Source organism: Streptomyces sp. NPDC090741 (genome assembly GCF_044769045.1).
GTDB lineage: Bacteria > Actinomycetota > Actinomycetes > Streptomycetales > Streptomycetaceae > Streptomyces.
Genome location: NZ_JBIVXF010000005.1, coordinates 112,814 through 164,470 on the forward strand (window position 1 = coordinate 112,814; position 51,657 = coordinate 164,470).

Here is a 51,657-nt window from a genome sequence, read left to right on the forward strand (position 1 = left end):
AGGACGAGCACCACCCGGTGCACACCCGGCCAGGGGATCAGGACGGACAGCGCGACGGTCTCGACCAGGGCCACGAACACCAGCCCGTACATCATGGCCGTCTGCGGTCCGGTGTACCCGGCGGCGAGCTCGCCCGCGCCCACCCCGTGCGGCGGCCTGCGCAGCGCCCACCTCCCCAGCGAGACGCCCGCGCGCAGCTCGTGCCGCAGCAGCCTCCGTACGGGCACGGGTACGAGGGCCCGCACCGCCTCCCGCACCGCCTCCCGCGCCGCCTCGCGCGCCGCCCGCTTGCCGCTCATCCCCGGCCCCTCTCCACGAACGCCTCCATGACCCTGCGGACGACCTCCGCCTGCGCCGGGGCGAACTCCGCGAGCAGCGCCTCCTTGAACCCCTCGCCGGCCACCCCGCCGCCGGCCGGGATCGCGTCGAAGACCCCGTCGGGCACGGCCGCCACCATCGCGGCGGCGAGCGGCGCGATGCGCGGGTCGTCCACGGCGGCGTCGGCGAGCTCGTCGAGCCGCTCGTACAGGGCGAGGACCGCCGGATCGGCGGCCACCGGGCCGAGCGCCGCGTACAGTTCGGCGCCGCCGGCGCCCACCGCGTCGAGCAGCGTCAGGTGCTCGCGGTCCATCGCGGCGGTCGGCGAGTCCGTCTCGGGCGCCTTGGCGAGCAGCGCGGCGAGGGCGGGCGAGAGCGGCCCGTCCTCCCCCGGCGGCGCGGCCCGCAGCGCGGCGAGCCGCTGCCGCCGCTCCCGGATCGCGGCCTCCTGGCGGGCCAGGTCGGCGTCGAGCTCTTCGAGTACGTCGGCCAGCTCGCGCCCCGCGTCGTCCGCGAGCACGTCCCGGACCTCGTCGAGGCTCAGCCCGAGCTCGGTGAGCCGGCGCACCCGGGCCAGCAGGACGGCGTCGCGCACGCTGTACGCGCGATAGCCGTTGGGGCGCCGCTCCGGCTCCGGGAGCAGCCCGACATGGTGGTAGTGCCGGATCGCCCGGGTCGTGACCCCGACGAGCTCGGCGATCTCTCCGATCCGCATGCCCTCCAGTAGAAACCCTGCCGTTGCGTCAAGGTCAAGCGCGGCGCCCGGCGCGGGTAGCATGGTCACTCGCAGAACAACCGGAGCGGGCGGCCGCGTCGGGATCCCCGGATCCCGCCGAGGAACGTCCGGGCTCCACAGGGCAGGGTGGTGGCTAACGGCCACCCGGGGTGACCCGCGGGACAGTGCCACAGAAAACAGACCGCCAGGGCTTCGGCCCTCGGTAAGGGTGAAACGGTGGTGTAAGAGACCACCAGCGCCTGGGGTGACCCAGGCGGCTAGGTAAACCCCACCCGGAGCAAGGTCAAGAGGAGTCGTCTTCGGACGGCTCTGCGCGAACGTTCGAGGGCTGCCCGCCCGAGTTCGCGGGTAGACCGCAGGAGGCCGGCGGCAACGCCGGTCCTAGATGGATGGCCGTCTCCCCGGCGACCGCGAGGTCACCGGGCGACAGAACCCGGCGTACAGCTCCGGTTGTTCTGCATAACACCCTCTGACCTGGGTTTTCCCGGGTCAGAGGGTGCTTCCATATGACGCTGGGGAGAATCTGGGGAGATCCACTCGGCTAGGACTCGTCGGGCAGCTCGGGGGGCGCTTCCGGGGACATCCACTTCCCCAGCGCGCTCAACGCCCGATGCCCGGACTTCGGCATGAAGTGCACGTAGGTCCGAAGCGTGAAGGCCGGATCGCTGTGCCCCAGCCATGCAGCCAGCTGCGTAATCGTCTCACCCTCAGACAACACGATACTGGAGAACGTGTGCCGCGTGACGTGGAAGCCATCCTCGCGCGCCATCTTCCAGTGGACCCTCGTCCAGGACTTTCGCCCGTTCGGCGACTGCTTCACCTCGCGCTCCGGCTTGGCTAGAACCCCGGCCTTAACAAGGGCTGGCTTCCACTGATACTCGTCGAAATTGTTCCGCTTGATCGCCCCGCCTTGCGCGGCGCTGGTGCGGGCGGTGGTCACTAGTAGACGTACAGATCTTGTGGGGCGCTTCTCCCACTCCAATGCCGGCCGGTCAGGGTCAACCCAGGGCAGGGTCACCTCCACCGGCGGCCGTCGCTTGACGTACTGCTTGATGGCTTCGGCGAGTTCTGCCGGGCAGGGGGCGGTCCTCACCTTGTTGCCCTTGGGCGGAGCAAACGCGAGACGTCCGCCGACGACGACAATCTGCCGCGTCACATTGATCTCGCCCCCGTCGATGTCATCGGGCGAGAACGCAAAGCACTCCCCCTGCCGCATGCCTGCTCCGACCGCCAGATCCAGCAGGACGCCGTACCGCTCACCCAGCGCCGAACGCACCGCGAGTACCTGCTCCTTCGTCCACGCTTTCGCCTTCGACGGCGGCGCCGACGGAGCTGAGAGATCTTCGTCGCGAAACGGATTCTCAGCGATGCGCCGCGCCTTGTGGGCCGCCTGCATGATCGAGGAGAAGTGCCGCCACACAGTGCGGACCGTGTTCACGTCGATATCCTGCTCGACCCTCGTGAGCCATGCCTTGACCTCGTCGTGCCCAATGCGGTTCAGCGGCAGGTGCCCCACATGGGGGAGGATGTGGCCGAACACCCTAAAGCGCATGGACTCTTTGGTCGTCGGCGGCTTGCGCAGCGTGGGCCACCAGTAGGTTTCAACATACTCCCTCAGGAGCATGTTGCCGTCCCGCGGATCATAGAAGGTGCCTCGCGAAGTGTCAGTCGCCGAGTCCTTCAGCCACTTCTTCGCACCCTCGGGGCCTTCGAGTTTCTCGAAGGAGCGATCCTTGACGCCTGGGATGCCGGCCACCCGCCAGCGCTTCCCCTTGCCGTGGCGGTCTGTCTCAACCCGCGTGGGCTTGCGTGTGACCGGATCGGACGGTCCCTTCTTGTACCAGCGGTCCTCGATGTAGCCGGGCAATGGTGCCTCCGTCTCGCGGATCCTCGGGGGAGTCGATGGTGACGATCTCCCCCTTCCACAGCTGGAACCACTGGCCGCCGGCGAAGAACTCCTCGCAAACGGCGTTCATGGTGGCTATGACGTCTTCCAGCCTGGCGTTGCGGTCGATGCGAACAACGATTGCGCCCCGCTTCTCGCGGAGATCGATCACCTGACCAGGCTCCAGATCGGCGAGTTCATAGATGGCGCGCAGCATGAGCCCTCCCCGGGTCAGCACACCTGGTACGGATGCGACCAGTTGTGCACGGTGGGTGAAGACTCTACGACTGACCGAGATTGGCCACAATCGGTTGAAGCGAATACATCCATGGAGGCCGGGAGGTCAGTCCTCGCGCTTGGCCTGCTCGGCCGCCTCGATCATCGCGCGCCACTGCCGCAGCTCAGCCTTCGACTTGCCTGCGAGGTGTCCGACGATGATGCGGACCTCCTCGTCGTAGCCGGCGAGCTCTGTGGCCTCGTACTCCAGCCACTGCTGCGCCGCCGCTTCTTTGACCCGGCGTTCCGTCTTGCGGAGGCCGACGGCGATGGCCCTCAGCTGGGCGGGCGAAGGCGGCGATGCGGGCGGGTTGATGACGAGCTTGTTCAGGTACTGCTTGACGACGGTCGTCCCGGTCTGAGCGTCGACGCTGCGGTCAGCGAGCTGCTTGTACGAGAGGCCTTCGTTAAGAGCGTCCTGGATGAGGCGGGAGAGCGCTCCGAGGGCGGGGCTGGGCGCGACCGGCTCTGGGGCGGTGGCAGGCACCGTCATCTCCACTTCCTCTCCATGCGCGTTCACGTGGTCTGTCTCCATTGCTGCCCGATTCAACCAGAGAAATCGCAGGTCAGGCCGTACAACCATCCCGGATCGCAGACGAATCGTCTACAGATCAAGGGTATCTGCACTGGAACTTTGCAGATACCCCAGATCCGGCCGTCCTGTTTTGTGGACAGACTGTCCCGGATGTGGTTAGCTCATCTCAGTCAAAGCAACTCCATCTCACTGGAGATCCATTGAGCCGCCGCTACGCAATACGCGACCGGAGCATCCTCAGATGGGTCATGGACCACCCCGGTAGCGGTGCCCCCTACTCCGTCCGAACCCTGGCGCAGGCTGCCGGGTGTACGGCCGGACTGATAGGCGGACTCCTCACCGGGCGTCAGAGAACAGCATCCGTGGACGACGCGCACTCCATCTCGGAGGCCGTCGGCGTGGCGCTGCTGGTCCTTTTCGCACCCTCGTCGTCCCCGAACGGGGACGATTCGTCCACGGAATCACCTACGGCTGGAGTGAACAGTGAAGTACCGCCCGCGTAAGTACGTCGCCCCGCCGGAAGGGAGCCTCTGGTCGGATGAGGCCGCCAGGTACCTCGGCATCGCTCTGACGACCCTCTACAAGTGGCGCCAGAACGGCTACGGGCCGGAACCGCACAACGTGGGTCGCAAGCTCGCCTACGAGCTGACCGTGCTGGATGCCTGGCTGCACGACCAGGGCCGCACGAACCGCAGGCCCGTCGCTTCCGCCGCCTAGCTGCGGCTATGCGGCCACTGACCGCCGGTGACCTGGAAGTAACCGGCAAGTCAGGGCCTCCCGAAGTTCCGCCCCTCACCTGCACATCACTGCAAGGAGAGAAGAGGACCCCGATGTCCCACATCATGCCCGATCCGGTCGTGGACCTGATCGAAGCCCACTACCCGGATCGCATCCGTGAGGCCGCGCAGGCCACCCGGAAGGCCCGCTTGTACTTCCTGCTGCCGGAGTCGGTCGAGGCCCGCGAGCGGTCGATCTCGACGATGCACGCCGCGGCGAAGGTGCTGGCGACGTACCCGCAGGCAACGGAGGTCGTCCGATGAGCACTCCGACGCCTCGCACGATCGCCGACTTGGATCGTCCGCTGCCGGAGCTGGTGGCCGCGATCGGCGCATCCCAGCCCCGCCCCCGGTACACGCCGTCGCCGCAGGAGCTGGCCCGTCTGGCCGCTGCGGCCGAGCATCTGGCCCAGGTCGCGGCCGGTCTCGGGCTGACGCCGGAGGAGTACGCCAAGTCCGGCGGCAAGGCCGAACGGCGACACGACGTCCTCGACCTCGACGCCGACTCCTCCTGCCCGTTCGAGGGCGCCTGCAGCTACCCGTACCTGACCGCCGGAGGCCAGTCGTGAGTACGACGGTCGGCACGCTCAGCGTGCACCTGACGGCGGACCCCGCCGAGATCAAGTCCGAGCAGTTCGGAATCCACTCGTGGCTGCGGCTCGGCCCGGTCACTCTCCACACCGACGGCTCGTCGCCGGAAGCGCTGCGGGCCATGGCCGCCGCACTGCTCGACGAGGCCGCCCGGCAGGAATGCGCAGACCTGGAGCGTGCCGCGTGACGACTGTCATGGAGCCGCGCCTGCTGGACCAGCTTGAGGACCAGCTGATCGCCATCGAGGCCGCCTACCTCCGGCACTACGGCGCCGACATGGGTGCCTGGCCCGCCGAGGTCTGGTATCTCCTGCGGGCTGCCCGCCGAGACGCCTGCCAGCCGAACCTCCCTCTGTACAGCCGGCGCTCGTCGGCTCACACCCGCCGCCACCACTTGGCCCGGCTGCCGTTCCGCATCGACCAGGTCGCCCCGGGCGCGGTGTCGATCCTGCTGACCCACCAGTCGGACGGGACGCCGCAAGTTCTGGTTCGGGATGAGTCGGGTGCCCGCATCAATCTGCCGCGGGGCGCTTCCCGGTACTTGGCGGAGCGGCTGCGGGCGGCGTTCACGGCGGACTGGTCGGTGCCGCAGACGTGGCGGGCCGACACGAACACGCTGACGGCCTGGGGGTCGCGATGACCCGCTCTAAGACGGTGACGTCGCCCCTGCTGAACGAGCCGCCCGCCGAGGTCGAGAAGCCGGCCCGCGTCGTCGACCCGGACTACGCCGACACCCTTCGCGACCGGTTCATCGAGCCGAACCCCGACGTCTGGTTCACGAGTCTCCGGAGGCCCCGATGACCCTCCGCCGTGCCGCCGCCCTGGACGCCCTCGCGGGCCTCGCCTCGCTCCTGCTCCTCGCCCTCGGGCGCCATCTTCAGACCGGAGGAACCCGATGACCGAGCCCACGCCCCTCGACCCGATCAGCGACATGCACCTGTTCGCCCTCCACGCCCACGTCACGATTGGCATGCGGGTCGCCAAGGACGTCACCCCGTCCGTGATGTGGGAGCGGGCTTCGGGCACTGCCGCCGCCTGGTACGTGCACCGGCTGCTGGCCCGCCTGGCCGAGGTCGACCCGGACGGCGTGCTGGCCTTCGTCAAGGAGCTGAACGACGAGGGCGAGATGCCGGAGATCACCGACCCGTTCGGTGCGGCTGAGGCACTCGGCTTCGACCCGCAGTCGTGGATCGACGCCGAGTTCGCCCGCCAGGATGCCGCGAAGGCGGTGGCCTCCGATGGACGCTGACACCCGCCTCGCCGAGCGTGACCCGTTCTGGCAGCAGCAGATCGACAAGCACGTCGCCTCACGTGGCCAGCACGCCGACCCGTCCGCCTGCGGCACCTGCCGCGCCGCGGTCAAGGACGGCAAGCCCGTCGAGGACGACGAATGCGCCCAGCGGGCCATGCTCATCCAGCCGCCGGACATGCCCTGCTGGGAAGTCCTGACCGAGATGACCGACCAGGAGAAGGCGGACCTGCCGGCCCGCTTCCACCTTCCCATCTTCGAGAGCTGCGGGAAGCCCAACGCCTGGCTGTGCGCTGTCTGCTGGGGCGACGGATGGTCGACCGCCTGGCCCTGCGCCACTGCCGCCAAGCACGGCACGCAGGTGTTCACGCCGGACCACGAGGCGGAGCAGCACCAGAAGCAGCTCCTGGCCCGAATCGCCGACCTGGAAGCAACGCTCGAACGGTACGTCGGCAAGGAACCGACGGTCGCCGAGGAGATGGCGTACCTGAACCGCTGCCTCAACGCCGTGCACGACCTGTGCCGGGAGGCGGACCGAAAGGGCGTCACGTCGGGCGGCATGTTCACCGTCTCCTCGGTCCGCGAGGCTGCTGGCCCCGAGAACCGGATTGAGGACGAGGTGGCCAGGCTGCGCTCCCTCCTCGCAGATCGGGACCGTGAGATCGCCGAGTTGCGGGCCGCCGAGCCCACCCTCGACGACGACCAGCCGGGAGTGCCGGTATGAGCCTCCTCGGTATATCCCGCCCGCCGCGTGCCCACCGCGCGGTCGACGAGGTAGTCCGCCTCCGTCACCTGCTGGCCAGGGCGCACGCCGGCCTCGGCCTGATGCGCCGCCAGCTGGACGCGGCGACGGCTGGCTGGGACACCGCGAACGCGAAGGTCAGCCAGCTGGGCGAGATCGAAGCCCAGCTCGCCGAGACCACGCAACGAGCGGACGCCTTCGAGGCCGAGGCGCGCGCACTCCGGTCGCAGCTCGCCAACGCCCGCAAAGTCTCCGGCCTCGCGGCCCACCCGGCGGTCGCGGAGACGCAGCCGATCCCGGTCGTTGTCCCGCTCCACCTCTCGCCGCTCGCCGGCACCGCCCCGAGCCACCTGCCGGGCCTCTGACTGCCCGGGGCCGCGCATCCAACGGACCGCGGCCCCGGGACACCAACCACACGCAGGACGCCCCCGCCGAAGGCTAGTCGGCAGGGGCGCACCCCAAGCATCCCAGGAGACAGCAGTGTCCGTGAACACCAGCGCCCACAACCTCCACCGAATGCTCAAGCAGATCTCGCCCCACGTGGCCGACGACGACACGCTCCCCGTCCTCAATGCCGTCCGCATCGAGGCTGAGGGCGGCAACCTGTTCACCCTCGCCACCGACCGGTACACCATGGCCGTCGCTCGAATCGGAACCGTCGAGACGGAAACCTGGCAGGCCTACATCCCCGTCGAGTCGCTGCCTGCAGTACTGGCCTGGCTCCACGTAGCTGACACCGGTGTGGTCCAGGTGGCGGCCGACCGCGATGACAGCGGCAACATCGCCCTCGCCCTGGCGACCGCCACGAGCAACATGCGCATCACCGCGGACAGCAGCGACTACACCCACTATCCCAACTGGCGGAAGACGATCGGGGACCAGCTGGAGTCCGACATGGGGCCGGTCCCTATGACCACCTTCACCACCGAGTTCCTGGCCCGCTGGGAGGAGGCGGGGACCGTACTGCACGCATGGCAGGCCGGCCCCCGAAAGGCGCTCGTCCTGGCGGACGACGACGCCCAGTTCCTCGGCCTGCAGATGCCAGTTCGCTTCGAGAACGCCCAGCGTGAGCCGCTGATCAGCCAGTGGCTCACCGCCTTCAAGCCGACCGTCGAGATCGACGGCATCGCGCACCGCCTCGACGGAACGTGGCTGGACGCGGACGACGACGAGTGGGAGTTCACGGGTCGCCGCAACCAGTCGGGCGAGCCGCTCATGTCGCTGGTCGGCATCGAGGGCGACGACCACACGTTCGCCGAACTGATCAAGAGCTTCGGGCCTGTCAAGCAGCCCGCCGCCTGACCCATCCCAGACCGGCCGTCGAGCGCTCCCACGCTGCTCCGGCCACGGCCCCGCCTCCACCTCCCCCCTGGGGGCGGGGCCTTCCACACCCTGAGAGGCACGACATGAGTACCTCGCCGCCGCTGACGTTCCCGTCCGGTGCCACCGTCATCCTCGGGCCGAACTCCACGGAATCCGACTGGCATGCCGCCCGAGCCACCGGCATCGGGGGCAGCGACATCGCCGCGATCTGCGGCCTGAACCCCTACACCAGCCCGCTCGAAGTCTGGCTCCGCAAGACCGGCCAGTTCGTTCCCCGCCGCAAGGACCCTGTCCTCGACGAGGCCGCAGAAATGGGCCACCTCCTCGAACCGATCGTCGCTACCCGGTTCATCGCGAAAACCGGCCTGTACGCGGCCGAGGGACCGGGGACCCTGCGCCACCCTGCCGGCCCGTGGGTCGCGAATCTCGACCGGGTCACGATCGAGGACGGCCGGCCCGGAGTGGTGGAGATCAAGACGCGCTCCAGTTACGCCCTGCAGGACTGGTTGGACGAGCCGCCGACCGACGTTCAAATCCAAACCCAGTGGTACCTCGGCGTCACTGGCTGGGAGTTCGCCTACACGGCCACTCTCATCGGCGGGCAGCGGACGATCATTCATCGACTCAACCGGGACGACCGGATGATCGCCGACCTGCACGGTATCGGCGAGGAGTTCTGGGGCTGGGTTGAGTCCGGAACCCGGCCGCCACTCGACGGCAGCCACGCCACCGGCCAGCTCCTCGACCGGCTGCACGCCCACTCCACCCGCGACGTCGTGGTCGCCAACCCCGCCGAAGTCGAGAAGTGGCTGAAGATCCGCGCCACCGCCAAGGAACAGGCCGAAGCCGCCGACATCGCAATGACCGAGGCGGACAACCACCTCAAGGCCATTGCGGGCGACAAGACCGACGTTCACATCCGCGGCGACCTCGCCTACTCCTGGCGCCCCCGCAAGGGACAGATCGCCTGGAAGGCCGCCGCCCTCGAAGCCGACCCCGACATCGACCCCGAGGCCTACCGCGGCAAGCCCACCCGCACCCTCCGGATCCACATGGAGAACCTGTGACCACCGCAGCCCGAAACGCCGTCGCCCGCCGAGCCCAGAACGTCGGCGCAGTACAGGAGACCGGCGAGAACCCTCCAACCGACCTCGCCCAGTTCGTCAACAGCATGGCCGGTGAACTCGCCCGAGCCGTCCCCAAGCACCTGACGGGCGACCGCATCGCCCGCATCGCACTCACCTCTCTCCGCACGACCAAGCACCTCGCCGAATGCACGGTCGACTCGTTCGCCGGCGCCCTCATGAACTGCGCCCAGCTCGGACTGGAGCCGGGCGGCCCCGCCGGCGAGGCGTACCTGCTGCCGTTCTTCAACCGCCGGCTGGGCGTGTACGAGGTCCAGCTGGTCATCGGCTACCAGGGCATGGTCAAGCTGTTCTGGCAGTCCCCGATGGCTCGCCACCTCGATGCCCAGGTCGTCCATGAGAACGACCACTTCGAGTACGAGTACGGACTCGAACCCCGCCTCGTACACCGGCCGTCACTCACTGGCCGCGGTCGGCCGATCGCCTACTACGCGGTCGCCTCGATGACGAACGGCGGTTCCGCCTTCGCCGTCCTGTCCCCCGACGATGTCGAGCGGATCCGACAGCGGTCCAAGGCCAAGGACGACGGGCCGTGGAAGACGGACTACGACGCGATGGCGAAGAAGACCGCCATCCGCCAGCTATTCAAGATCCTGCCCAAGTCCTCGGAACTGGCCCGCGCCATGGCCCACGACGAGTCGGTCCGCACGGACCGCAGCCTCGACGCGATCGACGCCCCCGCCTACATCCCCGGCGAGACGGTCAACGAGCCGCCCGCCATCACCAGCGGCAACACGCCTGACGCGACGGCCGACAACGGCGCCTACGACTGGCCCGAGGCCACACAGCCCGGCGCCGGCAACCCGCAGTAGCAGCACTCGGGCCGGCCGCGGGATAGGCGGCCGGCCCGCCCCAAGCAGAGCACACGCGAGAGGACCATGCCATGACCCTCACTCCCGAGCAGGCCCGCAACCAGGCCAACGCTCTCCTCGCAACGATGTTCGCCAACGTCTCCCAGTGGGACGCCCGAGTGTTCGACCAGGCCATCGAGGCGATAGCCGGCGACGGCCAGCCGTTCGGCATGAACGACCTCCGCGCTGTGCTCCCCGACATGGGCCGGAAGGCCGCCGGCCTGTACTTCCGCGGCCTGGCCACCCGCCGTCCGCAGCTCCTGATCTGCGTCGGGGAAGTCACGTCGATCAACGAGAAGGCCCACGGCAAGGCCGTGAAGACGTATCTCCTCACCGGGGCGGGATGGGCCTGGCTGGCCGAGCGGAAGGCCGCCCGGCTCGCACCGAGGGAGCAGGCGGCGTGACCGCCGGCGAGACGGCCATCGCATGCATCGGCGCCGCGGGACTCCTCGCCCTCGCCGCCCTCGCCGCCAGCTGGGCCTTCGACCGGTGGCACAAGCCCCGCACCACCCGCCGCTTCCAGCGGACCGCCCGCCAGGCCGCCCGCACCGAAGCCACCGTCGCCAACGACGTAGCCGCAGCCAAGAAGGACCGCCTCAAGCAGGCCGCCGACGACCTCGCCGACTGCCTCGCCATCTGGGACGCCACCCAGCACGACATCCCCCACCAGACCCGCCGGACGGAGGAAGACCAGTGACCACCAAGCCGCTCCCGCCCCACGGCAGCCTCTCGCGCCACAAGTACCACGGATGCAAGTGCCGTACCTGCTACGACGGGTTCAACGCGTGGCAGCGCCAGCACAACGCCGCCAAGCGAGGCGACACCTACAGCGGGCTCGTCGATGCCGAGCCCGTCCGACAGCACCTCCTGCAACTCCAAGCCGCGGGCATCAGCACCACAAAGATCGCCAAGCACTTGGGCTGCCACCCCTCGAACGTCACTTCCTTCGTCAGGTCAACCGGCGCTGGCCGCCCCCGCAGGCGCCGCACCACCCCCGAGCACGCAGCCCGAATCCTGGCCGTGACCGCCGACGACCTCCTCCCGGGCACGGTCGACTCCACCGGCACCCGTCGGCGAATCCAGGCTCTCGCAGCCATCGGCTGGCCGCTCCGGCAGCTCGGCCCCATCATCGGCGTTCACCCCACCTGGGTTGACGACCTCATCAAGAAGGACGTCACCAGCGGCCAGACCGCCCACTCGGTTCGCCGGGCATACGAGCAGCTGGCAGCCAGGAACCCGGAGCGGTACGGCGTCAGCAAGGTCAGCGTTCAGAGGGCCCGCCGTCGCGCCGCCAACCTTCGCTGGCCCACCCCGAAGTACTGGGCGAAGTTCCCCGACGGCATCGACGACCCGCACTTCACGCCCGAGTACGGCATGACGAAGCCCGAGCGCCTCGCCGAGGAGGCCGTCTGGATGGTCACCGTCGCCGGCGTCCCCCGGACTGAAGCAGCCACCCGACTGGGCCTCACCTTCGGCGAGGTCGACGAGGCCCTCGCCCGCAACGACATGCGAAAGGCCGCCTAATGGGCACCTCCTGGCGGGCCGCCCGCCCCACCTGCAAGCACGACCACCCCTTCCCCGACAACCTGCGCCGACTGCCCAACGGCTGGGCCTACTGCCGGGCGTGCGAGCGGAATAAGTACGTGCCGGCTGCGCCAGACGTGGCCGCCGTCAAACGAGCTGTCGTCGGCGACCCGCCCGGCCGGCTGACCCCCAGGGAGCGCGAGATCGCCGTGCTCACCCTGACGCGCCGCGGACTCCCGGCATGGCTGATCGCCGAGCACGTCAAGTGCACGCCACGGACCGTCCACCGCATCCGAACCCGCACCGCCGCGGCCTAGCCGCTTCCCCACCCGCACACGACAAAGCCCCGCGGTGAACGCGGGGCTCGAGGAGAGGAGGAGCTATGGAGTCAGGACTTCGTGGCGGCGGGTACCGCCGTCTCGCCGAGCGCCTCGAGGGCGCGCTCGTAGAAGTCGAAGGGGACGATCACGGCCGCCTCCTTGCCTCGGTTCATGAGGACGGTCGTCTCGCCGGCGAACCGGGCACGGGCGATCACTTCGCCAAGGACGTTGCGAGCGTCGGCGATCTTGTCGCGGTGCTCGGTTCGGGTCGCGGTCATGCAACCACAGTAGCGGATTCGCTGCGTACTACAACAGCGCAAACTCGCTTTCTTAGCTATGATAGCTACGTAGGTGTCGGCGTGTCGGACCCGCCCTAGACCCCCTGGTTCCACGCGCCCGCCCACCCCGCAACACCACCCGAGAGAAGAGAGCTCGTGGGAATCCGGCTGATCGTTGAGGTGCTGGACTACGCGCCCGCCGACCTGACATGGCGTGAGCGATACGCCCTGCTCGTCCTGGCAGAGAACGCCAACGACAGCACCAGGCAGTGCTGGCCCGGCATCGAAGACGACCCGGAGATCGCACACCGCATGCGCCTGCCCGGACGCTCCAGCCGGTACGACGTGCTGAGCGCACTCCGCAAGAAGAAGGCCCTCGAGACCGTCTCAGCCGGCCGCCGCGGACACCGCGCGGTCTACAAGGTCGCAGAGATGGGCGCTGCTTTGGGTCCGGAAACCCAGGACCCTAACGACGAGACAGGGTCCGGAATCTCCGGACACAGCGTCCGGGAACCCTGGACCCAAACCGAAGGAAAGGGTCCGGAGAACCCGGACCCTAACTCCGAGAAAGGGTCCGGGAACCACGTAGTTAGGGTCCGGAAACCACGTGAACAGGGTCCGGAAACCCAGGACCCCTTCCCCTCATACCCCTCAACCCCCTCAACAGATAAAGACTCTTCTCCCGCCGCCGTCAGCCACCCGACCACACGGGCGAGCGCCAAGACCGGCCAGCAGAAGAATCACCACCTCGAGGCCTTCGGTGCCTTCTGGCACAACTACCCGCTCAAGAAGGCCTACGAAGACGCCAAGAAGGCGTGGATCGCCGCCATCGAGCGCGGAGCCGACCCCGCAGTGATGGTGGCCGGCGCCCAGGGCTACGCCCGAGAGCGCCGCGATCAGGACCCCCAGTACACGAAGCACCCGGCCACCTGGCTGAACAAGGGCTGCTACGACGACGAGCCCGCGCAGCCGGCCCGCCCGCGGCTTCACGCCGTCGGCGACTACCAGCCCTGGCGCAACCCCGACGACCAGTCCGCCTACTTCGAGGAGCTGTAGATCATGCAGTGGACACCGCCGCTCGACCCCCGGCAGTACGACCTCCTGCCGCTGCTCGCCCGCCAGAACCGCACCGCCGACTGGCTCAACACCGACGACGGCGACCCCTACGGCCTGCCGAACGTCGCCCGCTGGAGCGTCCACCAGGCCGCCAAGATCGTGCCCTTCCGCTTCCGCAGCGCCACCGCCCAGCGCCCCGAGATCCACACGTGGATCGACAACCTCGCGACCGAAGCCATCGCCGAGCAGCAGCGCCGCAAGGCTCCCGTTGCCAGCATCAACCGCGGCCCCTCGCTGCTGCTCCTCGGGCCCACCGGCGTCGGCAAGACCCACGAGGCCTACGGCGCGGTCCGCGAACTGGCCATCACCGGGATCGTCGCCCGCTGGACCGTCGTCACCGCCGCCGATCTCTACGCCCAGCTCCAGCCCCGCCACGGCATCGACTCCGAAGCCGAGTTTCAGCGGTACTCCAAGGCCAGCATCCTCCTCGTTGACGACCTCGGCGCCGGCGGCAAGATTTCCGAGTTCACCGAGGGCATCAACTTCCGGCTGATCAACCACCGGTACGAGAACCAGCTCCCCACCCTCATCACATCGAACGTCCTCCCGAAGGACCTCTCCGCCCGGCTCGGTGACCGCGTCACCTCCCGCCTCGTCGAGATGTGCCAGCGCGTTCCCATCACCGGCCACGACCGCCGCCGGGGTGAAGCCGCGTGACCACCGACACCGATTTGTGGAACGAGGTACCCGCCGCGGCACCTCTCGCGTTCGACCGGGCCCTGCCGCAGGACAGCGAAGCCGAGCAGTCCGTCCTCGGCGGCATGATGTTGAGCTCGGATGCCATCGCCGAAGTGCTCGACATCCTCAAGGGCCGCGAGTTCTACCGGCCCTCACACGAGATCGTGTTCGCCGCCATCACCGCCCTGTACGGCAAGGGCGAGCCCGTCGACCCCATCACCGTCACCAACAGGCTTCGCGAGACCGGCCTCATCGAGCGAGCCGGCGGCATCAACATCGCTTTCGAACTCGTCCAGGCCACCCCCACCGCAGCCAACGCCAGCTACTACGCCGAGATCGTCCGCGAAAAGGCCATCCTCCGCAGCATCGTCAAAGCCGGAACTTCCATCGTTCAGCTCGGCTACGCAGGTGGCGACGCCAACGAAACCGCCGACGCCGCCATGGCCGAACTCAACACGGCCGTACAAGTTCGCGAAGACGCCGACTCGGCCCTCCTCGGAGCCGACGCCGAGGACATGGTCAGCGAGCTTGAGGAACTCCAGCGCAACGGGCGAGCCCAAGGCGTACCGACCGGCTTCACCGACCTCGACAGCCTCACCCACGGACTCCACCCCGGCCAGATGGTCATCGTTGCCGGACGGCCCGCGATGGGAAAGTCCACGCTCGGCGTCGACATGCTCCGAGCCTGCGCCATCCGCCACAACAGGCCGGCCGTCATGTTCAGCCTCGAGATGAGCCGCCGCGACGTACAGCACCGGATCATGTCCGCCGAAGCCCGCATCGGCCTGCACCACATCCGTGGCGGCACCATGACCGACTCCGACTGGACTCGCTACGCCGAAGCCCTCCCCAGGTTCACCGCCGCTCCGCTGACGATCGACGCCACCCCCGGCCAGACCGTCATGCAGATCAAAGCCCGGAGCCGAAAGCTCAAGCAGCAGGGCGGCCTCGACCTTGTCGTCATCGACTACCTGCAGCTCCTCGAGTCAGGCATGTCGCGGCGAGGAGATAACCGGCAGCAGGAAGTCTCCGACATGAGCCGCAACGTGAAGCTCATGGCGATGGAGCTCGAGGTGCCGGTCGTTGTCCTCTGCCAGCTCAACCGCGGCCCCGAGCAGCGACAGGACAAGAAGCCGGTCGTTTCAGACCTCCGCGAGTCCGGGTCACTCGAGCAGGACGCCGACCTTGTGATCCTCGTCCACCGCGAAGACGCCTACGACCGAGAGTCCGCCCGCGCCGGCGAGGTCGACCTGATCCTCGGCAAGCACCGCAACGGGGCGCCCGCCGTCATCACCGTCGCCAACCAACTGCACTACAGCCGCTTCGTTGACATGGCCCACACGTGACCAGCCCGAAAGGCCGCCTGATGAACGACACCAGCCTCCACATGCACGATCTGACCGTCGCCGCCCACCAGCTCATCGCGGACTGGTCTGACCTCCAGGTCCGCGGCCACCTGGTCTGGCACCCCGACCTCGTCGCCCACCGGCTTGAGCTCCTCGAGGAAGCCCTCGCCACAGTCCGGAAGGCCGTCGAGACCGAGCGCGCGGACAACCGGTGGGACGGCCCGCTCGAGGACGCCGACGCCGACTTCAACACCGAAGCCATGGACTTCGTCGAGCACTCCTGCAACTGCGAGTGGTGCCTGTGCTGCGAGCCGGCCGGAGTCGGCGACGGGCCGATCGTCCTGATGACCATCAGCGCCTCCGACATGGCCGACGTCTGCCCCACCTGCCAGGCCCCGTCCGGCGACCCCTGCCGCGAAGACGGCCGCGTCGTGGCCAGTCACCCCGCCCGCCTCGCCTCCGCCCCGCAGAGCGCGTGACCCGCCGCCAGGCATCACGCCGACCCCGAAAGGCAACCCCATGACCGAGCAGCCCGCCCGCATTGCCGCCTTCAACGCCCTCACCAAGGCCGACCTGAACCGCTACGAGGCGAACAACCTGCTCAACAACCACGCCTACGAGGCCGTGGCGCCAGTCATGCAGATCGTCACCGACTACGTCATCGCGTCCAACGACATCGGTGGCCTCGACTGCAACGACCTCGCCGACCAGCTTCGGACCGCCGGCTACCCGCTCGTCGGCGACGACGACCACGACGCACCCGACGACGAGTCCGCCGCCTGACCCGCGCGGCTAGCCCGCCCTCCGCGACAGCCCCGAGACGACAACCGCCCGCAGCGACCAGGGAGACCCGATGACCGAGCCCTACTACCGCGACGATCAAGTCGAGCTCTACCTCGGCGACATGCGGGAGGTCCTGCCCGCGCTCAACCTGCAGGCCGACCTGGTCGTCACGGACCCGCCGTACCAGTGCACGACGCTCGCCTGGGACAACTGGCCAGAAGGTTGGCCGTCCATCGCCGCCGCTGTGACAAGCAGCATGTGGTGCTTCGGCAGCATGCGAATGCTCCTCGAGCGGCGAAGCGACTTCGACGGCTGGAAGCTCTCCCAGGACGTCGTCTGGGAGAAGTCCAACGGCAGCGGGTTTGCCCGGGACCGGTTCCGCCGCGTCCACGAGATCGCCACGCACTGGTACCGGGGCGACTGGCGGGACATTCACCACGACACCCCGCGGACCGCGTACAGCGGGCCCGACAAGTCCGCCCGCGGCCGGGGCTCCCGCACCCCGCACACCGGGGTCATCGGCCCGCACACCTACGTCGACAACGGGACCCGCCTCGCACGGTCGGTGATCAAGGCAGGGGCCGTCCGGTATCAGCGGCGGCACCCCACGGAGAAGCCTGTCGAGCTCCTGGCCCCACTGATCGAGTACGGCAGCCCCATCGGCGGCCTGGTCGTCGACCCGTTCGCCGGCTCTGGCAGCACCCTCGACGCCGCCCGGATGCTCGGCCGTCGCGCCATAGGCGTCGAAGCCGACGAGCGGTACATCGAGGCCGCGGCCCGACGGCTTGCCGCAGCCCCGCTGATCCCCACTCCGTGACGCAGACGGCTGGCCCCCTCGACGCAACCGAGGGGGCCAGCCAGACCGAAGCATCCCACCACCCCGAGGAGAACCCGATGGCCGTTCGTATCCAGCGCCGCCGCACCAAGGGCTGGCGCAAGCCCGACAACGCCGTGATCGTCAGCCGCCCCAGCCGGTACGGGAACCCGTTCACCATCCAGGACGCCATCGACGCCGAGTTCTCGAACCCCCGCCGCGTCGTCGTCGTGAACTTCGCCGAGTGGCTGCGGGTGGGCACCGCTGGCGGCTGGTACCAAGAGGCCTACCGCCTCGGCCGCCAGACCCTCGACCGGCGCGTCATGCTCGCCGGGCTCGCCGACCTTCGCGGCCAGGACCTCGCCTGCACCTGCCCGCTGCCTCAGCCCGGCCAGCCGGACGTCTGCCACGGGGCGGTGCTGCTGGCCCTCGCGAACTCGGACGGCGACCCGGACGACGTGCTGCGCGAGGTGGGCACCGAGATCCAGCGCGGCGAGTCGTGACCGCGCCCGCCCGGCCGGTGCCGCACCTGTCGCCGCGTGAGCTGCAGATCGTCTGCCTCGCCGCCGACGGAGCGACCGATCAGCAGATCGCCCACCGGCTCGGCATCAGCATCCACACCGTCCGGGACGACTGGCGGAGGTACATCAAGCCCCGCCTGCACGCCGTCGACCGGACCCACGCCGTCGCCCTGGCCGTCGCCGCTGGTCTCGCCCATCCCGTGCCGAAGGAGTCCGCAGCATGAGCCGCTACCTGAACCAGCTCCTCGCGCTTGTCGCAGTTGCCGAGCAGCGGCCGTTGGATGCGGTTGAGGCGGACATGTTGCGCGACCGGATCCGGGCGCTCGATGCCAGCCGGCGACAGGTTGGGGCGCTTGAGGCGGCACTCCAGCGGGCCAGGACGCTCCAGAAGGCCCCTGAGGCTCACGCAGACGCTTCCCGGCCTCCCAGCCCATCCGGCGGGAGATAGGCCGCCAGAGACGTTCCCAGCGGGCCGCAAACGGCAACCCCGCTCCATGGCCTGCCCCGTACAGCCGTCCGTCACCCCAACCGTCCGCCTGACCCGACCCGCGCGCACAAGGAGAACCGTGTCCGCCGACAACTTCCCGGCCGTCAACTGCGACGGGCCCGACTGCTCCAACGCCACCCACCATCCGACCGCCCGCACCGTGACCGACGTTCGTCGCATCCGTCGCCCCGGCGGCTGGCGGCAACGCCCCGGCGGCCGGGACCTGTGTCCCGACTGCTGGACCGCCGGCCGCCGCTGACCCCCGCCCTGCCGGTCGTCCTGTCGGGGCGGCCGGCCCGGACCACCCACACCACCGGAAGGACCCGCCCTCATGACCGCCATTCAGCCCGGCCAGATCTACCGCTCCGTCCCGCCCAGCCCGAGCGACCCGGACGACCGACACCGCCGCATCAAGGTCGTCGGCACGCCGATCACCATCCCCGGCGTGTGGGGCTACGGCAAGGTCGACGTCGTCACCCTCACCGAGACCAGCCGCGAAGTCCGCCGCCGCTCCATCGAGGCCAGCCAGCTCCACGCCACCGCGACTACCCGCGACGGCAAGCCCCGCCGCAACGGCTACGTACTGGAGGCCGGACAGTGACCGACTACCCCGAGCTCAACCTCCTCGCCTGCGCCGATCAGCTGTCCGGTTGGACGTGCACCCTCCTCGCCGGCCCCCACCCCGAATGGAAGCACTGGGACCAGGCGGCGGGCCGCTGGTGGCAGCAGAGTGCCGAACCTCCGTACAGCAACCGCGACCGGCTCCCCGCCGAGTCCGCGCCGTGACCGGCCAGCTCGAACTGTGGTCGCCCGGCTGGGACATCGAGCCCTGCGACACCGCCCTACCTGACCCCGACGAGCAGGCCCACGTCGACCTGCATGCCCGACGGTTGCGGCCCATCCCCGGCGACCACGGGAGGCCCGCAGGACGAGGGACGTATCTGCGGCTACGGCGCATCCAGACGATCAAGCCATCGAAGGAGTACCTGTGAACGACCAGCCCGAGGGCCGCGCCCTCACCATGCCGGAGATCAACGCCAAGCTCCGCGCCAACCGCTGCAGCCCGGCCTGCGCGGAACAGCACACCTACGAACCGCCCTGCCAGGCCGGCCTCTTCGCTACCGCTGCCTGGGTTGCGAGTGAGGCCGCGTCTCCGATCCCCGCCGAAACGCAGGCCAGCCGCGACAAGGCCCTCTGCGGCTACTGCCCGCAGTGCGGACGCGGCGACGCGGGACCCACCGCCGACGAGTACGAGCAGCTGCGGCAGCGGCTCGCCCGGTCCGACGCCCGCGAGTGCCCGTGCCCGCCCAGCTGCACCTGCTGCACACCGACGGCCAAGACCCCCGGCCAGTCGGGCCTCGGCCTCATCCGCGCCAGCATCACGGCCCGCGAGCGGAAAGCCGACGACGCCCACGACGCCGGCAACCACCGCACCAGCAACGAGCACAACGCCATCGCGACCGGACTCCGCATCGCCGAAGCGCACATCCTCGCGAACCCAGACGCCGAGCTGGAGGCCAGCCAGCGGCGGGCGGTCGCCCTCGTCGAACGCATCGACGCCGCCCGCGCATGGGCCCGCCACAACCTGACCGCCGAACAGACCGACCAACTGTTCGCCGTCCTCCGCGGCGACCAGGCGAAGGAGACCCCGTGAGCAGCCCCTTCGATGATCTCAGCCCCCGCGCGCAGTGGTTCATGGAGAACTTCGACATCTTCGGGATAGCCGAGATTGCCGCCAGCGGCGAGAAGGACGAGGCCGCCCTCACCCGTGTCCGTGCCCTCGCCGCCAAATGGCAGCAGACCGGCGCGCAGCCCGGCGCCGTGATCAACATGGACGAGGCGGCCAACGCGCTGCTCGCCGCCCTCGAAGGCGCGAAGGAGATCGGGCCGTGACGCACGAACTGACCACCTTCCTGACCAACCTCGCGCACGGCATCTTGCTCCTCACGGCATGGCGCCTGGGCCGGCGCGAACGCCACTTCCAATACCTTGAGGCTGTCGCAGGCAACCGGAACCTGTGGAAGGTGCGCTGCAACGTCTGCCGCAAGCCCCTCCGCGACAGCCCCAGCGCCACGCACACCACCCCGGGACCCGTCGAAGGAAGCACCGTCAGCGTCAGCTACCACGCCGACAGCCCCTGCCAGACCATCTTCAACAAGCGGACAACCAAGCCGGGGCCGACCCCCGAAGGACCAGCGGGGCCGTCCGCCAGACCACTTCCGCCCGCCGCCTGAATGCCCGCATCCCAGACTTCGCCGTCACGAAACGGCAACACCCGCCCCAGCCGCCCCCAGCAGCCGGTCAGATAGGGCCCTCACGCACCCCAGGGGACCCCATGAACCGAGCCATCATCGCCGCTGCAGCCGCCGCCACCGCCGTCCTGCTGGCCGGCTGCAGCAGCGCCACACCCAAGGCCGCCCCAAGCGGGCAAGCCGGCCAGCCCGCACCAGCCCCAACCAAGCCCGCGGCCGACGCCTCGGGCGCGTTCACCGCCATCGCCGCCGCCGTACCCACCGCCAAACTCGGCACCACCGTCACCGCCGAAAACGAACCGAACCACATGCTCGGCCGGCCCCACGGCTACACCTCAAAGATCACCTTCACCGACGCGCGAATCCCCGCCGAACAAACCGAAGGCCACGAACCCGACGACCTCGAACTCGGCGGCAGCATCGAAACCTTCCCCACCGCCCCCGAAGCCAAAGCCCGCGCCGACTACATCCAGACAACATCAAAAGCCATGCCCGCACTCGCCGAATACGACTACGTCCACGGCACGACCCTCATCCGCGTCAGCCGACTCCTCACCCCCGCACAGGCCGCGGACTACGAGAAGGCCGCCGCCAAGCTCCCCTAAGCCTCACCGTGGGGGTCCCCGGGGGCGCCCTGACTGAACCCCGGCACGACGAAGGCCCCAGCCAATCCAGCTGGGGCCTTCGCACGCACGTTCCTACCGCAGCTTGCTCCTGGCACCCACCGGGCCCGCCTCCGACCGCCGACCCCGCGCCAGCCTGCCCGGCCGCCCCTTCCGAACCGCCCCAGACAGGCCGGCCGCACGTCGGATCATCGCGGCGGCCACATCCTCAGCCACACCCATCACCCGCAGCGCATCCTCCGTCGAACTCCGACACGACGGCAGCGAGCAGTGAACCGGACTCGCAACCAACCCCGACGACGGATAGCTCATCGACTCCGGCGGCAGATACTGCACCGCACACCCCAGACAGACGTACACCGTCCGCATGCACTCCTCCTCAATGGACTTCCCCGGTCCCACTACAGCTACTGCACGAGCCAGTCCACTGCCGGACCACTGGCCGCTGGTGACCCTTCTCGTCCGTCTCCACAGAATGCTCGGTGTGCTCAGTCAGCCCGGAGCCACCGCAAGCCGGGCAAGGCTTCCCGCTCATCCATACAGCATGGCCCAGCCCTACCGTCGGCGGCACAGGAATGGCGAAGCCCCGCCATCCTTGGGTGGCGAGGCTTCTAGCATGTCCAAGATCAGGCGCTCAGTGCGATCTGATCCCCATGCTCGAACGCGGAGATCAGATCGGCCATCCCCGCGTACACCTCCTCCAGCAGCGGCCGATCCTCATCCGAGTACACGGCCACCTTGTCGATCCGCGAGCCGGCCGGGCCAGGGATCTTCTCCGGCCGACGGCCGTGACGCTTCAGGAACGCGTTCGACACCCGCGCCCCGAAACCGGACTGGAACTTCGCGACCGTCTTCGCCTTGTGACCCTTCTCCGCCAGGAACGTCGCCGCGTACAGCGGGGTCTCGGCCGGGTCCAACTCCGGCCGCTCACCCATCGCACGAGCCAGGATCACCTTCGCCGTCGCCGTCGCGTAAGGCTCAGGCAGAGCCGGACGAAGGATCGCCAGGATCTCCGCCTGATCGCGGTACGAGACCGGGCCAGCCGCGGCGGTGATCTCCAACGGGGCGGGGGCGGGGGCGCCAAGCTCGGCTTCCCTGGTCTTCACAGCGAAGTACACCAGCGCCTGCTGGATCTCGGGCTTGCGGGAATCGCCCCGCATTGCCGTCAAGTAGGCGGCTCGCCGCGACAGGTGGTAGTTCACGCCCACCTGGTTCGTCCTGCCGAAAGCTTCCCGGCACAGGGAAGCTTCCCTGTCGGCAGCCGACTCCCCATCCTGGGCCGCGATCACCCCACGCGCCTGCTCCACCGACTCCGCGAACCGCTCCCACTTGGCGTAGCCGAGGAACGGCATCAGCTCGCGAGCAGACCAGAACTCTGACCCGTTCGAACGGAGGCGCCGGAGGCTATCGAACGGCGTGACCTCACCGGCGGAGACGAGTGCGCTCATGCGGTCGCCTCCTGGCGCAGGGTGGCCAGGGTGTCTTCGATGAGGCGGATGAACTGGCCGGCGCCGTTCAGCTTCCACAGCGACGAGTGCTTGAACAGGACAGCCAGCTCGGCGAACCCCGGCTTCCCGTCGGCGGCCGCTGCCAGCGCCTCCTCAATGGCAAAGACCTTGCGGTCCGTTTCGCTCCGCTCAACCACGGTCTTTGCGAAGTCGAGTACTTCGGCGGGGTCGCTGTCCGGGTTCATGACGATCACGTGGCGCTGGTCGTCAAGCCGGCCGAAGCTCAGCGAGCACTTGCTGCTGCGGCGCTTTCGGACTTGCAGGACGATGCTGTGACTATCGGCGAAGCAGGCCAGCTCCTCGGAGGCGGTGACGCTGGGCACAACAGTTGTGGCGGACTGGGCGATAGCCGTGCGCGTTGCTAGGCTCATGAAAGAGCGCTCCTTTCACGCAGATGGGACCTCTACTGATCAGCGGCTGTAACCGCTGGTTGAACACGGCCGAGGCGTTCCACCGCCTCGGCCGTTCTGCGTTCACCGTAGGGGCTCCGCAAGCCCAAAAGCAAGCCTAAGTAAGCATATGAAGGCAGCTCTGGCTTTTTTGTGGCCTGCCGTGCATCATGTGGGCATGGAGGAGAACCGGAGGAGGCTCGCTAAAGCGGTGCAGGACGCCCGCGGCAGGCTGCGCCTCACGCAGCATGAGCTGGCTGACCGTGCGGGCGTCTCTCGTGCGACGATCCAGAAGATCGAGCGAGCCGAGCCGATGCGGTCGACGACGCTGATGAAGATCGAGCCTGCGCTGGGATGGGCTCCCGGCTCTTGCGCTTCTATGCTCGATGGGGCCGAAGGGCCGCTCGCGATCGAGGGGTCCGAGGGTGACGTTTCCTTCGTTCGGATTCCTGAGGGGGAACTCGGCGAGACCGTAACCAGCGCAATCGTTGCTGTGGCTGACTCCATGACTGCCGCCGAGATTCGCGACCTCTCCAGTCGGCTGACTGATGAGCTAAAGCGCCGTGGAGTGATCAGCTAGGAAAGCAAGTGCCCCCGACCTCAACTACAGGTCGGGGGCACTCATGCGTCTGGGGTCAGGCGGTCAGCTCACCATCGAGGTACTCCTGCACGGGTGGGTACAGCCCCCACGGCACGTAGGTGGGGATCTCGTCGAGCAGGACCCATGCGACCTCGGCCAGCTCCTCGGCGTCCTCGACCCGGGCCTCGCCGGCCACGGCTTCGCAGGCCACGTAGGTCATGTCGGCGCCGGAGTCCGGGTGGATGCGCTGCCCGATGACTCGCACAGCCTTGACCTCCAGAGCCGTCTCCTCGGCGACCTCGCGGACTGCGGCCTGCTCGGGAGTCTCGCCCGCCTCGATGCCGCCGCCAGGCAGCGCCCAGGACAGCCGACCCTCCCGCTGCCGTCGACGGATCATCAGGACACGGCCCTCGCTTGCGATGACCGCCATGGAGACGCGCGGCGGCTGCTCGGTCATGTCGGTCATGCGGCGACTCCTAGGGCGTCGAGGACCGGCCGGTAGATCCGGTCCGGCGGGATGAAACGGGTCAGGTCGGAGACTGGCACGAACGCGGCCTCGGCGTTCTCAGCAGGGTCGAGGTTCGATGCCTCGCCCATCAGGTGATCGCAGAGCAGGTAAGACGCCTCGACGCCGGTGGTCGGGTGGAGGCGGGAGCCGAGAGCTTGGCGGATGGTGCAGTGCACGCCCGTCTCGGCGCGGGTCTCCTTCACGGCGACGGCCGCGACCTCGGCGCCCGGTTTCACGACGCCGGCCGGGAACTGCCAGTGCAGGTCACCGCCGTCCCGCCGCTGCACGAGGAGCACCTCGGCGCCGCGGAGCACGACGGCGATCGCGACACGGAGAGCCTGCGCCGCAGTGTCGGCGGGCGGTTGGGCGAGGCGGGCGAAGCGTAGACGCACAGGGGCAGGGGCCCTTTCGTAGAGGGTGTCCAGGGCGGCCTGCATGTCAGACCTCGGTACGATCCCCGGCCGGGCATGCCAGCCGGCGACGGTCTGCGGGTGCACGCCGAGACGTCCGGCGAACTCCTCGCGGCCCATCCGGTGCGCGGCCTGCAGGTGGCAGGCCAGCTCGCCGGTCCAGGTGATGACGTCCACAATCGCGCCTCCTGGCGTCGCGTGTCCTGCGACCTGTACAGCCACTGATCGTCTCCTGTACGGCGGCTATGCGGCAGCCGCTCGTCGGCCACGTGCTGGCCGAGTTGACTCAAGGCATGCAGACAACGACCTCACCGGCCGCGGGCAATGGCCTCCGCCCGGGACCCGCTGAATCCGAGGATTTCGCCAACCTGCTTCCAGGTGCGTCCCTCGTAGAGGGTCCACACGACATCCTTCTCAACGGCCTTGAGGCTGCGGTCTTCCAGGGCGATCTTGGCGCGGCGTGCGCGGGCGATACGGAAGCGCTCGGCCAGGTCTTCGACGGATGGCTGCGTGGCGGCTTCCTCGGTTGGGGTGTCGGTCATGGCCTCAGAGTAGAGCCGATTTCGGGCATCTTCAATGGGGGCGTTGACACGGCGCCTCGATGGGTCTTCAATGAGGTTATTGAAGACGACGGCGCTCCACCGCCGGAAGGCTTCACAGTGCCGCTCCACCGGCATGCCACAACCGAAAACAGAACGGCCCCGGCAGGGACTCCACTCCCACGCCAGGGCCTAACCAACAGGAGCGAACCCTGATGGCTACGCAGAACTCTACCCAGGCCACGCCTGGGATCCCGACCCCGGTCCGGCGCCTGATCGCCGCGGGGATCAAGCGCGGTGCCGGCCCGCTCGTCGTCGAGCAGCCGCAGCGTCTCGCGCTCCTTGAGATCAAGCACGGCTTCGGCCAGCTCGCTCCGTCCATGCGGGACCTGCTGGAGACGGCCGCGACCATCGCGGACGAGACGACCTTCCCGGCTGAGGCCAGCGTCAACGGCCGCATCCTCCGCCTGTTCCTCGGCCGGGCCGGCAGTCAGATCCTCGCCCCGCTCCAGCAGGCCACCACCAAGGCCGAGCGCGAGCGGGACGCGTTGCTCTGGCAGGAGCCCAGCCAGGCCAAGCACGACGCCCTCGACGCTGCTGACCGTCTGCTGTACGACGCCCGGTCTCGTGCCTACGTCGCCCGCCAGCAGGTCGACAAGCTGGTCGAGGACGCCATCGACGACATCGACAACCTGCTCGCCGGCATCACCATCGGCGACCTGGCTGGACTGCTCCGCCTCGTCGCCGCCGACATGGCCGCGCACGCTGCCGCCTCCTACGTCCGCCGCCCGGCGATGACGTCATGAGCGCCGCGATCACCGCATGCGACTGGTGCGGGCAGGGCGACCACGACCCCATCGACCCGCAGGACGGCGAGTAGCTGCCTCGGCACCGGCCAGCAGCACACCCACCGCAGCTAGCGAGGGGACGTCATGTTCGAGCTTCGCGACTGGGTTCGCATGCACTACGAGGAGGCGGCCCGTCTCCAGCAGACGGCCGACGACTGCGAGGGCGACGGCCCGATGGGTGAACACTTCGCCCGTCAGTACCGCGAGCTGGCCGATGAGCACCAGACGACGGCCGACACCCTCCGCCGCGAACTCAACGCCTGAACCCCACCCACCCCACCCCGGCACGACCAACCGGAGGACAGCCATGCCCGAAACCACGCCCGCTTCCGTTCACTCCATCGCCGAGGCCATCCGCGACCGCCGCTCGTACATCGCCAGCAAGCGTGACGCCTACTTCCTGTCCGACGAAAAGGCCGTTCAGCCCGTCGGGGGCTTCATCGCCCTCGCCGGCGCCGAGATCGGCGTGGACATCCACGCCACGTTCACCCGGCGCTACCTGCCCACCGGCGGTGAAGAGCAGGTCGTCCGGTTCTCCGTCATCGCCGAGTGCGCCGGATTCGGATGCGTCGACCCCCAGCACACGGTGACGTCCCCGGCCAAGCACCCCCTCGCGACCGACGCGGACGAAACCGGGAAGGCCCCGTTCCTGATGGTGCCCGACGCCCTGAAGTGGGCCCAGGCCCACGCCGAGACCTGCCGGGCGATGCCCCGCCCCGGGGCCTGACATGGACGAGTGCCTGCTCTGCGGGGCCCCCGGCGGCCACCCGTACTGCAACGCCGCCTGTGAGGCCGCCGACCAGCCGACCAACGAAGGGACCAACCCGATGCCCGAGCAGCCCACCCCCGCCACGATCATCGCCCAGCCCGAGGTGTCCCAGGCCGTCTACCAGCAGATCACCAACGGCGGCACGCCCGGCGGCCCCGCGGGCATGGCCGACACACTCGCCAACGCCCACAGCAACGCCAGCAACCAGAAGTAGGAGTCGGCAATGGCCCTCTACACCCACGGAAAGATGCTCGCCCACCAGCTTGAGCAGATCGCCGCCCGCACCAACGCCGGCCTCATGACCCGAGAGCAAGCCGACGAGCGAGTCCAGGCACAGCTCGCCATGGCGTCCCCCGACGAGCAGGCCGAAGCGATGGACATCCTCAACGCCCGCCTCCAGCAGCGCTGACCACCCGCCTGACCACCAGAGGGCAGCCATGCCCAGATTCGACGAGGCCGACACCCGCGACAACGCCCAGGAGGGCTGACCCATGGTCTTCATCCCCACCCCCGACCACGACAGTGACCTGTGGACCGGCGACCAGATCGACATCGCCAACCCGCCCAAGCACTGCAGCCACCCGCTCCGCCGGTACGAGGAGGGCGACGGCTACGGCTTCGAGTGCCGGGAGGACGACTACGAGATCCACACCGACCAGCACGGCGTGCTGACCGAGCCGCCGCACATCACGGCCGAACCGTGACCGGCACCGAACGCCTCGCCGACCGTCACGCCGCCTACCGGGCGATCAACCGCATGCGGGTCGCCCGCCAAGCCGCTCACCTCGCGCTCTACGCCGCCGGCTGCAAGGCCGCGGCCGTCACCCCTGCCGACGTCCAGGACCAGGCCCGCAGGCTGTCCGGCCTCGACGACGGCCCCCTCAGCACCGCCGAAGCACGCGACGCCCTCGCCTACTACACCGCCTGACCAACGGAAGGACCACCGCCATGAACGCCACCGCCACCGAGATCGAGCAGCCGACCGACCTGGAGGCCGCCTGGGCCGAACGCGACTTCCGCGAGCAGCTCATCGCCGCCTACGACCAGGCCATGACTAGGGCCGGACGGGCCGCGGCCCGCTGGGAGGTCCTGTCCTACGACATGGCGAACCCGGGCGTGACCAAGCTCGCCGACCAGCTCGACGACCACGCCAGCCGCGCCGCGTAGTCCTCACGCCTCTGAAAGGAGGACCCGTGAAGTACATCGACAAGATCCAGTCCGTGGCATCCGGCGTCGGCATCATCGCAGTCATCGAGAAGCTCCTTACCCTGGGCGCCCTGGTCTTGGTAGCGGCGACCCTCGGGGACAAGCTGGGTTCCGTGCTCGGCCTGCCCGGGAATCTCGGGACGATCGTCGGCTGGTCCGTCGCCGTCGTCTACGACGCCCTGTGGATCGGCGCCCTGCGGATGTCCGAGTTGGCGATCCGGCAGAGGTCCGTCATCGGGATGGCAGTGACGCTCGGAGTGTCGGTCGTCGCGATCAGCGTCTCAACCGCGGCGCTCTTCATCCTCGGGCACGCTCAGGTTTTTGCAGGCGCCCCGGTCGCTGCAGCAGCCTTCATGGGGCTCCGCCTGTTCGCTGCGAACGTGCTCGCGGACCCTACGACCGCGGCCCTGATCGCCGAGCAGTCGGCCGCGGACCGCAACGCCCGAGCCCTCGCCGCGGCCGACGCCCGTCACCTCCGATCGGAAGCCCGTACCGAAGTCCTCGACGAGACTGCCGGGCACCTCGCCGAGCTGCACCGCCAAACCGCCCGCGCTGAGGTCCTGACCGACGCCCAGAAGAAGATCAGCAAGGCCCGCGCCAAGGCCGAAAAGACCCTCGCCGCGGCCGACAGGAAGCACGGCGAGAAGGCGGCAGCGTTCATGTCCCGGGAGCTTCTGACCGTCGGGTCGCGCCCTGTGGTCACACCCGTGGGTCACACCCCGCCGGAGCTGGATGGTCACACTGTGGTCACACAGGTCATCCCGGAAATCGAGGCCGTGACCACCCCGCCCGTGACCGCGGACGAAACGGACACCGAACCGGCAGTCGAGCAGGTTCCCGTCGAGGACGCAATGACCCTCGAAGAACTCGCCCGCGCCGCTGGCATCGAGACCCCCATGAAGGGTGTGCGTCTCACCGACGGACAGCTCGAAGTCGTCCTTCGCTGGCTCCGCTACACGATGAAGCCCCCTCGCTCCTACCGGCAGGCATGCGACGCCTTCCGTGATGCCGGCTTCCAGGCCCGCGAGGAGCGCATCCGCCGCATCTGGGGGGTCATCGAGACTCGCGAAGCCGAAGCCGTACCCGCCTAGCCCGCGCCCCCGGCACAGCTGGCAGGGCCCAGCGGCATCAGCCTCTGGACCTTGCCGAGACTGCCGGAAGCAGTCGGAACCACAAACCCGCAGGTCAGCCGACGAGTGACCCGGTGAGCGGAACGTTCGCAGACCCGGCAAGCAGACCCGGCCCACCTGCCCCGAGCCCGAAGGGATGGCGTCATGAGCTCGAACTACTGGACCAAAGAGATCAAGCGCGCAGATGCCGCATCCCCCAAGACCGGCGCGACCCGGCGGATGGATCGCCTGCGCAGCACCCTCCAACACGTGGATCCGGTGATCGCCAACCGGGCCTGGCGGGAAGCAGCGGACGCGATCCAACGCATCACGGATCACTACACACCGTAATCATTCACTCGTTCATTCACCTGGGTAGAGATGAACTCTCCGATCTGCTACGCGCGCACGTGCGCGCACAAGCAGGCCGTTCACCTCTCCCCGTCGCAGACCGTGAAGGGAAAGCGATGGAGATACTGCTCGCCGCCTGCCTACTGGCGTGGGCCGCGGGGGCGCAGAGCGAACAGGCCAAGCTGGGCATCAGCCCGGCACAACGCTCTCTGATCCGCGAACAGGTCCGCCACGAGAGGGCGGTGCGGAGGATCGCCGAGAAGCACGGCATCCCGGCCTCCTCAGAGGGATCGCCTGAAGACCCGAAGTCGGAACCGAGTCCGATCACTCTGCCCGAGGCCTTCCGGGCCGGCTACCGGGGATACGCCCCCGTTGCCCGCGTCGCAACCCCCGCGGGACGACTGGCCGGTGACTGGGCGGCACGGGGAGTGCACTGGGCGAAGGACACCGGCCGCTCAGCCCTGCTGGAGTACCGCAAGCGCCGCAAGGCCGCCGGCGAACCCGACCCGGCCCCGGTCCACGGCCCGCAAGTGCCGCCCATGCCAGCCCATCCGCCGATGCCGACCACCCCACCGACAGTGGGCAGCGCCGGCCCGGCGAACGTGACCCCCGATAAGCCTGAAGAGGCCCCGGAGAGCAAGCCCGCCGAGGACCCCGCCCCGCTCGAAGCCGGTACGGAAATCACTGCACCCGCGCCGGGGCCCAGCGTCCCCGAGGCCAGGTCGGAACACGTGCCGGAGCCCGCCGAATCCGCCAACCCGAACGCACCAGCGACCACCGAAGGAGGGACCGGCCGGATGGCGACAGAAGTCACCTACGACTCGGTCATGGACGAGAGCGACGAGCTCTCCCTCATGTGCGACGACGACCGGAACGTGTACAGGCGGATCCGGGAACGTTGCGAACGCGAGATCGGACGAGCCGACTCCCTCATCGCGCAACTCAAGAGCCCCGGCGTCCAGGCCTGGATCTCCCGGTGCGCGGAGCAGTACCGCGTGATCCTCGCGCAGCTCGACGAGCTGGACGCCAACACCATCGCCCAAGGCGAGGGAGTCGTGAAGGCCAAGGCCCTCCTGCTGGCCGGCCAGGGCCTCTACGCCGGCATCGCAGCCGACATGGAGGAAGTCGAGGAGCGGGAGTTCTACATCTCCGACGCGGTCGACAGCGAGGACACGAACGCCGCAGCCGACACCTACGAGACGCAAGGAGCCCGAGCATGACCGCCACCTACGCCGCCGTACTCGCCAGGGCAGCCGCCTACAGCGTGCGCGCGGCCCGAACCCAGGCCGCCGTCGAACGACTGCAGTCACGGTTTGAGGACCGGGCCGACTCGGCCCGCTACCTCTCCGAAGCGATGACCCTCCTGGTCGTGGACGAACCGACCACGACCGCCTACATGGAGATCGCGACCCTGTCGAACGCCATGGCCGGCAACGTCGGTCAGATCGTCTCCGCCTCCGACGCCCTGTCCGCCGCCGCGCAGGGCCTGGACAGCGAGACGCAAGCCCAACACGGCCGGATGGTCGACGCCAACCGCACTCACAACGTGCCGATGGCCGACGTCCAGTTCCTTCGGCCCCGCTAACCCTTAGCCCCAAACGCCAGGCCACGGACGGGGCCGCGCCGCATACGCGGCCCCTCCGCACCCTCACACGGACCCTGAAAGAGGCCCCGATGGCAACCACCATCGCACCCCAGAAAGAGCACGACGAGACCCTCCATGAGGAGACCGGCCCTCAGGCGCGGATCTCCCAGATGAAGCGCAACCCGGGCCTGTACATCGGGGCAGCCCTCGGCCTCGCCCCCGCCGTCATGCCCGACGGCATCCTGCTCGCCACCACGTTCGGCGCGACCGGTGTCGCCGCCGGCTGGGCGGTGCTGGGCGTGCTGCCCGGCCCGTGGCGCTGGCTTCCTGGGAACGGAGAGCCGTGGGAGTGGATGTGCCGCTCCAGTCGGCGCGGCTACCGTCGCACCCTGCGCCGCATGCGCCGACGCCTCGCCCAGACTGGTACGGAAGCCAAGGCCAACGGCATCCCGGCCGGCTGGTACGGGCACCCCGATCGGCCGGCACTCATCCGCAAGGTGACCGCCGACGCCCGCCGGGCGCGCTGCGAACTCCTCCGTCGCGCGTGGGCAAAAACCCTTCCCGACTGGGAGACGGGCTGGTGGCGTGCGTACACAGCGAAGGAGATGACGCTCCTCGCCGGGCCGCTGGCCGCCATCCCCGTGACTGGATTCGTGGACATGCCCTGGTGGGCACACCTGGTCGTCGGCTCCCTATCCGCTGCGTGGGGTGCCAAGGTCCTGCACAAGCCGGCCCTGTCCGTCCTGCCGGAGCCGAAGGCGGCGCCGGACGACTGGTACCAGGCACGCTGGACCGAGTGGATCGCCGGCGAGCGCGGCCCGCTGCCCGCCTCCAAACTGACCAGCGTGCACGTTGACGCCGACCAGCTCACCGCGGTCATCGTCTCCACCACCGCCAGGCCCGCCACCAGCCTCACCCAAGACCCGGTCTCGATCGCATTCGACGTGCCCCCGAGGGCCGTCAACATCTACCGGCCCGACGACATGCCCGCCTCCCGGGCCAAGCTCACCGTCCGGCTGCGCGCCACCGCCGCCGAACTCGTCGACGGCGACCTGCCCGCCGAGTGGAAGGAGTTCAGCCCCTACGCCGGCAGCGAGCTGTACGACGTCGAAGAGACCCCGTTCGGCCGCAAGTTCAAGATCCTGCTGCCCCGGCGAGGCGCCGGCGTCGCCGAAGTCCAGGCGCGCAGCATCGCCCAGGCCCTCGACATGGAAGGCGAAGACGGCACGGCCCGGCTGCACCTGCGAGTCCTCGACTCCCGACGGATCGAAGTCAACGACATGTCCGTCAACCCACTCGCCGGCGGAGTGCCGCTCAACCTGGACGCCCTCACCATGGACGACCAGGGCTACATCTCCGTCGGCAAGGACATCTACGGCCAGCCCGCGAAGTGGCGCCTGCTCAAGTTCGACCCCGCCCGCCGCGGCCTGTCCGGCCGCCCCTCCGCCTCCGCTGTCATGGCCTTCGGCTCCGGAACCACCGGCGCCGGAAAGACCAGCTTGGAAGAAGACCTCCAGGTCTCACAGCGCCTGAACGGCTTCGTGTCCTGGCTGGCCGACGGCAAGGGCGGCGCCGGATACGCACCCTGGAACAACGACCTCGACTGGCTCGTAAAGTCGGCCTACGGGGCGATGCTGATGGGCCAGGGCGCCAACCGGGCCAGCGAGTACCGCTACGCCGAGCAGATGAAAATGCAGTGGCTCGACGAGGAGGGCTACACAGAGAACGGCCGGAGCTTCTTCGTTCCTTGGGAACCGTTCGCCCCGATGGTCGTCACCTGGGACGAGTTCAACGAGATGGTCCTCAAGGACCCGCAGGCCGACCACGTAAAGCCGCTACTCCGGTCCGTCTCCAGCGTCGGCCGGCTCTCCCGGGCCGCCGGCATCGCGGCACGCATCTGGGTCCAGATCCCCAATCTGGACTCCCTAGGTTCCGACAGCAGCGCCAACGCCATCCGCGACATGCTCCAGTCCGGGAACATCGCCCTGTTCCGCACCGCCCGCGCCGACGTGGACATCATGTCGCTCGGCTCGCGCAGCCCGGACTTTCGGCTCGCTCCCCTCCCAGAGCGGTTCCCGGACGGTTCCGAGACCGGCGGCCTCTTCTACATCGCCGACGGCAAGGCCCAGTACACGCAGTCGAGGGCCATGTTTCACACCAACCCGGCTCGCGTCTCACGCCAGTTCCCGCTCCAGACCCTCACCGACCGCGAAGCCGAAGCGGCCGGCCCGGCCTATCTCCGCCGCGAGGAATACCGGCACCTCGACGCAGTCGACGAGGAGGCCTTCCTCCGCGACCTCGTCAAGGAGCAGCAGGCCAAGAGCAGCAAGAAGGTCACCGTCATCGACACGAAGAGCCCCGCACCGACAGCGGACGTAGACGACGAGGACCTCGACGAGCTCGTGCCGCTCACCCGCACACAGAAGGTCTGGCACGCGGTCGACGCCGGCGCCCGCCGCAACAAGCAAATCTCCGAGGTCACCGAACTCAAGCCCGCCAACGTAGCCGGGGCCACCACCCGACTGGAGCGCCTCGGCAAGCTCCGCAAAGTCGAACGCGACTGGCACACCGCCGAATACCTCGACGCCTGAACAGCCACGCCCCGCCCCTCCTCACGAACCCGGAGTACAGCCATGACGCTCACCACCACAGGCCTGTTCCTGCTCGTCGCCGTCGGCCTCGGAATCTGGATGAAGAAAGATCCCGGCTTCAAGAAGCGCGAGTTCCTCGTCGTCTCAGCCTTCTGGATCCTCCTCGTCGCCACCCCGTGGGGTGCCGAAGGCGTCGCCAAGGTCCAGGACATGTTCGGCGTCGGCGCGCAGACTGCCAGCGACACCGTCAACTCCGTCTCCAGCAAGTAGACGATCAACATGACCACTGACCGCGCCTCGGCCCGCCAGCAGGCCGAAGCCATCCTCGCCGAGCTCGACGGCATCGCAGCCACCGCCTACCGCGACCCGACCCCGATCCCCACCGTCGGACCCACGCCGCCCGTAGCCCAGCCCGGACGGCCACCCATGAGCCAGCGGGCGACCGATGCCAGCGCACTGATGCTCACAGCCGGACTCGCCACCGTCCCGCCCGGCCTGATCGCGATCGGCGTGCTCATGGCCTCGGGCTACGCCGACCCGGCCGTCATCGGGATGATCTGCGCCGCCCCCGCGGTCATCGCCGTGCCCGTCATCGCCGTCGCCCGACTCCTCCGCAGCGCGCAGGGGATCGTGCCCGCCGAGCACCACAACCACTACCACGGGCCTGTCAGCCAGCAGCACCACACTGTCAGCACGCAGACCCGCGGCCTGTTCGCCAAGACGATCAACAAGCAGTAGCTACCGCTCGACCGACAGGCCCTCGCCGACCGCGGGGGCCTTCGTCATGGGTACGGCGCGGGCGATCCACCGGGGGCCACCGACCTGCGCCGGCTGGAGTGTGACAGTGACCTCGACCCCGAGCTGGCGGAGCAGCCCGAGCAGGGCCAAGCCATCCGCGCACTCCTGCGCCGTGTCGCCCGCGACACCAAAAGAGACCCCCATGCCCGGCATTCTGCCGCGCACAGGGGTCTCGAGGTGCAAGGACGGACGGGTTACACCGAATCAGGCGCCCAATCCGACCGGTAGTCCGGGTGAGCCGTGAACTCAAAGGCCTTCAGCCGCATCTGGAGATCCGCCAGCCGGCCTGCGCGACCGTCCACCCACAGGTACGGATAGACGGTCTCCTCGAACAGGCGGATTCGGGCCTGCGCCGCAGTCACCATCTCCTGCGCGAAAGCGGTGGCCTTCTCCGGATTGACGCCGAGCGTGCCAGCATTCCGTGTCAACGCTGCCGCAGACGACTGGGCACTCTCCAGCTTCTCGTCGAGCCGGGCGCGGAGGAACTGCACCAGGGCCTCGGTCATGCCTGTGCCTCTCGTTCGGCCCGGGTGCGGGAGTCGCCGTTGATGCGGATGGCGATGGTGCGGGCGCGCTCGTGGTTGACGCCAGCCCAGGTGCCGATCTCCCGGAAGGTTTTGCCGTCGAGGCGTGCGGCCGCGATGGTTTCGTCGAGGTCTGTCTTGGCGCGGCTTACGGTCGCGGCCTTCCGTTGCAGCTGCTTCTCCCAGTCGGTCATGGGTCCATGCTCCCACGCGGTCCGTCTATCACCTAGACGAGTTTCGTCTAATCCGTAGACAAGGGGGCGGGTCGCCTGCCAGGCTTCTGTCTAGAAGTTAGACGGCAATCGCCAGGGGGACCCGATGAACGCCAAGGCCCGCACCGCCCGCCAGACCCTCCGCCAGCGCACCCGCGCCAACCGGGACGCCCGCCGCCCTCACACGCTCGCCAGCCACCTCCTCACCCGCGGCGCCACCCCGTCTGACGCCTCCTGCGTCGCTGGCGCCCTGCGCGGCAAGGCGAAGGCGCTGGGCGTCACCGGCCGCCGCTTCCTCGTCTGCAAGACCTCCGCCGGGAAACTCCCCAAGCGGGCCCCCAAGCGGCCCTGCACCCGCTACACCGACCAGCAGTTCCTCACCCTGATCACCGCGTACAACCCCCGCGCCGCCCGGTTCGTCGCCATCCGCGCCACCGTCCTCGCCGCCTGAGCTGTAGTTCCTGCTGATTGCAACGAAGGGATTTGTGTCGTGACTGAGTCGCAGACCATTCGGCTTGAGATCAAGACCGCCCGGCAGTCCGAAAGGTCGCCGCTGACTATCGACCTGGAGGTGTACCCCTGGCACACCGCCCAGTTCGGCGAGCAGCCGTGGAGCGACTGGCTGGACTACGTCGCGCGCGAATGGCTCGGCCGGGCAGGCGCCACAGCCGGGATTCATCGGGCAGTCGCTCTCGACGTGGCCAACGGGCTCTCGGAGTTGGCGGCGATTGACATCGAGTTGCACTAGGCACGACCAGGCCGTCGCCTTCACGGCCCAGGCCTAACCATGCGCCCCCGAATGCCAACCGCGACTACGACAATGACTTCAGCGAAGAATGAGGAGGCCGTCATGGCCGACCACGACAGCCCAGCCGAGCTGACCGAGGCGCAGATCGACGCGCTAGCGGACGCAGGCAACCGGGCCCTGAACGACCACTACCACGAGGAGCTGTGCCACTGCTCGGACTGGCCGGAGAGCTGTGCGAGCAGCGGCAACTACTTCGCCGGAAGCTGGGATACGGCCGCGTTCAACATCGGCATGCGAGCCGTCATCGCGGCCTGGGAGGCCATGCGGGCCCCTACCGAGGCGGCCGAGCTGGCCGCGCTGCGGGAACGTGTCGAGGAGTTGGAGACCTTCGCTTACGGCTGCGACGCCGAGGGTTGCGTCCTGCCGCACAGTTCATGGTGCCAGCGGGCCATCGTCTTTGCTGAGTCCCACAACGGATGTACCTGCGGCGGCCCCTGGGAGTCCTCGCAGCAACCGCACGCCGGGCACTGCTGGCTGCTGAGCCCGCCACGGGCAGAGGTCGAGCAGTTGCGTGCGCGGGTGGCCGAGCTGGAGGCAGATCGAACGGCCGTGCGTGAGAGTGTTGCCGCGGCGATCGAACGCCGAGGCACCGCTTTCCGCCCGACGCACCCGGTGTGGCCTTACATTCCGGTGTTCGCGGGCCTCGCCCGGGGGCAGAGCGTGCCGCCGCGCTCATGCCTCAGCGAGGGTAAGGAGCAGGGGTGAACGCCTCCCAAGACCAGTCGCGGGCCCGGTTCGCCGACGTCCGCCGTCTCGCCTTCGACACGGAGACGACGGGCCCAGATCCGCACGAGGCCCGCATTGTGACTGCCGCACTGGTCGCCCGGGGTGGGGGTCTGCCGGACAAGGTGATGGGCTGGCTGATCAACCCGGGCGTGCCGATTCCAGCTGAGGCCGCGGCCGTTCACGGAATCGACGACACAAAGGCCGCCACGGGCGGCGACCCGGCCGTCGTCCTCGACGAAATTGCCGACCATGTGGCTAGCGCGCTCATGTACGGCATGCCGGTCATCGCCTTCAATCTCAGCTTCGACTGGACTGTCCTCGCCTACGAGCTGGAGCGCCACCGGCTGCCGGCCGTGAGCGAGCGGATGCCCGACCTGGCGGCTCCGGCGCTGATCGACCCCCACGTCATCGACAAGCAGGTCGACAAGTACGTGAAGGGCTCAGGGATGCGGAAGCTGAAGCCGACCGCGGAAAGGTACGGAGTCGACCTGGTCGACTGGCATACCGCCGAAGCCGACGCACTTGCGGCGCTGCTTATCGCTGAGGCGCAGTTCGAGCGGTACCCGCACCTGAACGGCATGGGGCCGGCGCAGCTGTTCACAGCCCAGAGGGCTTGGCGGGCGGAGCAGCAGGCTGGTTTGCAGGACTGGTTCCGCACGAAGGCGACCCCGCAGCAGGGCGGCGACCCGAACAAGGTCATCTCGGGAGACTGGCCGCTCATTCCCCAGCAGAGGGAGGCGTGAGACGCGCACCGATTCGGCCCGCCTTCCCCAGCCGGGGGCGGGCCTTTCGCCTGTCTGGCGTGCCGCATTCTTGTCCGCACCGCCCGATACGGTGTTCGTGTATCGCTGCACCTCCGCACTGCTGTCGAGGAGCTCAACGTGCACCAGACGCCCTGCCCTGGTTCCTGCAACAACGCGTGGCGCCGCGCGGAAACCATCCGCGAAGAAGCCGGCACCGAACACCACCTCACCCCGACTTGGGGACGCCCCGTCCAATGCGACGGATGCACTGAACGCGCCCGCCAGCACCTCACCGAACTCCCTGAACTCCTCACTGCCGTCCAGCTCGAAGCCCTGCACGGAACCCACTCCCCGAGCACTTCCACGATCGGATCTCGCTCCAGCGACGCCCCGGCCTGGCCCGGTCAGGCCGCACGTCTCCTCCTCGAAGCGATACTCGGCGAAATGGAGGAGCTGGAGTCCGACGTCCTGCACCGACGCGGGATATGGGCAGCAGATGCCGAACCGGCGCGTGACGGCGTCACCGAAGGCCGCCGCATCACCGACGTCGCCCGCATCCTCGGGGCTCACCTCGGCTGGATGATGCAGCACCACCCCGCGGCCGGTGAGCCGCACGACCGCGGCAACGCCAACCCCGGCGGCCAGATCCGTAGCTGGCATTCCGTCGCTCAACGCTTCATCAAGGCGCACCCGCAGCACGATGTCCGCAAGCTCGCCCCCTGCCCTGGGTGCAAGGGTCCGTATCTGGCCGAGTCTCGCGACCTCCGTCTCGTCGGCGACCGGCCGTACATCGAATGCCGTGACCCCGGCTGCCAGCGCATCCTTACCAGCGCCGAGTACGACGCCTACGTCAAAGCTCTTGCCGCTGGCATTTCCGCAGCGGCTTGATTTCCGCTGCATCATGCATGACTATGGGGGCACGTTCTGCGTGCTCAGATTTCGCCGGAGGCCCCCCATCACACGATGGCGGGGCCTCTCGCCATTCTGGATCATGTTCGGAGGGATGCGCCGTGGTCGATCTCGACGTGGACCTGCACACGACACTCTGGTCAGTCGGACAAGCCGCGGAGGCGGCCCGGGTCCAACCGAACGTGGTACGCAACTGGGTCTACCGCGGCCGGCTCGATGTCGCTACACGCGACCGAGCTGGGCGCCCGCTGTTCCGAGCCATCGACGTCATACGCGCCGAAAAGGCGACGCGGGAAAAGGCTCGACGGACCTACTTGGCCGCGTAACTCCCAATAGAATTAGGCATACAGGACCCCGGTGGGTGCGCTAACACCCCCGGGGCATAGCCGATCTATGTAGGAGATCGACGTGGACCAGGATAGCGGCTGCCAAGCAGTCGACGACGGCGCCCAGCCATGTGACGACAGTGTCCCTGATGGAGCCCCGGTGGACCTCTGCCGGAACCACCTCATCAAGGCCTACCTCTTCATGCGAGCCGAGCTCGCCGAGGTGGAAGCAAAGACGGCCCTCCCGGGGATGCGCCCCGTCTCCGAGTGCGACGACCGAAAGAATGTCGTTTACTACATCCGGTTCGGGGATCGCATCAAAATCGGGACGACGAAAGATCTGCGCAGGAGACTCGCAGCGCTCCCGCACGACGAACTGCTTGCGGTGGAACCGGGTGGCTACGACATCGAAGCCTCGCGTCATCGGCAGTTCCAGCCGCACCGGATCAGCGGCGACTGGTTCAAGGCTCACGCGGACCTGGCGTCCCATGCGGCCTGTGTCAGGGAACAACACTTCGGAATGCTTGCCGAGGCGCACCGGTGATCCTTTCCGAGTCCAAGGGCATCGCTCTATGGACCGTCGCTCAGGCTGCGGCGGCCGTTGGCATCACGTCGAACGCAGTGAACAACTGGGTCCGACGCGGGGTGCTCGCTCCGGCAGCAGACGCTTCGGGTAGAACCCTCGTCAACGGCCAGCGGCGCCCGCTGTACTGGGCCAACGATGTACGTGAGGCCGAAGCGAAGACAAGGAGCCGCGGGCGCCGAAATGGCAGCCAGCCGCTACCCGAACCCCTTCCTGACGGGATCGACCTCTCGGTGACCCTCTGGACGGCAACCGAGTCTGGGCGCTATGCCGGGGTCACCCCGAACACTGTCCACAATTGGCGCTACCGAGGGCACTTCGAGATCGCAGGCCGCGACGATCGCGACCACCCGCTCTTCCGGGCCATAGATGTCATCCGCGCCGAGAAAGCCACCCGGGAACGCGCCCACCGCTCGTACACCCCGTAAGCCGCCCGCCCCCAACAGCGCCTCCGGCCAGCTACCGGAGGAAGGAAGCCCCGAGTCTCCTGGCTCGGGGCTTCCGCGTTCCCAGGAGGTCGTCATGGGATGGCACTGTCCGAACTACACCCCGTTCGGTCGGCAGCATCGCGCCATCGTAGAGATTCGCGATGGGCGGCCCGTCATCGTTGGGTGCCTTGAATGTAACTGGGAGGACATTCTGTTCGACGACTTCGAACTCGAAGCCGACGTCGTAGACAGAATCGATCGCCCAACAAGATGCGTGGCCCTGACCAAGGCTCGCCAGCGATGCAAGCTCCCGTCGGAGCCGGACGGACGATGCGAGAAGCATCGCGACGAAAGCGCGCTCTGGGAGCGTCGGTACAGAACGCTTCGGGAGTCCTGGCGCAGCGTCACTTTGCCTGAGCTGTACCGAGAGGTTTTCATCCGAGCCATCCGCGATGCTGACCTCGTGGCGAACGAGCGCCAGGTCACGCGCGAGACGTTCGAACAGGCGCGCCGACTTCGCCACGCCTCGGTGGTCTACTTCGTGGAACGCGAGGGCTACGTCAAGATCGGTACCACAACGAGCTTGAAGCAGCGCCTTCCCAACTTGGCCGACGGGTCATGCCTCATGCCCGACGGCGTGAGTCGCGGCCCAGTCACGCTGTTGGCCACGACCCTGGGCGACCGCGAGACCGAGTCCGCGTACCACCGTCGCTTCCAGCGCCAGCGGGTTCGCGGGGAGTGGTTCCGTCCCAACAAGGCGCTGCTCAACCTAATCGAAGACTTGCAGCGGGCCGAACGTAGAGGGCGACCGGACATGCTCGACGAAGCACTCAAAGCCGCCTGACCCCGACACTGACCGGCAGGGGGTGGGCGATGCCTGACCTGCCCCTGCGCTGGCGTACCGCCGTCGTCGCCGGCGCCCAGTGGTCGGCGGCGTTCACGCTGCTGGACGACGACGGCACCCGCATGGACATCAGCGGCAAGACGTTCGAGTTCGTGATCCGCCCGAACTCAGCGGACGCCACCGTGCCGCCGCTCGTCGTGGTCACTGCGACGGCGACCGCCCAGGGCTACCTGACTATCGACACGGTGACAGCCACGATCCAGGTCGTCCTCACCCCCGCCGCGACGACACTCCTCGCCACCGGCTGCCGCCCGTTCGCCCTCTGGATGGACCCCGGCCAGCCCGACCAGACGTGTCTCGTCGAGGGCCCGTTCTACTCCCGTCTCGTCTCCGCAGCGTAGGGGGTGCATCGTCGTGACCAGCGTCATCGTGGCCTCCGCCGGAACGTCCGGGCCCCGCGGCAACAGCGTCCTCAACGGATCCGGCGCCCCCTCGTCGGGCACGGGGATCGACGGCGACTGGTACATCGACAACGCCACCCCGTCTGCGCTCGTCATCTACGGCCCGAAGGCAGCCGGAGCGTGGGGAGCCGGGCAGTCTCTCGGCGCCGGCGGCGCACTGCTGCGGACGAACAACCTCTCCGACCTGAACTCGGTCCCGGCGGCGCGCACGAACCTGGGGCTCGGCGGATCCGCTACGCAGAACGTGGGCACGACCGCGGGCACCGTCGCTGGGGGCGACGACAGCCGCCTGTCCAACGCCCGCACCCCCACCTCGCACGCGTCCACCCACGCCTCTGCCGGTAGCGACCCGCTCACCCCGGCCGCGATCGGCGCGTACACGACCGGGGCAGGCGCAGCCCTCGAAAACCGCGTCACCACGGTCGAGAACACGGCGCTGACCAAGGCCGACAACCTGGCCAGCGTCGCTTCCCCGGCCGCAGCCCGCTCGAACCTGGGTCTGGGCACCGCGGCCACGAAGAACCGGCCCGCCTATGTCTTCGACGTCACCGACTACGGGGCGATCGGCGATGGGATGACCGTCGCCGACGCATCCATGACTTCCGCCAGCGCGGTCCTGACCTGCGCCACCAGTGCCCCCTTCGCGGTCGGTGACATCGGCAAAAGCGTCATGGTTCTCGGCGCAGGCGCGTCCGGCGAAACCCTGGTCGGCGCGATCGCCGGGTACACGGACAGCAGCCACGTCACCCTCAACACCACGGCGGGCACCACCGTCTCCGGCGCCTGCGCAATGTGGAGCTCGGACGACACCGCCGCCATCCAGGCCGCCATCACCGCAGCCGGAACCTATGCGGCAGCCCACAGCGGTGCGGCCACCGTGCTGATCCCGCCGGCGCCCGGCCGCTACTACGGGATCGCCGGCGCGCTCAAGACGGGTGGCAGCACTCTCGGCAACGCCCAGCTGGCGCTGCCCGTCTACCCGGCGACCGGCCGCAAGATCACCCTGACGTTTCAGGGCACGTCTTCCGGTGCCGGCGTCCAACACTGGCAGCAGACCCTGCCCAATACGACGGGGTCGACGCTGCTCAGCTATGGGCTCTTCGCCAACGGCACGGCCCAGACCAACTCGATCAACGCCGCGGGGAACCCGTGCGTCCTGGGCGGACCGTCGCAGCCCGGCGGCTACGGCGTAGCGCCGGGCGTCTTCTCCAACTGCTTCGTGGACATCGACAGCGTCAGCATCCTGACCGCGCACTCGAAGTTCGGGTTCACGTACAGCGCCGTCGACTTGAGCGGCGTGGCCAACGCCCGCCTGAAGGACTTCGCCTACAGCACCGCGGGCACCGTCCCGGGCGGCAGCTACGTCAGCCCCGGCGTCTTCGCCACCGGGCTCAGCATCGGCGTCTTGCTACCGGCCAACGGCAACAACGACTTGACCATGATCGAGAACGTGACCTGTGGCGGCGGCTACACCTACGCGATCCTGGTCCCGGAGCACACCGACATCTACGGCCTGCGGCTCCTCTACTGCTGGGCCGCGCTCTGCCCCGTGGGTTCGTACTACAGCTCAGTCGGGGCCGCGCACTCCATCCGGGCCAGCCTCGTCTCCATCGAACAGTGCACCTACCTGATCTACGTCTTTGGGCCCGGTACGGGCGGCCTCGGCCCGACCATGGACCTGCGGATCGACACCGAGACGTCCACGCCCAGGTTCGGCGACCGCAGCAGCGGAACCGGCCTCGCCGCCGCCCGCGGACGCGTCGTCATCGCCGGCCTCTTCACCGCGGCCAACCTGACCTTGGACGCTCCGACCGGGCTGCAGATCGAGAACGCGCAGCTCACCTACCCGGTCGCGACGAAGACCGGGAACTACACGATCACGTCCTTCGACGAGGTAGTCGCTGCCGATGCGACCAGCGGGGCCATCGTGATCACCCTGCCGACCGCGGTCGGCCGCACCCGACCCGTCGTCGTCAAGAAGACCGACTCCAGCTCCAACCCGGTCACCATCGACGCCGCAGGCTCGGAGACCATCGACGGGCAGCTGATCCGGCAGCTCCCGTCACAGTGGGACTACGCCACCCTCATACCGTCCGGCAGCGGCTGGTACGTCAAGGCCGCCCCCACCGCCGCCCAGTGGCGGCGCCGCAACCTCCCCGACCCCGTCATCGCCGACACCCTCTACGCCGGCACCGCGCCGTCGATCAACACAGCCCAGACCACCACCCCCACCGCCGGCTACATCAAATACGCGCCCGCTGGGGTCACTTTGTCGGGCTCCGACGTCACCGGTCCGTTCACCTACCTCGGCGGCGGCGGTTTCCAAATCGGGTCGGGCACGCCCGACAACACCTACGTCCTGCCGACCAGCCGCTACCCCAACACCCGCGGCACCCTCACCAGCAGCCAGTCCGTGTGGTCGCTGGAGTTCGGATGCGACGCGCAGACCTTCCAATGGCGCTTCAACTACCAGACCGGTGGCATGTACCGGCTCTCAATCGACGGCCGACGAGTCACCGACCTCATGCAGGCCGTCGGCGGTACTACCGCAGGCAGCACCCACCTCATGACCATCGACCTCGGCAGTGCCGCGCCCCGGATCATCCGACTGGACATGTACACCGCCCCATTCGGCGGAATCTTCATACCGCCCGGGGCGACGCTGTGGTCCTCCGTCCCCAACGGCGGACGCCTCATGATCTTCGGAGACAGCCTCTCCGACGGATCCGCCATCAACACCGGCGGAGGCGCAGGCACCTGGTTCCAGCGGTCAGCCAAGTACCTCGGAGCCAACGACTTCTGGGACCAGGCCCGCGGCGGCACCGGCTACGTCACCGCCGGCAGCTACACCACCCTCGCCAACCGAGTCGCCGCCGACGTCGTCGCCTGGAACCCCGACCGCCTCATCGTCTGGGCCGGCTACAACGACAACGGCACCGACCAGACCGCGCTCGGCGTGGCCGCAGCCAGCTTGTACGCCACCATCAAGGCCGGACTGCCCAACACGCCGGTGTACGTGATCGGCTGCTGGTCGGCGACCGGGAGCCCCGCAGCGTCCATCACCAACACCGACACAACCCTGCGAACGGCAGCAGCAGGCGCCGGCTTCCCGTTCATCAGCCCGATCACCGGGTCGATCTACAGCTCGGCGGGGACGCTCATCGCCACCCACGGGGCATGGATCACGGGCACGGGGCGCGTCGGTGCGACCACGGGCAGCGGCAACGCGGACATCTACATCGGGTCCGATGCCGTCCACCCCACCGACGCAGGCCACATCTACCTCGCCCGCAGGATCAGAGCAGCAATCAGCGAACTACTGCCAGCGTGAGCAGTCTGAAAGGAGGCCGACATGGTCGCATCCAAGGCGCAGCAGGCCTTCACCGCGGAACGCCGGGCCAAGGCAATCCGCATGAAGATCAACGGCCACAGCTACACCGAGATCGCCGAACAGCTCGGCTACTCCTCCCGCGGCTCCGCCAGCTCCGACGTCCGCCGCGCCCTCGAAAAGCACGTCATCGAGGAAGGCCTCGCCGTCGAAGCCTGGCGGGAACTCGAACTCGCCCGCCTCGACATCCTCCAAAAGGCCATCTGGAACAAGGCGATGGACGGTGACCCGCGCGCCATCGAAACCGCCCTGAAGATCCTCGACCGGCGGGCCAAGCTCCTCGGCCTCGACAGCGCCATCAAGCTGGAGGTGCTGACGATCGATGCCCTCGACCAGCAAATCCAGCGACTCGAAGCCGAGCTCGGACGAAACGACTTCGCCGCTCTTGACGGCGAAGCTGGAGAAGCTGAGGCGACTGAAGGCCCTTCAGGCTGAGGCGCAGCGACGCGAGTCGGAGCGGCTCCGGCGGATCGACGTGTTCGGGCTGCTCGGCTACGTACCCACGCCGAAGCAGCAGCTCTTTCACGAGGCCACCGAGTACGACGTGCTTCTAGGCGGCTCCGCGGGCGGCGGCAAAACCAAGGCCCTCCTTATGGATGACCTGCGGGATTGTGTCCGCAACCCAGGAATCCGCATCGGGGCGTTCCGTCGCACCTACGGCGAGCTGAAGGAATCGCTGCTCGCCGAACTGTCCCAAGTTGGGTACGCCGGAGCACTCGGGGCTTCCTGGAACGGGACTGAATACGAGCTGCGCTTCCCCAACGACTCGTTGATCATGTTCCGGTATGCCGAGTCGGTGAAGGACGCCTCTCGCCGGCAGGGCGGCCAGTACCAGAAGCTCACCTTCGACGAGCGAACCCTCACCCCGCCTGATGTCTGCTCGTTCTTGGAATCCCGCCTGCGGTCGGGCCGCGCGGACATCCCCGTCATCGGGATCCGGTCCGGTACGAACCCGGGCGGCGCCGGCCATGGCGCGGTGAAGACCCGGTACATCAAGCCGACGAACTACGGCGAGAAGGTCATCACCGACGAACGCGAGCGGACCGTCCGCTTCATCCCGAGCAAGCTCGCGGACAATCCGCACGTCAATCCGGAGTACGCCAAAGACCTCATGGGCCTAACCGGCAAGCTCCGGGCTGCCTTCCTGGACGGGGACTGGGACGTGTTCGCAGGCCAGATGTTCCCCGAGGTCAAGCGCGACCGGCACGTCCTCGACCCGATCACGCTCCCCGCGACGTGGAAGCGGTATAACGGCGTCGACTGGGGGTTCTCCGCTCCCTGGGCCGTGCTCTGGGGAGCAGTCGACGAGGACGGCCGAGTCTGGATCTACCGAGAGCTGTACGAGCGAGGAGTTGGCGAGGCCGAGCAGGCGCAACGGATCCTCGCTGCCGAAGCTGCCGGCGAGCAGGTCTCGGTCCGGTTCGCCGACGATGCCATGTGGGCGACACGCGGCGACGCCAAGGCCATCTCCTCCGTGTACGCCGACAACGGAGTACACCTGACAGCGGCAGGCAAGGGCGCCGGCTCCCGTGTTACGGGCTGGCAGCGGGTGCGTTCGTATCTGAAAGAGGCCCCAGCTTGCCCGCACCACCGTGCGCAGGGCTGGGAGACCTGCCCGATGCTGCACCTGTTCTCCACGGTCACCGAGCTATACCGGGAATTGTCGGACCTTCCGCACGCCACGAAAGGCGATCCGGAAGATGCTGACACAACAGCAGATGATCATGCTGTCGACAGCCTTCGCTACTTGCTAGCCAACCTTGGCTCCGGTCCCGAGTTCCTCGTCCTGGACGCTCCGGCCGCCGTACATCACGAGTCGCTCCTCACCCCGCTGGGTCCCGGCGCCGGCTACCGGCCGCCTGAATCCGCAGCCGACGACACCGCTTGGTGGCTCGATGACGATGACGGCCCGCGGCCTGGGGGGACGGTGGAAGCCCCATGAGCCTCAAGACCTGGTGGCAGGGCCTGACCGGCCAGGCTGAGGTACTGGAGACGGCCCCGGCGAAGCTCCCGGAGCGGTCCGGGTTCGAGTACGGCATCGGCCCCGGCGGCCTGACCGAGACCCGACAGACCGGCGGCGCCATCGGCCAGACCGACCGGCGCAGCACCTTGACCCAGCTGTACGACGCCTACCTCGCCTGCCCGTGGGCCTGGTCGTCGGTCAATGCGATCGCGCGAACGGTCACGGCTGGCGGCCTGGTCCTGGACTGGGACCCGGGTGACGGATCGGGGGGAGAACAGCGGCCGGACAAGCCGGCGGAGGTGCTGCTGCTGGAGCGCATGATCGCCTTCTGTAACCCCCGCGAAAACATCCGCCAGATTCTTCGGGGAGCCATCACCGACCTAGAGGTCTTCGCAGATGCCTACATAGAGGTGGTCTGGCTGGCGAATCAGCCGGTCGCCCTGTACTCGCTGGACTGCCCCTCGATGCTGCCGATCGCCGACGAGCACGGCACCGTTACTGGCTACGTGCAGGTGACGGAGCAGGGTCAGCGGGCCACCTTCGAGCCGCGCGAGGTCATCCACATCAGCCTGGATGCCCCGCGTTCCGGGCTTTTCGGGGTGTCTCCGACGCAGGCGGCGATGCTGCCGATCACGTCGTGGCTGTTCGCCTCAGCCACGTCGAAAGAGATCTTCCGTAAGGGCGCCCCGCCGCAGATCCACGTCGACTTCCCGGCCAGCGCCTCCCCGACGGAGATCAACCGCTGGAACGCGCAGTACCAGCAGCGGAACGTGGGCCCACGGAACATCGGCACACCGATCTCCACCAAGGGCGGCGCGCAGATCCAGGAGCTCGCCCAATCCCGGACCGTCGACTACCTCAAGTTCCTCGACCAGCGCCGCGACGAGATCATCGCCGCCTACGGGGTACCCCCCGCCAAGGTCGGAATCATCGAGAGCGGCAACTTGGGCGGCGGGACCGGCGAAAGCCAAGACCGCACGTTCATGGTCAACACGGTGCAGCCGATCGCCGAACTCGTCCTCGAAGCACTCAACTTCCACCTCGCCAAGCTGGGCTTCGGAGTGGAGGGATGGCGACTCAAGTTCGCCGACATCGACATGCGGGACTCGAAGGTCGTCGAGGAGATCCGCGACATGCGCCTGCGAAGCGGCGCATGGACCCTCAACCGATACCGGGCCGACATCGGCGAACCCCCGGTTGAGGGCGGTGACCGCGCCCTGTTGGTCGACAGGACGAACTTCGTCCAGTGGGACGACATGGACGCCATGTCACAGGCCGGCGTCGCAGACCGGCTCAAGGGGACGTCACTGGCCATGGCCGTGGCGGCGCCGGACAAGCCGGTCGAGCTCTCCGACGTCCCGGCGCCAGCGCCACCCGAGCCTCCGCCGCCAGCCGAGACGCTCAATCAGCGATACCGGCGCCGCCTACGTGAGGCACTCGCCGAGCTACCTGGGGGCGTCGATGAGCGCGCCGCCTGACCCCGGGCCCGTCATCCAACCGCCCGACCCGCCAGGGCACCCGCTCAGGGCCAAGGACGTCACGGCCCTGATCAAGAAGCGGATCGGCTGAACGTAAGGGGGTGAGCGTGGCATCCCCGGACTACTCCGACGGCTGCATGATCGCCCTCTACCCGCCGCCGGACCTCGCCGAGCAGCTCGCCGTCGATGGCGGACTCCCGGCCGAGGAGCTGCATGTGACCGTCGCTTACCTCGGCGCAGCGGCCGACGTGGACGGCGACGCCCTGCGCGAAGTCGTCGCCGAACTGGCTGGGCGGCGGCCGTTCACCGCCCAACTCGCCGGCCTGGCCCGCTTCACCGGCGGCGCCAAAGACGTCCTCGTCGCCCTGGTGGACTCACCTGACCTCGAGGATCTGCGTCGCGACACCCTCGACGCCCTGTACGAGCGGGGCATCCAGGTGCCGCGAGAGCACGGCTACACCGCCCACCTCTCCCTCTCATACCTGGACACCGACGAGGCGGCGCCCCTCGACCGGCTCGAGGCCCAACCCGTCGACTTCACCGCCCTGTCCGCAGTCCACGGAACCGACCGCACCGACGAGGCCCTGGCTCACCCCATGGAAGCGCCGGCACGGGAGGCTTTTGCCGTCGGCTGGGCCCTGTCCGGCGGGCCTATGACCGAGCGCGTCCGCACCGCCTGCGAGACCGCAGTCAGCATCGCCACCGAAGCAGCCGACGACCCGGACATCCTCCGGGCCACCATCGACCTCGGCCGCCTCGAGGGCATGTGGGCGCTCCTCTTCCAGCGCCGCGAAGAGCAGCAGGCCCTCCATATGGTCGAGGTTCGTCGCCAGTGGCGGGAGCTCATCAGCCGCGACGAGATCACCGCCATGGTCGACCGGCTGCGCCACCAACTTGGCGTCACCGAAGCCCTCGACCCCGGACGCCTTCGCGCAGAAGCCCTGGCAGCAGCCAAGGCCATGCTCAGGGCACTTGCAGACCTGTCCGGGTTCTCCGCACTGCGGATCGCCCTCCGCAACGCGATCGCCGCCGGCCGCGCCGAGGGCATGGTCAACGCTGTTGCCATCGCAGCCGAACGGGCCGGAAGAGTCGGCCTCGACTGGAACATCGCCTTCAAGGACGCCTACCGGTCGATGGAACGCCTCGACGACCTATGGGCCGACGCGGGCGGCTGGCTCGGCCGCATGATCGACGGCGTCGCCGGAGACCTCGGCCGCACGCTCGCCGACGGACTCGAAGGCGGCCTCGACCGCGACGCCCTCATCGACGCCGCAGCCGACCTCCTGACCGGGGACTCCGAAGCGGTTGCCTTCGTCGTCGACTGGGCCATGACGACCGCAGCAGACGAAGGTGCCCTCGCCCTGTACCAGTCTGAAGGCGTCCTCCAACTGGACATCATTTCTGCTGGGGATGGCAGGGTCTGCGGCGCTTGTATCGATGCCGAGGCTGGCAGCCCATGGCACATCGGTGATCAACCCCGGCTCCCACTGCATCCGAACTGCAGGTGCTGCCTGGCCGCCGACGTCAGCCTCGCCCACTTCGCCAACTGGATCATGTGACCCGAAGGAGTCCCCGATGAGCGGCACTTACGCTCCCGCCGCCCGCACCCTGTGGACTCTCACCGGGTCCGCGTCTAGCCGTCTGACCGTCTCTGGGAACAGCGGGCCAATCAACATCATCAGCGTCTGTGACTTGTGGCTGCCCGTCTACGTCGCAGGCACCTCCGCAGGTACGAACCCGACGCTGGACGTGCAACTCGACCTTCAGGATCCGGACGGCAACTGGTACCCGCAGGTGGCAAAGGTGACCCAGCTGACCTCGGCGCCGAACTTCACCAATGTGGCCTGCGGCCTGCACATCGGCGGCCTCGGCTCGATGGTCCTGCCGCAGATCTGCCGGGTCACCTGGACGCTCGGCGGCACGAACCCCGTCTTCCCGCAAGCATCAATCTCGCTGGTCGGGAGGTAATCATGGGAATCCTCGGAACGATCTCCGGAATCGCCATCGTCCCCGGCGTCAGTCGCAACGGCCGCCTCTACACGGCGGAGTCGATCGGCGGGGCTGTAGCTCGAGCACAGGACCGCATCAAGGCTGGCGAGCAGCCGCTCACGATGCTGTCGCACCACAACGCTGGGGATGACAGCACGCAGATTGTGGGCCGCCTTACCGCGATTGAGCAGGACGAGACGGGCGCGGCCCGCTACACCGCGGTGCTCGCTGACACCGCGCCTGGTCGCACGATCGCGGCGCTCGTGGACGACTCCGACGGGCCACCGTTCCTGCGGGGTGTCTCCATTCGCGGCGCCTGGGTCGGCAGGGTGCGACGGGAACTCGGCCCTAACGGGGCGACCGTTGAGGTCGGGGACGCCCTGGATCTCGATGGACTTGATTTCACGAGGAAGCCCGGCGTTCCCGGCGCCCGCGTCGACACCTACACCCCCGCGGGTCCCAGTCCGGCGGAGTCCGCGCCCGATGGTCGGGTGTTCATCACCGAGTCAGTACAGGAGGCGCTGGTGCATACCGTCACCGAAGCCGCCGTCGAGGCGGACGCCTCCGGTGCTTTGACCCCCAACGAGTACCGCGCTCAGATCGGACTGCAGCCCATGGAAGCGGACACCTCTGGCGAGCAGGGGCCGTTCGCCGACCCCGGCTACCAGACGGACAAGGCCAAGCGATACCCGCTCGACACCAAGGCGCGGGCCAAGACCGCCTGGGCTCGGGTGCACGAGTCGGAGGTCGCCCGCGGCTACACCGCCGCCCAGCTCAAGCGGATCCGGCAGCGGGTCGCCAAGGCCCTCCGCGGGCACGGCGTCGAGGTCGCCACCCAGGAGGGATGGCTGATCGATCCGATCGGCCGGGTTTCCGAAGAGGTCGCCGAATGCCTCGGCTTCTCGGACGACCCCGGGCACGGCGGCTCCATGTCGATCAGCCTCACCAACGGGCCGACCACGGTCACCGTCACCTCGTGGTGTGTTGACCCCCACGACCTCGAACGCGTCGGCCGGGCTGCCATGGCGGGTGCATGCACGGCCATCGCTGGCATCGACCCGGACATGGACGCCGACATCGACGCCCCCGCCAGCGGCATGGCCGACGAATCCGCGACCGAGACCGCCCCCGAGACCCCGGCACCGGAGACCCCGGCCGCCGACACCACCACCCTGGAAGAGGAGACCGCCATGGCGGAGTCCAACACCCCGGCCGCCGAAACGGCTGCCGTCCCCGCCACTGGTGGGGTTCACCTGACTGACGAGCAGTTCAACCAGCTCCTCGCGCGGGTCGCCCCGCAGCCGGCACCTGTCGCCGTCGAATCAGCAGCGGCCGAGCCGGTCACCGAGGCCACTCCGTCCGTGACCGAGGTCGCGGAGACCGAAGAGCAGCGCATCGACCGCCTCGTCGCCGCAGGCATCGCCAAGGCCCTGCCGCAGGCCGTCCAGGAGCACGTCGAAACCACTGGCGGCCCGTCCCGCAAGGGCTTCGTTGCCCCGGTCGCCGAGTCGGCCGGCGCCACCGGCGGGAACGGCCTTCCGGATGACTGGCCGGCCAAGCCCTTCCACGAGTACACCGACGAGGAGTGGAAGGCGACAGCTGGCGCCGCCGTAGTCGGCGCGATCCTCGGCAACCGGGCCCCAGCCGCGAGCTGATACGCCCCACCCGCGCTCATCCTGACCGCCAGCCCCCAGCTGGTGCCTTTCGGCAGTGATGGTCACCAGCCCCGCCCCCGCCGCGGGGCTTCGTCGTACCCCCACATCGCCCGAAAGGCATCCACCATGTCCAGCCAGAACGAACTCCGCGAGGCGCTCACCGCTGCCGGTGCTGCTCCGCTCGTACCCACGATCGTCGACCCGATGCTGCTGGAGTACCAGCGCCGGTACTCGCCCCTCACCCGGGCCATCCAGGCCCGC

General features: G+C 68.7%; 79 protein-coding genes and 1 other RNA gene (2 of these 80 only partly in view). 66 read left to right on the top strand and 14 right to left on the bottom strand.

Features of this window, described 5'->3' with window-relative positions; all coding sequences use genetic code 11:
- Both ACIQU4_RS15265 and ACIQU4_RS15270 read right to left on the bottom strand, forming a co-directional pair.
- A protein-coding gene (locus tag ACIQU4_RS15265) for a hypothetical protein (RefSeq protein WP_403729903.1) crosses the window boundary here: on the bottom strand, positions 1 to 299 show its 5' portion. Its footprint begins 367 nt before the window's first position; only the first 299 of its 666 coding nucleotides appear in the window; it begins with the start codon at positions 297 to 299; the stop codon falls past the left edge of the window.
- The gene (locus tag ACIQU4_RS15270) at positions 296 to 1,033 is read right to left on the bottom strand and encodes a MerR family transcriptional regulator (protein WP_403729905.1); all 738 of its coding nucleotides are present in this window, start codon (positions 1,031 to 1,033) and stop codon (positions 296 to 298) included. The genes ACIQU4_RS15265 and ACIQU4_RS15270 overlap by 4 nt, the downstream gene beginning before the upstream one ends.
- Positions 1,034 to 1,110: 77 nt before the next feature.
- Between ACIQU4_RS15270 and rnpB the strand changes: the two genes are divergently transcribed.
- Positions 1,111 to 1,511: RNase P RNA component class A (gene rnpB, locus ACIQU4_RS15275), an RNA gene on the top strand.
- Positions 1,512 to 1,595: 84 nt separating this feature from the next.
- Here rnpB and ACIQU4_RS15280 read toward each other — a convergent pair.
- The 3 genes from ACIQU4_RS15280 to ACIQU4_RS15290 all read right to left on the bottom strand — a co-directional run bounded on the left by ACIQU4_RS15280 (position 1,596) and on the right by ACIQU4_RS15290 (position 3,735).
- Complete coding sequence (locus tag ACIQU4_RS15280) at positions 1,596 to 2,921, bottom strand: tyrosine-type recombinase/integrase (protein WP_403729908.1); 1,326 nt, start codon at positions 2,919 to 2,921, stop codon at positions 1,596 to 1,598.
- Positions 2,845 to 3,156: a hypothetical protein gene (locus tag ACIQU4_RS15285; protein WP_403729910.1), complete on the bottom strand. Its 312-nt coding sequence runs from the start codon at positions 3,154 to 3,156 to the stop codon at positions 2,845 to 2,847. The genes ACIQU4_RS15280 and ACIQU4_RS15285 overlap by 77 nt, the downstream gene beginning before the upstream one ends.
- A gap of 126 nt (positions 3,157 to 3,282) precedes the next feature.
- Positions 3,283 to 3,735 (bottom strand): hypothetical protein, encoded by a 453-nt coding sequence (locus tag ACIQU4_RS15290; protein WP_403729912.1) that lies wholly within the window; start codon positions 3,733 to 3,735, stop codon positions 3,283 to 3,285.
- A 498-nt stretch (positions 3,736 to 4,233) separates the two neighbouring features.
- On the opposite strand from ACIQU4_RS15290, the gene ACIQU4_RS15295 reads away from it, so the two are divergent.
- The 16 genes from ACIQU4_RS15295 (at position 4,234) to ACIQU4_RS15370 (ending at position 12,267) form a co-directional block, all read left to right on the top strand.
- Positions 4,234 to 4,467 (top strand): helix-turn-helix transcriptional regulator, encoded by a 234-nt coding sequence (locus ACIQU4_RS15295; protein WP_403729915.1) that lies wholly within the window; start codon positions 4,234 to 4,236, stop codon positions 4,465 to 4,467.
- 113 nt (positions 4,468 to 4,580) lie between these two features.
- On the top strand, positions 4,581 to 4,790 hold the full coding sequence (locus tag ACIQU4_RS15300; RefSeq protein ID WP_403729918.1) for a hypothetical protein: 210 nt from the start codon (positions 4,581 to 4,583) through the stop codon (positions 4,788 to 4,790).
- Positions 4,787 to 5,095 carry a hypothetical protein gene (locus ACIQU4_RS15305; protein ID WP_403729921.1) on the top strand — a complete coding sequence of 103 codons (309 nt, stop codon included), beginning with the start codon at positions 4,787 to 4,789 and terminating at the stop codon, positions 5,093 to 5,095. The genes ACIQU4_RS15300 and ACIQU4_RS15305 overlap by 4 nt, the downstream gene beginning before the upstream one ends.
- Positions 5,092 to 5,304 (top strand): hypothetical protein, encoded by a 213-nt coding sequence (locus ACIQU4_RS15310; RefSeq protein ID WP_403729923.1) that lies wholly within the window; start codon positions 5,092 to 5,094, stop codon positions 5,302 to 5,304. The genes ACIQU4_RS15305 and ACIQU4_RS15310 overlap by 4 nt, the downstream gene beginning before the upstream one ends.
- Complete coding sequence (locus ACIQU4_RS15315) at positions 5,301 to 5,756, top strand: hypothetical protein (protein WP_403729926.1); 456 nt, start codon at positions 5,301 to 5,303, stop codon at positions 5,754 to 5,756. The genes ACIQU4_RS15310 and ACIQU4_RS15315 overlap by 4 nt, the downstream gene beginning before the upstream one ends.
- Positions 5,753 to 5,917, top strand: coding sequence for a hypothetical protein (locus tag ACIQU4_RS15320; protein WP_403729928.1), 165 nt, complete (start codon positions 5,753 to 5,755; stop codon positions 5,915 to 5,917). The genes ACIQU4_RS15315 and ACIQU4_RS15320 overlap by 4 nt, the downstream gene beginning before the upstream one ends.
- 94 nt (positions 5,918 to 6,011) lie before the next feature.
- Positions 6,012 to 6,365 carry a hypothetical protein gene (locus tag ACIQU4_RS15325; protein ID WP_403729930.1) on the top strand — a complete coding sequence of 118 codons (354 nt, stop codon included), beginning with the start codon at positions 6,012 to 6,014 and terminating at the stop codon, positions 6,363 to 6,365.
- Positions 6,355 to 7,089 carry a hypothetical protein gene (locus ACIQU4_RS15330; RefSeq protein WP_403729933.1) on the top strand — a complete coding sequence of 245 codons (735 nt, stop codon included), beginning with the start codon at positions 6,355 to 6,357 and terminating at the stop codon, positions 7,087 to 7,089. Before ACIQU4_RS15325 ends, ACIQU4_RS15330 begins: the two co-directional genes overlap by 11 nt.
- Positions 7,086 to 7,472, top strand: a complete 387-nt coding sequence (locus ACIQU4_RS15335; protein WP_403729936.1) for a hypothetical protein — start codon at positions 7,086 to 7,088, stop codon at positions 7,470 to 7,472. The genes ACIQU4_RS15330 and ACIQU4_RS15335 overlap by 4 nt, the downstream gene beginning before the upstream one ends.
- A 115-nt stretch (positions 7,473 to 7,587) precedes the next feature.
- Entirely contained in the window at positions 7,588 to 8,409 is an 822-nt protein-coding gene (locus ACIQU4_RS15340; protein ID WP_403729939.1) for a phiSA1p31-related protein, read from the top strand.
- 104 nt (positions 8,410 to 8,513) lie between these two features.
- Complete coding sequence (locus ACIQU4_RS15345) at positions 8,514 to 9,497, top strand: YqaJ viral recombinase family protein (RefSeq protein WP_403729942.1); 984 nt, start codon at positions 8,514 to 8,516, stop codon at positions 9,495 to 9,497.
- Positions 9,494 to 10,387, top strand: a complete 894-nt coding sequence (locus ACIQU4_RS15350; protein ID WP_403729945.1) for a recombinase RecT — start codon at positions 9,494 to 9,496, stop codon at positions 10,385 to 10,387. The genes ACIQU4_RS15345 and ACIQU4_RS15350 overlap by 4 nt, the downstream gene beginning before the upstream one ends.
- Positions 10,388 to 10,458: 71 nt before the next feature.
- Positions 10,459 to 10,830, top strand: a complete 372-nt coding sequence (locus ACIQU4_RS15355; RefSeq protein ID WP_403729948.1) for a hypothetical protein — start codon at positions 10,459 to 10,461, stop codon at positions 10,828 to 10,830.
- Positions 10,827 to 11,123, top strand: a complete 297-nt coding sequence (locus ACIQU4_RS15360) for a hypothetical protein (RefSeq protein ID WP_403729950.1) — start codon at positions 10,827 to 10,829, stop codon at positions 11,121 to 11,123. Before ACIQU4_RS15355 ends, ACIQU4_RS15360 begins: the two co-directional genes overlap by 4 nt.
- On the top strand, positions 11,120 to 11,950 hold the full coding sequence (locus tag ACIQU4_RS15365) for a hypothetical protein (protein WP_403729952.1): 831 nt from the start codon (positions 11,120 to 11,122) through the stop codon (positions 11,948 to 11,950). The genes ACIQU4_RS15360 and ACIQU4_RS15365 overlap by 4 nt, the downstream gene beginning before the upstream one ends.
- Positions 11,950 to 12,267, top strand: coding sequence for a hypothetical protein (locus ACIQU4_RS15370; RefSeq protein WP_403729953.1), 318 nt, complete (start codon positions 11,950 to 11,952; stop codon positions 12,265 to 12,267). The genes ACIQU4_RS15365 and ACIQU4_RS15370 overlap by 1 nt, the downstream gene beginning before the upstream one ends.
- A 71-nt stretch (positions 12,268 to 12,338) precedes the next feature.
- Here ACIQU4_RS15370 and ACIQU4_RS15375 read toward each other — a convergent pair whose 3' ends face one another.
- Complete coding sequence (locus ACIQU4_RS15375; RefSeq protein WP_403729956.1) at positions 12,339 to 12,548, bottom strand: type II toxin-antitoxin system prevent-host-death family antitoxin; 210 nt, start codon at positions 12,546 to 12,548, stop codon at positions 12,339 to 12,341.
- A gap of 156 nt (positions 12,549 to 12,704) precedes the next feature.
- Between ACIQU4_RS15375 and ACIQU4_RS15380 the strand changes: the two genes are divergently transcribed.
- The 16 genes from ACIQU4_RS15380 (at position 12,705) to ACIQU4_RS15455 (ending at position 21,150) form a co-directional block, all read left to right on the top strand.
- A complete protein-coding gene (locus ACIQU4_RS15380; RefSeq protein WP_403729958.1) occupies positions 12,705 to 13,604 on the top strand; it encodes a hypothetical protein in 900 nt (299 codons plus the stop codon).
- A 3-nt stretch (positions 13,605 to 13,607) separates the two neighbouring features.
- Entirely contained in the window at positions 13,608 to 14,321 is a 714-nt protein-coding gene (locus ACIQU4_RS15385; protein ID WP_403729961.1) for an ATP-binding protein, read from the top strand.
- Positions 14,318 to 15,688, top strand: coding sequence for a replicative DNA helicase (gene dnaB / locus ACIQU4_RS15390; protein ID WP_403729963.1), 1,371 nt, complete (start codon positions 14,318 to 14,320; stop codon positions 15,686 to 15,688). The genes ACIQU4_RS15385 and dnaB overlap by 4 nt, the downstream gene beginning before the upstream one ends.
- A 20-nt stretch (positions 15,689 to 15,708) precedes the next feature.
- Entirely contained in the window at positions 15,709 to 16,167 is a 459-nt protein-coding gene (locus ACIQU4_RS15395) for a hypothetical protein (protein WP_403729966.1), read from the top strand.
- 40 nt (positions 16,168 to 16,207) lie between these two features.
- Positions 16,208 to 16,471 (top strand): hypothetical protein, encoded by a 264-nt coding sequence (locus tag ACIQU4_RS15400; protein ID WP_403729969.1) that lies wholly within the window; start codon positions 16,208 to 16,210, stop codon positions 16,469 to 16,471.
- 70 nt (positions 16,472 to 16,541) lie between these two features.
- Positions 16,542 to 17,288 carry a DNA-methyltransferase gene (locus ACIQU4_RS15405; RefSeq protein WP_403729971.1) on the top strand — a complete coding sequence of 249 codons (747 nt, stop codon included), beginning with the start codon at positions 16,542 to 16,544 and terminating at the stop codon, positions 17,286 to 17,288.
- Positions 17,285 to 17,788: a DUF4326 domain-containing protein gene (locus ACIQU4_RS15410; protein WP_403729973.1), complete on the top strand. Its 504-nt coding sequence runs from the start codon at positions 17,285 to 17,287 to the stop codon at positions 17,786 to 17,788. Before ACIQU4_RS15405 ends, ACIQU4_RS15410 begins: the two co-directional genes overlap by 4 nt.
- Positions 17,785 to 18,030: a response regulator transcription factor gene (locus ACIQU4_RS15415; RefSeq protein WP_403729975.1), complete on the top strand. Its 246-nt coding sequence runs from the start codon at positions 17,785 to 17,787 to the stop codon at positions 18,028 to 18,030. The genes ACIQU4_RS15410 and ACIQU4_RS15415 overlap by 4 nt, the downstream gene beginning before the upstream one ends.
- 342 nt (positions 18,031 to 18,372) lie before the next feature.
- Entirely contained in the window at positions 18,373 to 18,552 is a 180-nt protein-coding gene (locus ACIQU4_RS15420) for a hypothetical protein (protein ID WP_403729978.1), read from the top strand.
- A 72-nt stretch (positions 18,553 to 18,624) separates the two neighbouring features.
- A complete protein-coding gene (locus ACIQU4_RS15425; protein ID WP_403729980.1) occupies positions 18,625 to 18,894 on the top strand; it encodes a hypothetical protein in 270 nt (89 codons plus the stop codon).
- Positions 18,891 to 19,079 carry a hypothetical protein gene (locus ACIQU4_RS15430; protein ID WP_403729982.1) on the top strand — a complete coding sequence of 63 codons (189 nt, stop codon included), beginning with the start codon at positions 18,891 to 18,893 and terminating at the stop codon, positions 19,077 to 19,079. The genes ACIQU4_RS15425 and ACIQU4_RS15430 overlap by 4 nt, the downstream gene beginning before the upstream one ends.
- Positions 19,076 to 19,285: a hypothetical protein gene (locus ACIQU4_RS15435; RefSeq protein WP_403729985.1), complete on the top strand. Its 210-nt coding sequence runs from the start codon at positions 19,076 to 19,078 to the stop codon at positions 19,283 to 19,285. Before ACIQU4_RS15430 ends, ACIQU4_RS15435 begins: the two co-directional genes overlap by 4 nt.
- Positions 19,282 to 19,947: a hypothetical protein gene (locus tag ACIQU4_RS15440; protein ID WP_403729987.1), complete on the top strand. Its 666-nt coding sequence runs from the start codon at positions 19,282 to 19,284 to the stop codon at positions 19,945 to 19,947. The genes ACIQU4_RS15435 and ACIQU4_RS15440 overlap by 4 nt, the downstream gene beginning before the upstream one ends.
- Positions 19,944 to 20,186, top strand: a complete 243-nt coding sequence (locus tag ACIQU4_RS15445) for a hypothetical protein (RefSeq protein ID WP_403729989.1) — start codon at positions 19,944 to 19,946, stop codon at positions 20,184 to 20,186. The genes ACIQU4_RS15440 and ACIQU4_RS15445 overlap by 4 nt, the downstream gene beginning before the upstream one ends.
- Positions 20,183 to 20,527: a hypothetical protein gene (locus ACIQU4_RS15450; RefSeq protein WP_403729991.1), complete on the top strand. Its 345-nt coding sequence runs from the start codon at positions 20,183 to 20,185 to the stop codon at positions 20,525 to 20,527. The genes ACIQU4_RS15445 and ACIQU4_RS15450 overlap by 4 nt, the downstream gene beginning before the upstream one ends.
- A 101-nt stretch (positions 20,528 to 20,628) precedes the next feature.
- Complete coding sequence (locus tag ACIQU4_RS15455) at positions 20,629 to 21,150, top strand: hypothetical protein (protein ID WP_403729994.1); 522 nt, start codon at positions 20,629 to 20,631, stop codon at positions 21,148 to 21,150.
- Between the two features lie 644 nt (positions 21,151 to 21,794).
- Here ACIQU4_RS15455 and ACIQU4_RS15460 read toward each other — a convergent pair.
- The gene (locus ACIQU4_RS15460; protein WP_403729997.1) at positions 21,795 to 22,616 is read right to left on the bottom strand and encodes a hypothetical protein; all 822 of its coding nucleotides are present in this window, start codon (positions 22,614 to 22,616) and stop codon (positions 21,795 to 21,797) included.
- Entirely contained in the window at positions 22,613 to 23,047 is a 435-nt protein-coding gene (locus tag ACIQU4_RS15465) for a hypothetical protein (protein ID WP_403729999.1), read from the bottom strand. Before ACIQU4_RS15465 ends, ACIQU4_RS15460 begins: the two co-directional genes overlap by 4 nt.
- Before the next feature lie 196 nt (positions 23,048 to 23,243).
- Between ACIQU4_RS15465 and ACIQU4_RS15470 the strand changes: the two genes are divergently transcribed.
- On the top strand, positions 23,244 to 23,645 hold the full coding sequence (locus ACIQU4_RS15470; RefSeq protein ID WP_403730002.1) for a helix-turn-helix domain-containing protein: 402 nt from the start codon (positions 23,244 to 23,246) through the stop codon (positions 23,643 to 23,645).
- 55 nt (positions 23,646 to 23,700) lie between these two features.
- Here the strand turns inward: ACIQU4_RS15470 and ACIQU4_RS15475 are convergent, their stop codons facing one another.
- From ACIQU4_RS15475 to ACIQU4_RS15485, 3 genes are all read right to left on the bottom strand, one after another.
- Positions 23,701 to 24,111 carry an NUDIX hydrolase gene (locus ACIQU4_RS15475; protein ID WP_403730004.1) on the bottom strand — a complete coding sequence of 137 codons (411 nt, stop codon included), beginning with the start codon at positions 24,109 to 24,111 and terminating at the stop codon, positions 23,701 to 23,703.
- Positions 24,108 to 24,740, bottom strand: a complete 633-nt coding sequence (locus ACIQU4_RS15480) for an NUDIX hydrolase (protein ID WP_403730007.1) — start codon at positions 24,738 to 24,740, stop codon at positions 24,108 to 24,110. The genes ACIQU4_RS15475 and ACIQU4_RS15480 overlap by 4 nt, the downstream gene beginning before the upstream one ends.
- 131 nt (positions 24,741 to 24,871) lie before the next feature.
- On the bottom strand, positions 24,872 to 25,105 hold the full coding sequence (locus tag ACIQU4_RS15485) for a hypothetical protein (protein WP_403730010.1): 234 nt from the start codon (positions 25,103 to 25,105) through the stop codon (positions 24,872 to 24,874).
- A gap of 212 nt (positions 25,106 to 25,317) precedes the next feature.
- On the opposite strand from ACIQU4_RS15485, the gene ACIQU4_RS15490 reads away from it, so the two are divergent.
- The 15 genes from ACIQU4_RS15490 to ACIQU4_RS15560 all read left to right on the top strand — a co-directional run bounded on the left by ACIQU4_RS15490 (position 25,318) and on the right by ACIQU4_RS15560 (position 34,299).
- On the top strand, positions 25,318 to 25,908 hold the full coding sequence (locus tag ACIQU4_RS15490; protein WP_403730013.1) for a hypothetical protein: 591 nt from the start codon (positions 25,318 to 25,320) through the stop codon (positions 25,906 to 25,908).
- Between the two features lie 126 nt (positions 25,909 to 26,034).
- Entirely contained in the window at positions 26,035 to 26,214 is a 180-nt protein-coding gene (locus tag ACIQU4_RS15495; protein WP_403730015.1) for a hypothetical protein, read from the top strand.
- A gap of 43 nt (positions 26,215 to 26,257) precedes the next feature.
- Entirely contained in the window at positions 26,258 to 26,677 is a 420-nt protein-coding gene (locus ACIQU4_RS15500; protein ID WP_403730018.1) for a hypothetical protein, read from the top strand.
- 1 nt (position 26,678) lies between these two features.
- Positions 26,679 to 26,933: a hypothetical protein gene (locus ACIQU4_RS15505; RefSeq protein WP_403730020.1), complete on the top strand. Its 255-nt coding sequence runs from the start codon at positions 26,679 to 26,681 to the stop codon at positions 26,931 to 26,933.
- A 9-nt stretch (positions 26,934 to 26,942) separates the two neighbouring features.
- Positions 26,943 to 27,128: a hypothetical protein gene (locus ACIQU4_RS15510; RefSeq protein WP_403730022.1), complete on the top strand. Its 186-nt coding sequence runs from the start codon at positions 26,943 to 26,945 to the stop codon at positions 27,126 to 27,128.
- A gap of 82 nt (positions 27,129 to 27,210) precedes the next feature.
- Positions 27,211 to 27,423 (top strand): hypothetical protein, encoded by a 213-nt coding sequence (locus ACIQU4_RS15515; protein WP_403730025.1) that lies wholly within the window; start codon positions 27,211 to 27,213, stop codon positions 27,421 to 27,423.
- Complete coding sequence (locus ACIQU4_RS15520; RefSeq protein WP_403730027.1) at positions 27,420 to 27,647, top strand: hypothetical protein; 228 nt, start codon at positions 27,420 to 27,422, stop codon at positions 27,645 to 27,647. Before ACIQU4_RS15515 ends, ACIQU4_RS15520 begins: the two co-directional genes overlap by 4 nt.
- A 20-nt stretch (positions 27,648 to 27,667) precedes the next feature.
- The gene (locus ACIQU4_RS15525) at positions 27,668 to 27,886 is read left to right on the top strand and encodes a hypothetical protein (protein WP_403730029.1); all 219 of its coding nucleotides are present in this window, start codon (positions 27,668 to 27,670) and stop codon (positions 27,884 to 27,886) included.
- Positions 27,887 to 27,912: 26 nt separating this feature from the next.
- Positions 27,913 to 29,016 (top strand): hypothetical protein, encoded by a 1,104-nt coding sequence (locus ACIQU4_RS15530; RefSeq protein ID WP_403730032.1) that lies wholly within the window; start codon positions 27,913 to 27,915, stop codon positions 29,014 to 29,016.
- A 183-nt stretch (positions 29,017 to 29,199) separates the two neighbouring features.
- Positions 29,200 to 29,385, top strand: coding sequence for a hypothetical protein (locus ACIQU4_RS15535; RefSeq protein WP_403730035.1), 186 nt, complete (start codon positions 29,200 to 29,202; stop codon positions 29,383 to 29,385).
- A gap of 116 nt (positions 29,386 to 29,501) precedes the next feature.
- Entirely contained in the window at positions 29,502 to 30,605 is a 1,104-nt protein-coding gene (locus ACIQU4_RS15540) for a hypothetical protein (protein WP_403730038.1), read from the top strand.
- Positions 30,602 to 30,970: a hypothetical protein gene (locus ACIQU4_RS15545; RefSeq protein ID WP_403730040.1), complete on the top strand. Its 369-nt coding sequence runs from the start codon at positions 30,602 to 30,604 to the stop codon at positions 30,968 to 30,970. The genes ACIQU4_RS15540 and ACIQU4_RS15545 overlap by 4 nt, the downstream gene beginning before the upstream one ends.
- 89 nt (positions 30,971 to 31,059) lie before the next feature.
- Positions 31,060 to 33,561: a hypothetical protein gene (locus ACIQU4_RS15550; protein WP_403730042.1), complete on the top strand. Its 2,502-nt coding sequence runs from the start codon at positions 31,060 to 31,062 to the stop codon at positions 33,559 to 33,561.
- A 42-nt stretch (positions 33,562 to 33,603) separates the two neighbouring features.
- Positions 33,604 to 33,831 carry a hypothetical protein gene (locus ACIQU4_RS15555; RefSeq protein WP_403730044.1) on the top strand — a complete coding sequence of 76 codons (228 nt, stop codon included), beginning with the start codon at positions 33,604 to 33,606 and terminating at the stop codon, positions 33,829 to 33,831.
- A 9-nt stretch (positions 33,832 to 33,840) separates the two neighbouring features.
- Complete coding sequence (locus ACIQU4_RS15560) at positions 33,841 to 34,299, top strand: hypothetical protein (protein ID WP_403730047.1); 459 nt, start codon at positions 33,841 to 33,843, stop codon at positions 34,297 to 34,299.
- On the opposite strand, the gene ACIQU4_RS15565 is transcribed toward ACIQU4_RS15560, so the two are convergent.
- Genes ACIQU4_RS15565 through ACIQU4_RS15575 form a run of 3 tightly spaced genes read right to left on the bottom strand, consistent with a single transcriptional unit; the run spans position 34,300 to position 35,077 of the window.
- A complete protein-coding gene (locus ACIQU4_RS15565) occupies positions 34,300 to 34,503 on the bottom strand; it encodes a hypothetical protein (protein WP_403730049.1) in 204 nt (67 codons plus the stop codon).
- Positions 34,504 to 34,553: 50 nt separating this feature from the next.
- On the bottom strand, positions 34,554 to 34,865 hold the full coding sequence (locus ACIQU4_RS15570) for a hypothetical protein (RefSeq protein ID WP_403730052.1): 312 nt from the start codon (positions 34,863 to 34,865) through the stop codon (positions 34,554 to 34,556).
- Positions 34,862 to 35,077, bottom strand: coding sequence for a hypothetical protein (locus ACIQU4_RS15575; RefSeq protein WP_403730055.1), 216 nt, complete (start codon positions 35,075 to 35,077; stop codon positions 34,862 to 34,864). Before ACIQU4_RS15575 ends, ACIQU4_RS15570 begins: the two co-directional genes overlap by 4 nt.
- Positions 35,078 to 35,201: 124 nt before the next feature.
- Between ACIQU4_RS15575 and ACIQU4_RS15580 the strand changes: the two genes are divergently transcribed.
- From ACIQU4_RS15580 to ACIQU4_RS15660, 17 genes are all read left to right on the top strand, one after another.
- Entirely contained in the window at positions 35,202 to 35,546 is a 345-nt protein-coding gene (locus ACIQU4_RS15580) for a hypothetical protein (RefSeq protein WP_403730058.1), read from the top strand.
- Between the two features lie 39 nt (positions 35,547 to 35,585).
- On the top strand, positions 35,586 to 35,843 hold the full coding sequence (locus ACIQU4_RS15585; protein ID WP_403730061.1) for a hypothetical protein: 258 nt from the start codon (positions 35,586 to 35,588) through the stop codon (positions 35,841 to 35,843).
- A gap of 102 nt (positions 35,844 to 35,945) precedes the next feature.
- On the top strand, positions 35,946 to 36,608 hold the full coding sequence (locus tag ACIQU4_RS15590; RefSeq protein ID WP_403730064.1) for a hypothetical protein: 663 nt from the start codon (positions 35,946 to 35,948) through the stop codon (positions 36,606 to 36,608).
- Positions 36,605 to 37,372, top strand: coding sequence for an exonuclease domain-containing protein (locus ACIQU4_RS15595; protein WP_403730066.1), 768 nt, complete (start codon positions 36,605 to 36,607; stop codon positions 37,370 to 37,372). Before ACIQU4_RS15590 ends, ACIQU4_RS15595 begins: the two co-directional genes overlap by 4 nt.
- Positions 37,373 to 37,510: 138 nt before the next feature.
- Positions 37,511 to 38,260 carry a hypothetical protein gene (locus ACIQU4_RS15600; RefSeq protein WP_403730068.1) on the top strand — a complete coding sequence of 250 codons (750 nt, stop codon included), beginning with the start codon at positions 37,511 to 37,513 and terminating at the stop codon, positions 38,258 to 38,260.
- A 429-nt stretch (positions 38,261 to 38,689) separates the two neighbouring features.
- Positions 38,690 to 39,151 carry a GIY-YIG nuclease family protein gene (locus tag ACIQU4_RS15605; RefSeq protein WP_403730071.1) on the top strand — a complete coding sequence of 154 codons (462 nt, stop codon included), beginning with the start codon at positions 38,690 to 38,692 and terminating at the stop codon, positions 39,149 to 39,151.
- Entirely contained in the window at positions 39,148 to 39,618 is a 471-nt protein-coding gene (locus tag ACIQU4_RS15610; RefSeq protein ID WP_403730074.1) for a hypothetical protein, read from the top strand. Before ACIQU4_RS15605 ends, ACIQU4_RS15610 begins: the two co-directional genes overlap by 4 nt.
- Before the next feature lie 94 nt (positions 39,619 to 39,712).
- On the top strand, positions 39,713 to 40,462 hold the full coding sequence (locus ACIQU4_RS15615; protein ID WP_403730076.1) for a GIY-YIG nuclease family protein: 750 nt from the start codon (positions 39,713 to 39,715) through the stop codon (positions 40,460 to 40,462).
- A 29-nt stretch (positions 40,463 to 40,491) separates the two neighbouring features.
- A complete protein-coding gene (locus ACIQU4_RS15620; RefSeq protein WP_403730079.1) occupies positions 40,492 to 40,863 on the top strand; it encodes a hypothetical protein in 372 nt (123 codons plus the stop codon).
- A gap of 13 nt (positions 40,864 to 40,876) precedes the next feature.
- Positions 40,877 to 44,254 (top strand): GDSL-type esterase/lipase family protein, encoded by a 3,378-nt coding sequence (locus ACIQU4_RS15625; RefSeq protein ID WP_403730081.1) that lies wholly within the window; start codon positions 40,877 to 40,879, stop codon positions 44,252 to 44,254.
- Positions 44,255 to 44,275: 21 nt separating this feature from the next.
- Complete coding sequence (locus tag ACIQU4_RS15630) at positions 44,276 to 44,746, top strand: hypothetical protein (RefSeq protein WP_403730084.1); 471 nt, start codon at positions 44,276 to 44,278, stop codon at positions 44,744 to 44,746.
- Positions 44,697 to 46,253, top strand: a complete 1,557-nt coding sequence (locus tag ACIQU4_RS15635) for a hypothetical protein (protein WP_403730087.1) — start codon at positions 44,697 to 44,699, stop codon at positions 46,251 to 46,253. Before ACIQU4_RS15630 ends, ACIQU4_RS15635 begins: the two co-directional genes overlap by 50 nt.
- Positions 46,250 to 47,752, top strand: a complete 1,503-nt coding sequence (locus ACIQU4_RS15640) for a phage portal protein (RefSeq protein WP_403730089.1) — start codon at positions 46,250 to 46,252, stop codon at positions 47,750 to 47,752. The genes ACIQU4_RS15635 and ACIQU4_RS15640 overlap by 4 nt, the downstream gene beginning before the upstream one ends.
- Before the next feature lie 101 nt (positions 47,753 to 47,853).
- Positions 47,854 to 49,311, top strand: coding sequence for a 2'-5' RNA ligase family protein (locus ACIQU4_RS15645; RefSeq protein ID WP_403730092.1), 1,458 nt, complete (start codon positions 47,854 to 47,856; stop codon positions 49,309 to 49,311).
- A gap of 16 nt (positions 49,312 to 49,327) precedes the next feature.
- Positions 49,328 to 49,720 (top strand): hypothetical protein, encoded by a 393-nt coding sequence (locus tag ACIQU4_RS15650; protein WP_403730095.1) that lies wholly within the window; start codon positions 49,328 to 49,330, stop codon positions 49,718 to 49,720.
- A gap of 2 nt (positions 49,721 to 49,722) precedes the next feature.
- Positions 49,723 to 51,396 (top strand): DUF6582 domain-containing protein, encoded by a 1,674-nt coding sequence (locus ACIQU4_RS15655; RefSeq protein WP_403730098.1) that lies wholly within the window; start codon positions 49,723 to 49,725, stop codon positions 51,394 to 51,396.
- Positions 51,397 to 51,522: 126 nt separating this feature from the next.
- Positions 51,523 to 51,657, top strand: the start of a protein-coding gene (locus ACIQU4_RS15660; protein WP_403730101.1) for a hypothetical protein. Its footprint extends 1,239 nt past the window's final position; only the first 135 of its 1,374 coding nucleotides appear in the window; the start codon lies at positions 51,523 to 51,525; its stop codon lies beyond the right edge, outside the window.

Excerpts from the sequence above, each read along its gene's own strand:
- ACIQU4_RS15270 (WP_403729905.1), bottom strand. The coding sequence starts at position 1,033 with ATGCGGATCGGAGAGATCGCCGAGCTCGTCGGGGTCACGACCCGGGCG.
- ACIQU4_RS15285 (WP_403729910.1), bottom strand. The coding sequence starts at position 3,156 with ATGCTGCGCGCCATCTATGAACTCGCCGATCTGGAGCCTGGTCAGGTG.
- ACIQU4_RS15300 (WP_403729918.1), top strand. The coding sequence starts at position 4,581 with ATGTCCCACATCATGCCCGATCCGGTCGTGGACCTGATCGAAGCCCAC.
- ACIQU4_RS15305 (WP_403729921.1), top strand. The coding sequence starts at position 4,787 with ATGAGCACTCCGACGCCTCGCACGATCGCCGACTTGGATCGTCCGCTG.
- ACIQU4_RS15320 (WP_403729928.1), top strand. The coding sequence starts at position 5,753 with ATGACCCGCTCTAAGACGGTGACGTCGCCCCTGCTGAACGAGCCGCCC.
- ACIQU4_RS15325 (WP_403729930.1), top strand. The coding sequence starts at position 6,012 with ATGACCGAGCCCACGCCCCTCGACCCGATCAGCGACATGCACCTGTTC.
- ACIQU4_RS15330 (WP_403729933.1), top strand. The coding sequence starts at position 6,355 with ATGGACGCTGACACCCGCCTCGCCGAGCGTGACCCGTTCTGGCAGCAG.
- ACIQU4_RS15335 (WP_403729936.1), top strand. The coding sequence starts at position 7,086 with ATGAGCCTCCTCGGTATATCCCGCCCGCCGCGTGCCCACCGCGCGGTC.
- ACIQU4_RS15345 (WP_403729942.1), top strand. The coding sequence starts at position 8,514 with ATGAGTACCTCGCCGCCGCTGACGTTCCCGTCCGGTGCCACCGTCATC.
- ACIQU4_RS15355 (WP_403729948.1), top strand. The coding sequence starts at position 10,459 with ATGACCCTCACTCCCGAGCAGGCCCGCAACCAGGCCAACGCTCTCCTC.
- ACIQU4_RS15370 (WP_403729953.1), top strand. The coding sequence starts at position 11,950 with ATGGGCACCTCCTGGCGGGCCGCCCGCCCCACCTGCAAGCACGACCAC.
- ACIQU4_RS15375 (WP_403729956.1), bottom strand. The coding sequence starts at position 12,548 with ATGACCGCGACCCGAACCGAGCACCGCGACAAGATCGCCGACGCTCGC.
- ACIQU4_RS15385 (WP_403729961.1), top strand. The coding sequence starts at position 13,608 with ATGCAGTGGACACCGCCGCTCGACCCCCGGCAGTACGACCTCCTGCCG.
- ACIQU4_RS15395 (WP_403729966.1), top strand. The coding sequence starts at position 15,709 with ATGAACGACACCAGCCTCCACATGCACGATCTGACCGTCGCCGCCCAC.
- ACIQU4_RS15400 (WP_403729969.1), top strand. The coding sequence starts at position 16,208 with ATGACCGAGCAGCCCGCCCGCATTGCCGCCTTCAACGCCCTCACCAAG.
- ACIQU4_RS15405 (WP_403729971.1), top strand. The coding sequence starts at position 16,542 with ATGACCGAGCCCTACTACCGCGACGATCAAGTCGAGCTCTACCTCGGC.
- ACIQU4_RS15425 (WP_403729980.1), top strand. The coding sequence starts at position 18,625 with ATGACCGCCATTCAGCCCGGCCAGATCTACCGCTCCGTCCCGCCCAGC.
- ACIQU4_RS15455 (WP_403729994.1), top strand. The coding sequence starts at position 20,629 with ATGAACCGAGCCATCATCGCCGCTGCAGCCGCCGCCACCGCCGTCCTG.
- ACIQU4_RS15460 (WP_403729997.1), bottom strand. The coding sequence starts at position 22,616 with ATGAGCGCACTCGTCTCCGCCGGTGAGGTCACGCCGTTCGATAGCCTC.
- ACIQU4_RS15465 (WP_403729999.1), bottom strand. The coding sequence starts at position 23,047 with ATGAGCCTAGCAACGCGCACGGCTATCGCCCAGTCCGCCACAACTGTT.
- ACIQU4_RS15470 (WP_403730002.1), top strand. The coding sequence starts at position 23,244 with ATGGAGGAGAACCGGAGGAGGCTCGCTAAAGCGGTGCAGGACGCCCGC.
- ACIQU4_RS15475 (WP_403730004.1), bottom strand. The coding sequence starts at position 24,111 with ATGACCGACATGACCGAGCAGCCGCCGCGCGTCTCCATGGCGGTCATC.
- ACIQU4_RS15485 (WP_403730010.1), bottom strand. The coding sequence starts at position 25,105 with ATGACCGACACCCCAACCGAGGAAGCCGCCACGCAGCCATCCGTCGAA.
- ACIQU4_RS15490 (WP_403730013.1), top strand. The coding sequence starts at position 25,318 with ATGGCTACGCAGAACTCTACCCAGGCCACGCCTGGGATCCCGACCCCG.
- ACIQU4_RS15495 (WP_403730015.1), top strand. The coding sequence starts at position 26,035 with ATGTTCGAGCTTCGCGACTGGGTTCGCATGCACTACGAGGAGGCGGCC.
- ACIQU4_RS15500 (WP_403730018.1), top strand. The coding sequence starts at position 26,258 with ATGCCCGAAACCACGCCCGCTTCCGTTCACTCCATCGCCGAGGCCATC.
- ACIQU4_RS15505 (WP_403730020.1), top strand. The coding sequence starts at position 26,679 with ATGGACGAGTGCCTGCTCTGCGGGGCCCCCGGCGGCCACCCGTACTGC.
- ACIQU4_RS15510 (WP_403730022.1), top strand. The coding sequence starts at position 26,943 with ATGGCCCTCTACACCCACGGAAAGATGCTCGCCCACCAGCTTGAGCAG.
- ACIQU4_RS15515 (WP_403730025.1), top strand. The coding sequence starts at position 27,211 with ATGGTCTTCATCCCCACCCCCGACCACGACAGTGACCTGTGGACCGGC.
- ACIQU4_RS15525 (WP_403730029.1), top strand. The coding sequence starts at position 27,668 with ATGAACGCCACCGCCACCGAGATCGAGCAGCCGACCGACCTGGAGGCC.
- ACIQU4_RS15535 (WP_403730035.1), top strand. The coding sequence starts at position 29,200 with ATGAGCTCGAACTACTGGACCAAAGAGATCAAGCGCGCAGATGCCGCA.
- ACIQU4_RS15540 (WP_403730038.1), top strand. The coding sequence starts at position 29,502 with ATGGAGATACTGCTCGCCGCCTGCCTACTGGCGTGGGCCGCGGGGGCG.
- ACIQU4_RS15545 (WP_403730040.1), top strand. The coding sequence starts at position 30,602 with ATGACCGCCACCTACGCCGCCGTACTCGCCAGGGCAGCCGCCTACAGC.
- ACIQU4_RS15550 (WP_403730042.1), top strand. The coding sequence starts at position 31,060 with ATGGCAACCACCATCGCACCCCAGAAAGAGCACGACGAGACCCTCCAT.
- ACIQU4_RS15555 (WP_403730044.1), top strand. The coding sequence starts at position 33,604 with ATGACGCTCACCACCACAGGCCTGTTCCTGCTCGTCGCCGTCGGCCTC.
- ACIQU4_RS15560 (WP_403730047.1), top strand. The coding sequence starts at position 33,841 with ATGACCACTGACCGCGCCTCGGCCCGCCAGCAGGCCGAAGCCATCCTC.
- ACIQU4_RS15565 (WP_403730049.1), bottom strand. The coding sequence starts at position 34,503 with ATGGGGGTCTCTTTTGGTGTCGCGGGCGACACGGCGCAGGAGTGCGCG.
- ACIQU4_RS15570 (WP_403730052.1), bottom strand. The coding sequence starts at position 34,865 with ATGACCGAGGCCCTGGTGCAGTTCCTCCGCGCCCGGCTCGACGAGAAG.
- ACIQU4_RS15575 (WP_403730055.1), bottom strand. The coding sequence starts at position 35,077 with ATGACCGACTGGGAGAAGCAGCTGCAACGGAAGGCCGCGACCGTAAGC.
- ACIQU4_RS15580 (WP_403730058.1), top strand. The coding sequence starts at position 35,202 with ATGAACGCCAAGGCCCGCACCGCCCGCCAGACCCTCCGCCAGCGCACC.
- ACIQU4_RS15590 (WP_403730064.1), top strand. The coding sequence starts at position 35,946 with ATGGCCGACCACGACAGCCCAGCCGAGCTGACCGAGGCGCAGATCGAC.
- ACIQU4_RS15615 (WP_403730076.1), top strand. The coding sequence starts at position 39,713 with ATGGGATGGCACTGTCCGAACTACACCCCGTTCGGTCGGCAGCATCGC.
- ACIQU4_RS15620 (WP_403730079.1), top strand. The coding sequence starts at position 40,492 with ATGCCTGACCTGCCCCTGCGCTGGCGTACCGCCGTCGTCGCCGGCGCC.
- ACIQU4_RS15630 (WP_403730084.1), top strand. The coding sequence starts at position 44,276 with ATGGTCGCATCCAAGGCGCAGCAGGCCTTCACCGCGGAACGCCGGGCC.
- ACIQU4_RS15640 (WP_403730089.1), top strand. The coding sequence starts at position 46,250 with ATGAGCCTCAAGACCTGGTGGCAGGGCCTGACCGGCCAGGCTGAGGTA.
- ACIQU4_RS15650 (WP_403730095.1), top strand. The coding sequence starts at position 49,328 with ATGAGCGGCACTTACGCTCCCGCCGCCCGCACCCTGTGGACTCTCACC.
- ACIQU4_RS15655 (WP_403730098.1), top strand. The coding sequence starts at position 49,723 with ATGGGAATCCTCGGAACGATCTCCGGAATCGCCATCGTCCCCGGCGTC.